Source organism: Leucobacter faecis, from assembly GCF_054456635.2.
The window spans coordinates 55,201-111,011 of record NZ_JBTJEP020000005.1; the positions used below are offsets into that span (position 1 = coordinate 55,201).

Annotated in this window: 57 protein-coding genes and 1 tRNA gene (1 of these 58 running past the window's edge); 38 read left to right on the top strand and 20 right to left on the bottom strand. The window is 63.9% G+C overall.

Going from position 1 to position 55,811, the window contains the following annotated elements:
• The 3 genes in view from ACXR2T_RS05765 to ACXR2T_RS05775 are tightly spaced (at most 10 nt apart) and all read right to left on the bottom strand, a layout consistent with a single transcriptional unit that may run on beyond the window.
• A protein-coding gene (locus ACXR2T_RS05765; RefSeq protein ID WP_458839175.1) for an LAGLIDADG family homing endonuclease crosses the window boundary here: on the bottom strand, window positions 1–479 show its beginning. Its footprint begins 5,005 nt before the window's first position; only the first 479 of its 5,484 coding nucleotides appear in the window; it begins with the start codon at window positions 477–479; its stop codon lies off the left edge, out of view.
• A 10-nt stretch (window positions 480–489) separates the two neighbouring features.
• Window positions 490–1,074 carry a nuclease-related domain-containing protein gene (locus tag ACXR2T_RS05770; RefSeq protein WP_458839177.1) on the bottom strand — a complete coding sequence of 195 codons (585 nt, stop codon included), beginning with the start codon at window positions 1,072–1,074 and terminating at the stop codon, window positions 490–492.
• On the bottom strand, window positions 1,071–1,211 hold the full coding sequence (locus tag ACXR2T_RS05775) for a hypothetical protein (protein WP_458839178.1): 141 nt from the start codon (window positions 1,209–1,211) through the stop codon (window positions 1,071–1,073). Before ACXR2T_RS05775 ends, ACXR2T_RS05770 begins: the two co-directional genes overlap by 4 nt.
• A gap of 181 nt (window positions 1,212–1,392) precedes the next feature.
• On the opposite strand from ACXR2T_RS05775, the gene ACXR2T_RS05780 reads away from it, so the two are divergent.
• Window positions 1,393–1,995 (top strand): hypothetical protein, encoded by a 603-nt coding sequence (locus ACXR2T_RS05780; RefSeq protein WP_489945491.1) that lies wholly within the window; start codon window positions 1,393–1,395, stop codon window positions 1,993–1,995.
• Window positions 1,988–2,248 (top strand): hypothetical protein, encoded by a 261-nt coding sequence (locus tag ACXR2T_RS05785; RefSeq protein ID WP_458839182.1) that lies wholly within the window; start codon window positions 1,988–1,990, stop codon window positions 2,246–2,248. The genes ACXR2T_RS05780 and ACXR2T_RS05785 overlap by 8 nt, the downstream gene beginning before the upstream one ends.
• Here the strand turns inward: ACXR2T_RS05785 and ACXR2T_RS05790 are convergent.
• From ACXR2T_RS05790 to ACXR2T_RS05825, 8 genes are all read right to left on the bottom strand, one after another.
• On the bottom strand, window positions 2,245–3,159 hold the full coding sequence (locus tag ACXR2T_RS05790; protein ID WP_458839184.1) for a hypothetical protein: 915 nt from the start codon (window positions 3,157–3,159) through the stop codon (window positions 2,245–2,247). The genes ACXR2T_RS05785 and ACXR2T_RS05790 overlap by 4 nt on opposite strands.
• A 77-nt stretch (window positions 3,160–3,236) precedes the next feature.
• Window positions 3,237–5,765: a DEAD/DEAH box helicase gene (locus ACXR2T_RS05795; RefSeq protein ID WP_458839186.1), complete on the bottom strand. Its 2,529-nt coding sequence runs from the start codon at window positions 5,763–5,765 to the stop codon at window positions 3,237–3,239.
• Window positions 5,765–7,744 (bottom strand): site-specific DNA-methyltransferase, encoded by a 1,980-nt coding sequence (locus ACXR2T_RS05800; protein WP_458839188.1) that lies wholly within the window; start codon window positions 7,742–7,744, stop codon window positions 5,765–5,767. Before ACXR2T_RS05800 ends, ACXR2T_RS05795 begins: the two co-directional genes overlap by 1 nt.
• Before the next feature lie 129 nt (window positions 7,745–7,873).
• Window positions 7,874–8,599 carry a hypothetical protein gene (locus ACXR2T_RS05805; protein WP_458839189.1) on the bottom strand — a complete coding sequence of 242 codons (726 nt, stop codon included), beginning with the start codon at window positions 8,597–8,599 and terminating at the stop codon, window positions 7,874–7,876.
• Window positions 8,600–8,614: 15 nt separating this feature from the next.
• On the bottom strand, window positions 8,615–11,764 hold the full coding sequence (locus ACXR2T_RS05810; RefSeq protein WP_458839191.1) for a hypothetical protein: 3,150 nt from the start codon (window positions 11,762–11,764) through the stop codon (window positions 8,615–8,617).
• Window positions 11,757–12,155 (bottom strand): hypothetical protein, encoded by a 399-nt coding sequence (locus ACXR2T_RS05815; protein WP_489945492.1) that lies wholly within the window; start codon window positions 12,153–12,155, stop codon window positions 11,757–11,759. Before ACXR2T_RS05815 ends, ACXR2T_RS05810 begins: the two co-directional genes overlap by 8 nt.
• A 96-nt stretch (window positions 12,156–12,251) precedes the next feature.
• Entirely contained in the window at window positions 12,252–12,545 is a 294-nt protein-coding gene (locus ACXR2T_RS05820; RefSeq protein ID WP_458839195.1) for a hypothetical protein, read from the bottom strand.
• A 72-nt stretch (window positions 12,546–12,617) separates the two neighbouring features.
• Window positions 12,618–13,691, bottom strand: a complete 1,074-nt coding sequence (locus ACXR2T_RS05825; RefSeq protein ID WP_458839196.1) for a hypothetical protein — start codon at window positions 13,689–13,691, stop codon at window positions 12,618–12,620.
• Between the two features lie 962 nt (window positions 13,692–14,653).
• Between ACXR2T_RS05825 and ACXR2T_RS05830 the strand changes: the two genes are divergently transcribed.
• Complete coding sequence (locus tag ACXR2T_RS05830; protein WP_458839198.1) at window positions 14,654–16,180, top strand: HNH endonuclease family protein; 1,527 nt, start codon at window positions 14,654–14,656, stop codon at window positions 16,178–16,180.
• Window positions 16,181–16,259: 79 nt separating this feature from the next.
• Here ACXR2T_RS05830 and nrdF read toward each other — a convergent pair whose 3' ends face one another.
• The 3 genes from nrdF to ACXR2T_RS05845 all read right to left on the bottom strand — a co-directional run bounded on the left by nrdF (window position 16,260) and on the right by ACXR2T_RS05845 (window position 17,883).
• Complete coding sequence (gene nrdF, locus ACXR2T_RS05835) at window positions 16,260–17,261, bottom strand: class 1b ribonucleoside-diphosphate reductase subunit beta (RefSeq protein WP_489945493.1); 1,002 nt, start codon at window positions 17,259–17,261, stop codon at window positions 16,260–16,262.
• Complete coding sequence (locus ACXR2T_RS05840; protein ID WP_489945498.1) at window positions 17,158–17,787, bottom strand: phosphatase domain-containing protein; 630 nt, start codon at window positions 17,785–17,787, stop codon at window positions 17,158–17,160. Before ACXR2T_RS05840 ends, nrdF begins: the two co-directional genes overlap by 104 nt.
• Window positions 17,788–17,808: 21 nt before the next feature.
• Window positions 17,809–17,883, bottom strand: a tRNA-Lys gene (locus ACXR2T_RS05845).
• Window positions 17,884–18,789: 906 nt separating this feature from the next.
• Here ACXR2T_RS05845 and ACXR2T_RS05850 point away from each other — a divergent pair.
• From ACXR2T_RS05850 to ACXR2T_RS05935, 18 genes are all read left to right on the top strand, one after another.
• The gene (locus ACXR2T_RS05850) at window positions 18,790–19,176 is read left to right on the top strand and encodes a beta/alpha barrel domain-containing protein (protein ID WP_458838799.1); all 387 of its coding nucleotides are present in this window, start codon (window positions 18,790–18,792) and stop codon (window positions 19,174–19,176) included.
• Window positions 19,170–19,532 carry a hypothetical protein gene (locus tag ACXR2T_RS05855; protein ID WP_458838798.1) on the top strand — a complete coding sequence of 121 codons (363 nt, stop codon included), beginning with the start codon at window positions 19,170–19,172 and terminating at the stop codon, window positions 19,530–19,532. Before ACXR2T_RS05850 ends, ACXR2T_RS05855 begins: the two co-directional genes overlap by 7 nt.
• Before the next feature lie 40 nt (window positions 19,533–19,572).
• Window positions 19,573–21,195, top strand: coding sequence for an RNA-guided endonuclease IscB (gene iscB / locus ACXR2T_RS05860; protein WP_458838797.1), 1,623 nt, complete (start codon window positions 19,573–19,575; stop codon window positions 21,193–21,195).
• 210 nt (window positions 21,196–21,405) lie between these two features.
• Complete coding sequence (locus ACXR2T_RS05865; protein WP_458838796.1) at window positions 21,406–23,823, top strand: BRCT domain-containing protein; 2,418 nt, start codon at window positions 21,406–21,408, stop codon at window positions 23,821–23,823.
• A complete protein-coding gene (locus ACXR2T_RS05870; protein ID WP_458838795.1) occupies window positions 23,820–24,086 on the top strand; it encodes a hypothetical protein in 267 nt (88 codons plus the stop codon). Before ACXR2T_RS05865 ends, ACXR2T_RS05870 begins: the two co-directional genes overlap by 4 nt.
• A 175-nt stretch (window positions 24,087–24,261) precedes the next feature.
• The gene (locus ACXR2T_RS05875) at window positions 24,262–24,807 is read left to right on the top strand and encodes a hypothetical protein (RefSeq protein ID WP_458838794.1); all 546 of its coding nucleotides are present in this window, start codon (window positions 24,262–24,264) and stop codon (window positions 24,805–24,807) included.
• A complete protein-coding gene (locus tag ACXR2T_RS05880) occupies window positions 24,804–25,142 on the top strand; it encodes a hypothetical protein (protein ID WP_458838793.1) in 339 nt (112 codons plus the stop codon). The genes ACXR2T_RS05875 and ACXR2T_RS05880 overlap by 4 nt, the downstream gene beginning before the upstream one ends.
• On the top strand, window positions 25,124–25,651 hold the full coding sequence (locus ACXR2T_RS05885; protein WP_489945494.1) for a hypothetical protein: 528 nt from the start codon (window positions 25,124–25,126) through the stop codon (window positions 25,649–25,651). The genes ACXR2T_RS05880 and ACXR2T_RS05885 overlap by 19 nt, the downstream gene beginning before the upstream one ends.
• Window positions 25,645–26,565 (top strand): NUDIX hydrolase, encoded by a 921-nt coding sequence (locus ACXR2T_RS05890; RefSeq protein WP_458838791.1) that lies wholly within the window; start codon window positions 25,645–25,647, stop codon window positions 26,563–26,565. The genes ACXR2T_RS05885 and ACXR2T_RS05890 overlap by 7 nt, the downstream gene beginning before the upstream one ends.
• 67 nt (window positions 26,566–26,632) lie before the next feature.
• Complete coding sequence (locus ACXR2T_RS05895) at window positions 26,633–27,937, top strand: CAP and S-layer homology domain-containing protein (RefSeq protein ID WP_458838790.1); 1,305 nt, start codon at window positions 26,633–26,635, stop codon at window positions 27,935–27,937.
• A gap of 23 nt (window positions 27,938–27,960) precedes the next feature.
• On the top strand, window positions 27,961–29,103 hold the full coding sequence (locus ACXR2T_RS05900) for an ATP-grasp domain-containing protein (RefSeq protein WP_458838789.1): 1,143 nt from the start codon (window positions 27,961–27,963) through the stop codon (window positions 29,101–29,103).
• A gap of 95 nt (window positions 29,104–29,198) precedes the next feature.
• Window positions 29,199–29,642, top strand: a complete 444-nt coding sequence (locus ACXR2T_RS05905) for a DNA polymerase beta superfamily protein (RefSeq protein WP_458838788.1) — start codon at window positions 29,199–29,201, stop codon at window positions 29,640–29,642.
• Between the two features lie 48 nt (window positions 29,643–29,690).
• Complete coding sequence (locus tag ACXR2T_RS05910; protein WP_458838787.1) at window positions 29,691–30,215, top strand: HAD domain-containing protein; 525 nt, start codon at window positions 29,691–29,693, stop codon at window positions 30,213–30,215.
• A gap of 42 nt (window positions 30,216–30,257) precedes the next feature.
• Window positions 30,258–30,731, top strand: coding sequence for a hypothetical protein (locus tag ACXR2T_RS05915; RefSeq protein WP_458838786.1), 474 nt, complete (start codon window positions 30,258–30,260; stop codon window positions 30,729–30,731).
• A gap of 31 nt (window positions 30,732–30,762) precedes the next feature.
• Window positions 30,763–31,434, top strand: a complete 672-nt coding sequence (locus tag ACXR2T_RS05920) for a hypothetical protein (RefSeq protein ID WP_458838785.1) — start codon at window positions 30,763–30,765, stop codon at window positions 31,432–31,434.
• Between the two features lie 95 nt (window positions 31,435–31,529).
• Window positions 31,530–31,967 (top strand): LexA family protein, encoded by a 438-nt coding sequence (locus tag ACXR2T_RS05925; protein WP_458838784.1) that lies wholly within the window; start codon window positions 31,530–31,532, stop codon window positions 31,965–31,967.
• Entirely contained in the window at window positions 31,937–33,256 is a 1,320-nt protein-coding gene (locus tag ACXR2T_RS05930) for a Y-family DNA polymerase (protein ID WP_458838783.1), read from the top strand. Before ACXR2T_RS05925 ends, ACXR2T_RS05930 begins: the two co-directional genes overlap by 31 nt.
• A gap of 212 nt (window positions 33,257–33,468) precedes the next feature.
• Window positions 33,469–34,152 (top strand): hypothetical protein, encoded by a 684-nt coding sequence (locus ACXR2T_RS05935; protein ID WP_458838782.1) that lies wholly within the window; start codon window positions 33,469–33,471, stop codon window positions 34,150–34,152.
• Window positions 34,153–35,202: 1,050 nt separating this feature from the next.
• On the opposite strand, the gene ACXR2T_RS05940 is transcribed toward ACXR2T_RS05935, so the two are convergent.
• On the bottom strand, window positions 35,203–36,615 hold the full coding sequence (locus tag ACXR2T_RS05940) for a hypothetical protein (RefSeq protein WP_458838781.1): 1,413 nt from the start codon (window positions 36,613–36,615) through the stop codon (window positions 35,203–35,205).
• A 200-nt stretch (window positions 36,616–36,815) separates the two neighbouring features.
• On the opposite strand from ACXR2T_RS05940, the gene ACXR2T_RS05945 reads away from it, so the two are divergent.
• Window positions 36,816–37,709 carry a hypothetical protein gene (locus ACXR2T_RS05945; protein WP_458838780.1) on the top strand — a complete coding sequence of 298 codons (894 nt, stop codon included), beginning with the start codon at window positions 36,816–36,818 and terminating at the stop codon, window positions 37,707–37,709.
• Between the two features lie 28 nt (window positions 37,710–37,737).
• On the opposite strand, the gene ACXR2T_RS05950 is transcribed toward ACXR2T_RS05945, so the two are convergent.
• From ACXR2T_RS05950 to ACXR2T_RS05965, 4 genes are all read right to left on the bottom strand, one after another.
• Window positions 37,738–39,090: a hypothetical protein gene (locus ACXR2T_RS05950; protein WP_458838779.1), complete on the bottom strand. Its 1,353-nt coding sequence runs from the start codon at window positions 39,088–39,090 to the stop codon at window positions 37,738–37,740.
• 10 nt (window positions 39,091–39,100) lie between these two features.
• Window positions 39,101–41,485 (bottom strand): type IV secretory system conjugative DNA transfer family protein, encoded by a 2,385-nt coding sequence (locus tag ACXR2T_RS05955; protein WP_458838778.1) that lies wholly within the window; start codon window positions 41,483–41,485, stop codon window positions 39,101–39,103.
• A 1,337-nt stretch (window positions 41,486–42,822) separates the two neighbouring features.
• A complete protein-coding gene (locus ACXR2T_RS05960) occupies window positions 42,823–43,758 on the bottom strand; it encodes a hypothetical protein (protein WP_458838777.1) in 936 nt (311 codons plus the stop codon).
• A 200-nt stretch (window positions 43,759–43,958) separates the two neighbouring features.
• Entirely contained in the window at window positions 43,959–44,666 is a 708-nt protein-coding gene (locus ACXR2T_RS05965; protein WP_458838776.1) for a PDDEXK family nuclease, read from the bottom strand.
• A gap of 68 nt (window positions 44,667–44,734) precedes the next feature.
• On the opposite strand from ACXR2T_RS05965, the gene ACXR2T_RS05970 reads away from it, so the two are divergent.
• From ACXR2T_RS05970 to ACXR2T_RS06015, 10 genes are all read left to right on the top strand, one after another.
• Entirely contained in the window at window positions 44,735–45,268 is a 534-nt protein-coding gene (locus ACXR2T_RS05970; RefSeq protein WP_458838775.1) for a hypothetical protein, read from the top strand.
• 66 nt (window positions 45,269–45,334) lie between these two features.
• Complete coding sequence (orn, locus tag ACXR2T_RS05975) at window positions 45,335–45,898, top strand: oligoribonuclease (RefSeq protein ID WP_458838774.1); 564 nt, start codon at window positions 45,335–45,337, stop codon at window positions 45,896–45,898.
• Window positions 45,898–46,476, top strand: coding sequence for a hypothetical protein (locus tag ACXR2T_RS05980; protein WP_458838773.1), 579 nt, complete (start codon window positions 45,898–45,900; stop codon window positions 46,474–46,476). The genes orn and ACXR2T_RS05980 overlap by 1 nt, the downstream gene beginning before the upstream one ends.
• 124 nt (window positions 46,477–46,600) lie before the next feature.
• Window positions 46,601–47,203 carry a hypothetical protein gene (locus tag ACXR2T_RS05985; RefSeq protein WP_458838772.1) on the top strand — a complete coding sequence of 201 codons (603 nt, stop codon included), beginning with the start codon at window positions 46,601–46,603 and terminating at the stop codon, window positions 47,201–47,203.
• A gap of 46 nt (window positions 47,204–47,249) precedes the next feature.
• On the top strand, window positions 47,250–48,044 hold the full coding sequence (locus ACXR2T_RS05990; RefSeq protein WP_458838771.1) for an exonuclease domain-containing protein: 795 nt from the start codon (window positions 47,250–47,252) through the stop codon (window positions 48,042–48,044).
• Between the two features lie 11 nt (window positions 48,045–48,055).
• Window positions 48,056–48,346, top strand: coding sequence for a DUF3039 domain-containing protein (locus tag ACXR2T_RS05995; RefSeq protein WP_458838770.1), 291 nt, complete (start codon window positions 48,056–48,058; stop codon window positions 48,344–48,346).
• Window positions 48,343–48,888 (top strand): hypothetical protein, encoded by a 546-nt coding sequence (locus ACXR2T_RS06000; RefSeq protein ID WP_458838769.1) that lies wholly within the window; start codon window positions 48,343–48,345, stop codon window positions 48,886–48,888. Before ACXR2T_RS05995 ends, ACXR2T_RS06000 begins: the two co-directional genes overlap by 4 nt.
• Window positions 48,885–49,259 (top strand): hypothetical protein, encoded by a 375-nt coding sequence (locus ACXR2T_RS06005; protein WP_458838768.1) that lies wholly within the window; start codon window positions 48,885–48,887, stop codon window positions 49,257–49,259. Before ACXR2T_RS06000 ends, ACXR2T_RS06005 begins: the two co-directional genes overlap by 4 nt.
• Window positions 49,256–49,837 carry a hypothetical protein gene (locus ACXR2T_RS06010; RefSeq protein ID WP_458838767.1) on the top strand — a complete coding sequence of 194 codons (582 nt, stop codon included), beginning with the start codon at window positions 49,256–49,258 and terminating at the stop codon, window positions 49,835–49,837. The genes ACXR2T_RS06005 and ACXR2T_RS06010 overlap by 4 nt, the downstream gene beginning before the upstream one ends.
• Window positions 49,838–49,926: 89 nt before the next feature.
• Complete coding sequence (locus ACXR2T_RS06015; RefSeq protein ID WP_458838766.1) at window positions 49,927–50,916, top strand: thymidylate synthase; 990 nt, start codon at window positions 49,927–49,929, stop codon at window positions 50,914–50,916.
• A gap of 472 nt (window positions 50,917–51,388) precedes the next feature.
• On the opposite strand, the gene ACXR2T_RS06020 is transcribed toward ACXR2T_RS06015, so the two are convergent.
• Window positions 51,389–51,652, bottom strand: coding sequence for a hypothetical protein (locus ACXR2T_RS06020; RefSeq protein ID WP_458838765.1), 264 nt, complete (start codon window positions 51,650–51,652; stop codon window positions 51,389–51,391).
• Between the two features lie 135 nt (window positions 51,653–51,787).
• Here ACXR2T_RS06020 and ACXR2T_RS06025 point away from each other — a divergent pair, with 135 nt between their 5' ends.
• The 6 genes from ACXR2T_RS06025 to ACXR2T_RS06050 all read left to right on the top strand — a co-directional run bounded on the left by ACXR2T_RS06025 (window position 51,788) and on the right by ACXR2T_RS06050 (window position 55,592).
• Window positions 51,788–52,159 carry a hypothetical protein gene (locus ACXR2T_RS06025; RefSeq protein WP_458838764.1) on the top strand — a complete coding sequence of 124 codons (372 nt, stop codon included), beginning with the start codon at window positions 51,788–51,790 and terminating at the stop codon, window positions 52,157–52,159.
• 136 nt (window positions 52,160–52,295) lie between these two features.
• Window positions 52,296–53,192 (top strand): hypothetical protein, encoded by an 897-nt coding sequence (locus ACXR2T_RS06030; protein ID WP_458838763.1) that lies wholly within the window; start codon window positions 52,296–52,298, stop codon window positions 53,190–53,192.
• 80 nt (window positions 53,193–53,272) lie between these two features.
• A complete protein-coding gene (locus ACXR2T_RS06035) occupies window positions 53,273–53,881 on the top strand; it encodes a hypothetical protein (RefSeq protein ID WP_458838762.1) in 609 nt (202 codons plus the stop codon).
• Window positions 53,878–54,390 (top strand): hypothetical protein, encoded by a 513-nt coding sequence (locus ACXR2T_RS06040; protein WP_458838761.1) that lies wholly within the window; start codon window positions 53,878–53,880, stop codon window positions 54,388–54,390. Before ACXR2T_RS06035 ends, ACXR2T_RS06040 begins: the two co-directional genes overlap by 4 nt.
• Before the next feature lie 127 nt (window positions 54,391–54,517).
• Window positions 54,518–55,069 (top strand): hypothetical protein, encoded by a 552-nt coding sequence (locus ACXR2T_RS06045; protein ID WP_458838760.1) that lies wholly within the window; start codon window positions 54,518–54,520, stop codon window positions 55,067–55,069.
• A gap of 160 nt (window positions 55,070–55,229) precedes the next feature.
• On the top strand, window positions 55,230–55,592 hold the full coding sequence (locus ACXR2T_RS06050; protein WP_458838759.1) for a hypothetical protein: 363 nt from the start codon (window positions 55,230–55,232) through the stop codon (window positions 55,590–55,592).
• Window positions 55,593–55,811 lie beyond the last annotated feature (219 nt).

Below are 55,811 nucleotides of genomic sequence, written 5' to 3' on the forward strand. Positions count from 1 at the left end.
GCGACCTCGGTCGCGGGTTTGAGGTCGCCTTCGGCGGCGAACCGGCGCTTCGTCGCGGCGGTCTTTGTGATGAGAAGATACGCGGCTACCGCGTTCACCCACGCCCACTCGGGCGCAAGCGTCGTTGTCGGGAGCGTGAATACCATCGCGGCGACCCCGAGCCCCGCCACCTGGGACCAGGTCACCGGCCATGGCACTTCTGGCAGCCACAGCGCCCCTTTCATCTCCTGCCAGAAACGGTAACTGTTCAGTTTCCGTTGTTCCCCCGGATTCCCCGGTCCCGGATACTGCGTCATCGGGTCTTTCGGCCCCGTGAGCTGCGGAGGCTGCGCCATCGCCGCGGCGATGAGCATGCCGAGCCACAGCACCAGCGCGCCGGGCAGCATGAAGTAGGTGGCGGCGAGCGACGCGACCACTGCGACGGCGAGCACGAACGGCGTGGGTGACGGGCTCGGCTGGGACTGTTTCGGGGCGGCCATATGAGTACTACTACTTTCCGTACACGAGTTCGGTCAGCGCGACAAGCAGGCTCGCCTGCGCATTCTTACGTCTGGTGTTCCGCGATGCCCACCGCTCAATCTGCTCTCCGCGCACCACACGAGTGCCACCTGGAGCGCGGAAGAACGTGAAGTTCGGCTTCCCGCTCGACCAGACCACGAGCACCGGGGTGACCACTTTCGCGTGCAGCCCTTTCTGGCGCAGGAACCGCTCGATCGCTTCCTGTGCCATCGGCAGTGTCTTCTTATCTGCGGGCGCGAACCTTTTTAGCCCGCGACGCGTCACGCCACGCAGAGTCCAGTACAGGCCGGGCGCCCAGTTCTTTGAATCGAGAATGAGCACCGTGTCGCCGTGCACAATGATGTGGTCGATGTTCGCTTTGATGCCGGGAATAGGGATGCGCAGGTCATGCAGCACCGAAGGCCCTTGCAGCACGACGCTTGCGAGCGCCATCCCGGTCTTCACTTCTGCTTCCTGCCCGATCCGGCGCACGGCGTCGTTCGCCGCCCAGGAAGCGTCATCGAGCCCGCCGCCTGCGCGGCCCACTACCTGCCCAGGGGTCGCTCGCGCGGTCATGTCAGCGCGCTCCAGATCGTGCCGATCACAAGGCCGATAAGCAGCACTCCCACCACGATGAAGCCCTTAGTGCTGGTGAGAAAACCGACCACCTGGTCTACTGCTTCGTCTTCGGGTTTCTTCTGCTTCTCCGACATGGTGCGCCTTCCGCTGGGAGCTGGTTTCCCTTGACGCATGCGAACCCGGCGGCGCGTCCTATAGCGCAAGCAGCAGACCCGCGCCATGTGCGGCGCGGCGGAAGAAAGGAAGCTTGCCATGCCTCAGAGATACGTCTCCGTGGAGCGCCTCGCGGACACGCTCGGAGTGCCGCTCCCCCGCTTGCATGAAGGCCTCATCGACCTAGGCCTCGCCGAAGGAGCGCCGCCCTACGATGAAATCGCCCCCACCGATCAGGCCAGCAAGCTGCGCTTGACACAGGGCGAGTGGTATCAACCGTCCCTGAAGTGGAACGAAAGTATCCTTCCGCAGCTCGCGCAAGTGCTGAACACCACACTCGCCACGAGCGAGGACGAAATCACTCGGCGCCGTATCGCTCGGCGCCGCCAACGCGACGCCGAGCGGCGGGCGGAGACAAAGCGGCAGCAGGTCGCTGCTCAACATCACGAAGCAGAGCTCTCGCTTCTCACTGGCCCGGCACGAGTGCTGCGTATGATCGACGAACGCAAGCCGATCCTGCAAGCCCAGTACACCGATGACGAATGGCGTGAACAGCTCGCCTGGCAGACCATGATCGCTTCCGGGATGCAGCGCGACCACGGCTTCGAAGAGGACTATCCAGACTTCGAATCCGAGCTCTGGGACCGCATCATCTTCACCGTCGATGAACAGATGGTCGCCGCGCGCCGCTTCGAAGCCGCCGGCCGAGCTGCGCCCGCGCCCGCGCGTCCATCAGCAGACCACCCTCGGAGGATTCATGCCTGAAACACCCGCCTGCGCATACTGCCAGCGCCCCGTCGAAAACCAGGGCCTGCGCGGCTGCGTCCACTGCAGCGCCGTGATGACGCTCGTCTGGGACATGCTCGGTGGCCGAGAACACCCCGCCCCTGCCGACTACCAGGCCTGGGCGAACAGCCCCACCGGCGGTGTGGTCGAGCGACGGCTGAAGCGCCACTTCCTGCGCGGCTGGCGCAGTACCGACGGCAAGCTCCGCCCAGTGCCACGCGTGGCCGACTAGCAGGCGGTGGCGCCGATCGAAATGGAGCCCGAGCCAGTCGCGAACGCTGTCGCAGATCCGCTGACCGTCACGGTCACCGAGGCGCTCCCAGCTCCGGAGTTCGAAGCACCGCCCGCACTAATTGAAACGGTACCGCCCCCCACGGCGGTAAACGTCACCGAAGTAGGCACCGGACAGCTCACCGGCAACGACGTGCTCGCCACAGGGGCCGTCTCAGGCGGGGGCGGCGCGACCGGCGGTGGGGCGGTCGGGGTGCTCGGAGGCGGCGCATAGGAGCCGTCATCCCACTGCTGTTGCTGCGCGGCTTCTTCTTGCGCCTGCCGATCGAGCTCAGCCTGCTCGGCCGCCGCTTTCGCTTCCTGCTCCTGCTTCTTTTTCGCGGCCGCCGCGTCACGCTTCTTCTTCGCCGCTACCGCCTTGGCTTTCTCCGTATCAAGACGCTTCTCCTCGGCCTGGACAGATGCTGCCAGGGTCTCGCGGCCACGGGCCAGGTCATCGCGCGCCGCAAGGATTGCAGACGGTTCAGCATCCTCGTCCGTCAGCAGCGCTGACGCATCCGAGACATACTGCGCGAGCCCTTTCTTCGCCGTCGTGATGCCTTTCGATTTCAGCTTCCCTCCCGCCAGCTCCTCGAGCTCCGCCTCAGCGGCAGCGAGCTCAGTAGACAGCGACGACTGCGCCTCCGCCCGATCCGCAGCCAACTGCTTCGCGGCTTCCAGCTCCTCTTCGGTGTAGATCCCCGTCAGTTCACGAAACCCGTCCACGAGCGACGGCCCGCCGAGCACACCACCTGTGATCATGCCCGCGAGCACTGTGCTCACCAGTGTGATCCGCGCCGGGCGCCCACCCAGCATGTACCGAAACCGGGCACCGCGACTCGCAAACAGCGTGATCTGGTCTTTCGTGGACACGGGCACCTCACTTGCGCAGCGGAATCAGGCTTACTTGCCTGTGACGCATGCGAACCCGGTGGGTGGGGTGTGAGGGGCTACCCTGCGAGGTACCTGGCACCGAGACGGTCGAACACCTGACGCACCTCTGTCTCACCGCCGCCGCGATGCTCTGCCGCTTCCAGGGCGGTGCGCACCGGCTCGTGAGCAAGGTCGATAAACAGGAGCTCATCCGTGCCCATCCGATCAATGACGGCCCATGCCCGGGCCAGCTTGTCCGCGTTGTCGGCGGCATACCTTCCAAGCGCACGCCATTTCGGCAGAGTGTCAGCCTCGCGCGGGGCGTGAGGGTCGATGATTGACGCTGTTACCTCGTCAGCCTCCTGACGGAAGAACAGGAAGTCCGGGTACATGACTCGCTGCTGACCAGGCACTCCCCACGGTATGCCGAGCGCTGCGGGGCCGCCGGTAGGGTTCCGGTACCAGCCGACCGTGGACGGGCTCTCGAGCTCGTAGTCGAGGATCCGCTCTTCCCACGATGATGAAATCTTAGCGGGGTACTTCCCCTTTGGAATTGTCTGGCCCTCCGCTACTGTCTCGTCTCTCGCGGCTGCCAGTAAGTGTCGGTCCCACTGCGTGTCATGCCATCGCACCGTTCCCGGAACAGGAAGCGAAAGCGGTACTTGCTGGGACTGGGTGGATTCACCGATGAGCTGCGCGAACGCTTCCGCCCCGGCTCGATTCGTGGCGGACAATGTGCTCATATACGTGCGAAACCAAGTGTCTAGCAGGACGCGAGCATGCTGTTCAATCACCGTCACGGTCTCAGGATGCGCCGCGATAGCTGCCACTGCTAGGCGCGCTTCGGCCGTGTCCTCGTCAAACGGCGGCAGCTGAGCGAATTGCTTGAAGGCGATGTCAGCTGAGCTGCCGGGCAGCTTTCCCTTGGCCTGCTTGTACAGGTCAAGAATGTTGCCGGACACGATCTCACGGCGGCCCTGGGTGACACCAGTCTGAGTGCCTGTGAACAGCTCGAACTCGCGCAAGTCAAAGTCCACTTCCGCGTACTGATCAAGCTTGTCGAGCACGAACTGCTTATTCGCCTCAAAGTGCGTGCTAATCGCAGACCTCACAGCGTTTTCCGCGGCCGCGATCGGCGCATCCACGAGCTCGTACGTGAGCATAATTTCTTTCGCGCATCGCATCAGTCGGTCTACCTCGGACTTCGCCGTCTTCGCGGGCCTTGTCCAGGTGGGAAGCGCTGCCAGGGCATCCCAGGCGGCATCAGGCACAGCGGGGTTGCGCTCCACCCGCACCGGGTTCATGGTCACCTCAGAAGCGACGGCGTCGTCGCCACTGTTCAACGAGCCCACTACGCGTTCGGTCGCCTCCTGGTCGAAATGCGGGAGGTACACGCGCACTGAGTTCAGCTCTTCGTCTCCGGTCACACGCTTCGCAAGCGGCGTGCGTACGGCGCGTCCAATAAGCTGCGTGATGATCGTGTCATCACTCGTGCCGCGCAGCGACACGAGCACCTCCGCGCGCGGGCAATCCCAGCCCGTCGTCAGCGCATCCTTGAACAGCACCACTTTCACGCGATTAGTCTCCTGGATGCGAGACGGATCAACATAGTCCAGCGCGTACGGGCCGGCGTGCAGCGTCTTCCCTCCCTCGAGAGCGTGCACAATATTCGACGCGCGCAGCGACGCGTCACAGTCGAGCATCTCCCGCACCCAGGCGGCCAGCTGCTCATCGGTCGGCTTCGCTGGAATCTGCAACACCAGAATCGGATTCACATGGACGTCGCCGGTCGCGGCGGAATGCTCCGCCCACAGCTCAGCCATGTCGGCGCGGTGCTTTGCCGCCACTCCGAGCATCGTGATGTCGGCAGCGATCTCCTCATTCGGGTGAGCGATCAGTAGCTTGTCTTTCACGAGCCCTGACGCGCGTACATCGTCCACGTCCACGACATACGGGCGCCGCACGCGGTCGGGGAACACATTATTGAACCGCTGAGGGGTCGCGGACACGCCAATCACAATCGGCATCGGCACACTTCCCTTGCCCGTGCCGCTCAAAAGCTGGTGCATGAGCGTGGCGTGCGCTTTGTCCGACGACTTGGTGCCGCCCGTCCCTCGATGTGCCTCGTCAACGAACACCACCAGTTTTCGCCCAGCCCTGAGCGCGGTGCCTGCGAGAGTGTCCCACAAATCAATGTCTCGCGCGTTTGATGCCCGATACTGGCTCGCTGACGGAGCAAGCTTGTGTGGGTTCAGGAAGTAGATGTGCCCCGGCTCCAGCGAACGCTTCACGAACTCGCTGGAAGAGTCAATGATGTGACTGCGTTCGGCCAGCTCGGCTGAGGCCTGGACAAATTTGTCATGCGTTTGCTCATTCAGCGTCGGCGACAGAGATAGCCACAGAATTGTGTACCCCTCGTCACCGGGACCTTGACTGTCACCGAGCAGAAGCCGCTCGATGATGTCGGCAGAGATGATCGTTTTACCGGCCCCTGTCGGGGCGGCCAGTGTGATGACAACGTTATCTTCTCCGCCCTGTTCATGGCGCACCCAAGAAGTGATCTTCGCGGACGCCGCCGACTGGTACGGGTGCAGCGTGTATTCCATCAGAGAGCCTTCCGAGTGTTGATTTCGAAGTTCGAGAGGTAGTTCCGGTACAGGTGCACCGCACGGATGGTGTCAGGTAACGCGCGATGCACTGCCCCGAACACCTCTGCCGAGTCGGTGATCACGAAGACCATCGCAACACCGCGGCGGGCAGCCTCAGCTTCAAAGCCCGTGCCTCGATCGGTGTCGAAAAGCACGCCATACCGGTCCGTGAACGTGTAAGAATCAGACCGCTCAGCGATCACTGGTCCCACCGATCCTGCCTTCACCCACAGCAGCTCTGCCACTTGTCGGAACGCCTTCCCCAGCTCCACATCGTCACGCTCGAGATAGTCAAGCTTTAAGAAAGTGACGTTCTCATTAAGTGGGCCTCCGAAAATCGAACCGTCAGGCCGCGTTCCTTCTGCAACTGTCGCAACGCGTGGGCGCGTGACTTTTTCAAAAACACCTTGAGCTTCCCACTCATCGTCACCTGGTTTCACCCCTTGCTTAGTGAGTTTGTCAGCCACAGTCTTGGCTACCTCGTTATTGGTAACGACTATCGCCTGACGGTTCCCTTCGTCCACGGCATTTAGTCGCATAACAGCCTCGGTTGTGGTGCCAGTCCCTGCAAAAAAGTCAAGTACGACTGCTTGGTTGTTTCGTGAGGTGACAATATTGATCCACTTGGAAATGACTTCCACATCCTTCGGGAAGGGAAAATCTTTTGAACCCAGCACCTTTGCTAAGTGTTGGCTTGCGGACCGTCGGTCTTTGTAGAAGCTAGGCATTACGCTTCTCATGGACATCTTGACCAGTGGAGTTTTCAGACGAGGGCGTGATCCAAAAAGTATTGAGTTGCTACTGATTAACTCATCCATTACCTCACGGCGGAATCTCCATCCGTTCTCTGGCGGTGAATATCTAACTCCGGAGACGGGGTCTGTGATCGGGTATTTAAGGTTGGGGCGGTAAACGCTATTGCCCAAGTCGCCCACTTTTACAGCCTGCCCACTGTCATCAATCTTGACGTTATCCCCGAGACCCGGGTCGTACTTTGACTTGTTCTTTCCCCACCACTTTGAAAGAAGCTTTGAAGCGATCTCTGAGTCGTGGCCGGATTTCTCCCATGAATCAGCAGCGGCATTCAGAACATCATCTAGGCCTTCTTTTTCAACCTTCCATCTCACATCGCTCTCCGTGAGTGCAGTCATGTCCTTAGAGTAGGTCAGCATGTAGTCAATGCCGCCAGCATGGAAACGGGACAGCGATGACCCTCCGCCCTGCCAGACAAAATTTGCAATGAAGTTCTTTTCACCGAACTCCTGATCTAACAGCATCCTGAGTCGATGGTGCTCATGATCCCCAATTGCCACAACGATAATCCCGGTGGGTTTCAGGAGCTTGCGGGCGAGGGCGAGGCGCTTCTCCATGAAGGAAAGCCATTTGGAGTGGCGGTATGCGTCCGCGTCGCCGACGTAGCGGTCGTTGTAGATCCAGTCGCCTGCGCCGGTGTTGTAGGGCGGGTCGATGTAGATCAGGTCGACGGCGTTCTTGTGCGTGTACAGCAGCGTTTGCAGAGCGTGGTAATTCTCGCCCTGGATGACGAGATGATGCGGCTTATCCCCGCCCCGTTCAATTGACCCTAGCGGAGTGAAACCCGGGTAGACCGGGTCGCCGAGCTCTCGGGCCACCACGAGATCACTCACCGGCACATCTTCGGCGCGGTCGCCGTCACGCGTGGCGATGGTTGCGGCACCCGCGCGGGATCGGAGCACCTTCCAGATGCGGTGATCCGATCCGGTGCGATACTGCACCGTCGCACCGCGCTTCACCCGCGCTCCCGGCAGTCGAATGGCCTCGGGGGCATGCCCCTCGTACACCAGACCGAACTTCCGTTGACCGGACAACTCGCTCACTTCTGCCCGGAGCTGGCCACGCAGTCCAGGGTCAGAAATGCGGTCCAGCAGCACATCAATGCGCGGTCGATCAGTCGTCATGTCACTCCCGGTAATAGGCCCGTCTCCAGAATAGAGCCTGTGCACAGCGAAGGACGGCTAGGTCGCCGGACCGGCGCGCCCTAGCCTCAGGCGAGTCCTGCGCAAGAGGCTCGCCCAGTCCAGCTCTGCCTACAGCCGATCATTCATGAGCTGCCACAGCCGCTCCGTGGACCGCGCCGCGCGCAGATCGTTCGTCGTGATGGCGTCCGCGATCCAGTTGTGAAATTTGTACTTCCCGGCGAGGGCATTCAGCGTGGTCTTCTCGCCGTTGATTTCAACGACGTGCTCGTCGATCTTCTTCGTCTCGGCGGCGCTGAGGTGTCCCGAGCGGTAGAACATCTGGCCGTAACGGGCGATCGGGCGAATGTCTGAAGGGCGGAGCTCGACGTGCTCGCGGATGACTTCTTCATGCGCAGCGCGCATTTTGTTCAGTCGCTCATTGGCTGCGCGCTGGAAGTAGTCCGACCCGAGCCCGACGAATGTCTTCTCCCACTCTCGATACTCTGGGGTGTTTTCGTACTCGTGGAACTGCTTCCGCGCTCGCTCGTCTGCTGTTCTACGAATGTAGTCTTCATGCGCGAATTGCACATTGGACAAGGTGATCTCGGGAATCTCGGCCTGCTCGAAGAACGCGATGTGCTCCTCGGCGGTTTGTGTAATCGGCGGGAAGCAGAATGATCCTTCGTGAGACATGTCCCCATTCTGCGCCCCATTAGGTTCGTTAGGGGGCAGGACACTCCGTAGCGTCTCTCCTGATGCTTCCGTTTGCATGCTGGCTGCAAACTGACCGCCCACAGACATACCGGCCTGTTTCGCGCCTGCTTCGTGCCGTTTGAGTATTTCGTTCATGCTCATGAGTGAGACCGGCCCCTAGCGCCTGTTTGAACGCGTATCGTTTGCGTCCGCAGCGTGTCCAGCCTGCGACTGCGCCTGGTCCTCTGCGCGCTGAGCCGCCTCGGCTGCGGCCTGTTCCGCCGCCTGGACCGCTTCGCGCTGAGCACGCACACCCTGCACGAGCGCTTCGTCACGCGCCGCCTGGCGCTCGGCCCGGGCGGTGCGGGCGCTCTTCACGGAGCGGTTCGCGTTGGACAGGGCGACGGCGCCGAGCACGGCCGGGAGCGCGGCCGGAACCGCGACTGAGGCGCCCACCACCGCGGCCTGCTTCCCGAGCCGGGCGTATGCCTGGCCGACTGACGCGCCTGGGCCGGCCGCGGCCATGACCGCTGAATGCACGGGCTTCGCCGCAAGCGATGCGGCTTGAGCCACCGTGCGGCCCGCTGCTCCCCCGACATGGCCGGCGGCGTGCATACCGAGCGTAGCCGCGCGGCGCAGTCCGCCGTGCCCATGGGCTTGAGCCTCAAACGCAATCTGCTCGCGCGTAGCTTGATCGAGGCCCACGGACGAGAGCATGCGCTCGCCAGCGCGAGAGGTCATGGCCTTCGTGCCGTCCCACGCCATCGCACCGCCGCGCTTCACGGCTGCGCCCATTAGCTTCGCGCGCTCACCCGCACGGCGCGCGAGCATGGCGCGGCCCTCAGGAGTGGTGGCAAGCAAGGCGTTCGCTTTCGCGGCGCGCCAGCCACTCGCGGCAGCACCGCCGAGCTTCTTACCGCCCGACGCCAGCTTGGGCCAAGCGCCCTTCGCGGCCAGACCGAGCGCCGCGCCGCCCGCGGCGAGCTTGCCGCCCAGGCCCTTTGCCCGGGAGCCGAGCCGCTGGTTCTTCGCCTCAGCAAGATCCTGCTGGAACTGTGAATCCTTGCCCATCGTCTCTTTCGCCCCGATGCTGCCGCCGCCCATGCCGGAGCGACGCCCGGAACGTCCCGCGTCACGGCCCATCATGCCGTCCGTGCGGTTTTCAATCCAGCGTTTGCCCGCCGTTTTCGCCGCTCCGGACGCCTGGCGCCCCATGCGGCTCGCGAGCCCCGCACCGATCGCACCGCCCGCGCCCGCGGCGAGAGCGCTCATGCCCAGCGGCGCACCCTTCGCCCATGCCTGAGCGCCTTTCAGCGTCATCGGGCTCGGGGCGTTGAACGTCTTCTTCCAGATGATGTTCATGCCGATAAGCGTCACGGTGGGGCTCATGCAAGCAATGAGAATGCTCATCGTGACAGCACCAGAGCTCCCGACCGTGCTCACTCCAAGGATTTCACGCATCACTTGCGTCAGGCTCGTGGAAATGACGAGCACCAGCCCGAGCACGCCAGCGAGGCCAGTCGTCATGATCGCGCTCGTGAGCACCTGCATGGCAGGTTTCTTGAGTTTGTCTTCCCACGGGTTTGTGCTGAACGCGGCGCCGATCAGGGCCACCCACAGTCCGATCAGCATCATCACCATGACGAGGCGCAAGATGATGACGCCCACTGACAGGATGATGAACGGCAGCGCGGCCGCCCACGACAATATCGAGTACACAAACACAATCGGGGTCGCGCTCGACGCAGTGGTGCCATAGAACGAGGAGATGAAGTCTTTGGTGCGCGGGCCCGGCACCTTGTAGTCGATCGACGCCTGATTACCAGGCATGATGAAGCCTGCGAGATAGTCTGGCTCGGGCATGGCGCCACTCAGGGACGCAGGAAGCATCTCACTGGAGGCGTCACCGTTCTCGCTCCCCTTCCAGAAGTTCGCTTCCCCTTTGGCGGTGAACGCTGCAGAGCACGCCTTATTGGCGTCTACTTCACTGGTGAAACCATCCTTATACCCCGCGCCCGTCGCTCTCACCTTGTCACTCGTGGCGCTCGAGTCCTGACCTTTGTTCGGATTGAAGCCGTTCTTGAACCCGGAACGGAACTCGAAGCTTGAGCCGTTCCAGTTGCACGCTGCATGAGCGGTGATTCCGGCGTACTTCTGTTCGTTCGACTGGGGGCTGATAATCGCGAGGTCTTTCGCGCCTGTGTGGATGGCAGTGAGACGGCCGCCCTGGGTGGATACCATGAAGCCGGGGAAGTTCATCCCGCCCTTTTTGTGGACGAAGTTCGACGCGATCTGCGTCGCCTCCATGCGTTGCAGGTAGCTCAGATCGCTTGAACGTAGATCGAGCAAGTAGCAGTACACGTCGTTGCCGATCGTGTTGCCGCTGCCGAACTGCGCCTTGATCCAGGTGGTGAGACCCGTCATCTGCCAGGTGCGGTCGATCATCACTTCCATCATCAGGCCGCGGTTGTCGGGCTTCTTTGCTTCCGGCGCGATCTTCTCTTCAAAGCCGGCGGTCACGTTATAACAGCCTAGGTCGCCGCCGTATTTCCCGTTCACCATCATCGGGTTACTCATTGCTTCCATCGCGATCGCGGCGGGAAGCCCGGCCACCATGTCCACTCCCTGGTTCACCTTGGAGATGATCCAGCTCGGCGTACCCGCCGGGGGCTTATACGCGGCGGCAGAGGCCGCGGCCGCGGGGCCAGCGGGGCCGATCATCTGCGACACGGTGAAGCCGAGATATGCCATCATGAACGAGATCACCACGACGCGCTTGAACATTTGCGCGCCTGCGCCGCGGGTCTGCTTGACCACTTGGAAGAATGCGATCAGCGCGGCAAGAGCCATGGACAGGGTCAGGAAGTTCATGCCCTTGGCGCCCGGTACTGCTGCCACGCCGGTGAAGGCTTTCAAAATGCCGGCGACGACTCGATCCACGGCATACGCCATACCTGAGTACATCTCTTGCGAGCCGCCCGCCCATGACACAGCACTGAGCGCCCAGTCAAAGCTCATGTTGCCCGCACTGATCCACTGCCCCTGCAGCACCTTGCGATTAGCGAGCTCCAGCATCGGACCCACGTCCGTGATTCCGACGTTCGCGTCAAACCCGCTCGCCGCGTCCTTCCACCGCTTGATCGTGACCAGTTTGTCGCTGGTCGAGGCGCAGTCGGGCTCGTTGGAGCACGAGTCGGCCGCGACGAACACGGCAGCGTGAGTAGCGGGGCTGGAGACAGGAGCGGCAGCCGACGCGAGCGCGGGCACACTGACCGTCGCGATTAGGGCCAGCACGAGGCCGGCTACCAGGGATCGAATCTTACGCACGTGCCTGGGCTCCCAAAGTGTTTCGTTGATAGGTGCGGTCGCGCTTGCCGCGCACGAGCGCTGTGCCGTGCTCAAGATTTGACTCGGCCACGTCCACCACGGTCGGCTGGTGCATGATGAACATCGGGGTGGCGAACGGCTGCCCGTTAATCCAGAACCCGCGGACTGCCTTGCGTGAGTTCAGCATCGACGTGTAGCGATACACACGCAGGCCTTTGCGCTGCCGGGCGCCGAACAGTAGATGCGTGAGCGGAATGCCCAGCACAATCACCACGAATCCGGGAGGCCCGAAAATGGCGGTGCACAACATAGCGACCGGGAAGCTGGCGAGCGCTCCGAGCAGGGTGACCAGTAGAGTGTGGCGGCGGACCTCAAACGTCATCACCATCATGTACCGATGCGCGTTTCGGCGCTGACCGGTCAAGTCAGTGAGGGAATATGCCAGCTGCATGCTGCGCTCCGAATCGAGAGAGGCCCGCCGCGCCTGTTAAAACAGGCCGACGAACATCGTGAAGAGGGCGATGCCGATGTTGATGACCGCCTGGAGAATGCCCAGCACGAGAGGGATCGTCACGACCGGGCCACACAAGATCGCGCCGCCAATAACGGGCCACCACGGGAAGCCCGCCATAGCGCTCCCACCGCCGCCACCGCGCTTCTTGATCACCCACGCGACGATTGAGAAAACGATCAGGGCGGCGCCGACCACGGTGAGCGCTACTGTCAGTCCGCCGCCGCCGATTGCGCCCCAGAGGCTGTTCCAGCCTGATAGAAGATCCATGGCTTTTCCTTTCGAAGGTTTTCGTTCCTACCCGTGCGCATGCGAACCTCTGGCACGGACAAAGGGAGTTCTTTAGAACTCCTCGATTGAGGCGGGGTCTGCGGCCTGGCGAGTGGACGCCTGCTTTGTGGAGGAAAGCACCGCTGAGTTCCAGATGTGATGCCCAAAGTCAGCGTGCTCGCTGAGCTTCGAGGCGACCGCGAGGCGCTGCGCGGGCGAAAGCCGCTTGCCGCCGAACGGGGCGAACAAGGCCTGTTCTTCCGCGGGAGTGGATTCGCCGTCCACGAATCGAGCGGCCGCGCCGAACGCGCCGTCGCGGGCGGCCTTGAGCACTTTGCGCGCAGCGGAGGCTTCATTGGCCGTCATGCGCTGCGTGGCGGGCAGCTGGTCGTCCGCTTCCCGCATGACCCCCCACAAGTCGGCTTTGAGGTCGTGGCGCGTCGCAGACTTGCTCTCTAGTCGCTCGGTGGCGCGGTCGAACGCTTCGGCGCCGTCTTCCGGAGTCTGCTCGAAGCGGTACTCATCCTCGCGGGCGATGAATGGGCGCAGGTCTATCTGTCCATCTTCAAAGCCGTCCTCGGACAGGTCAGAGGTGACGACCTGACTCAGCGAGAAGTGGTAATCCGGGGCCGGACGCCTCCCGGGTGGGAAGCTCTCCCGCACCTCATCGGCGAGAGCTTCGTACTCACGGCGCCCCAGCTCGCGGCCGAGTTCAGTCTCCAGCTCGCGGCGGCGCTCAGCGAGGCGACCGCGCCCGGCGAGCTCACGCGATGACTGGTCATTGTTCGAGCGGCGCATCTGCTCCTGGCGCAGCATGACGCGAGCGAGGCCGCCGTGGTCCTGCGCCAGGTTCGTGAGACGGTCTTTGCGGGCCTTCTCGAACATGCGCACCATCGTGTCCTGGTGGATGTCTTCGCGTTCACTGATCACCCGGTCAAAGTCGCCGCTGTTGCGCCACATATTGCGCAGGTGCTGATCCAGCTCGACCATCTCGTGCTCGAGCACGGCGCGGTGCTCGTCGTGGGCTTCGGGGGCCAGGCCTCGCCCGGACGCCTCCGTGCGGCGCTGCTGGGCAAACTTGCCGCCCATCTTTACGCCGGCCTGACGAGCCCCTGCTCCATGCCTGTGCTGCTTGTTTTCGCTCATGCCTGTGCATGAGACCGGCGCTCATTCAGCGCAGTGCGCTTCGGCGTGTCGCGAGAGTTGGCGAGGAGTGGTGAGGGCGAGCGTGGGATCACTGGCGGCGCTGCTCAGTTATGAGCGAAGTGTGGGGAAGCGGCAAGGGCCTTAGCACCGCCGAGGATGTCACAGGAAGCTTTCGGGCCCCGTCTTCCATCCTCCCGCGCTGGAACGGCCCTGCATCAGGCGCGGGAAACAAACATCCTTATGCAATGTTCAAGCCTGCTCGAAATGACGTGTTTTCGGCTGTTTCGGGCGAAATCCGGCTGAAAACACGGTGTCAGCCGGTTTTCGAGTTCCGCATGAAATCAACGATGTTTCGGCCCCGGCACGGCCTGACACAGCCTGACCCGAGAACGACACAGCCCAAAAACCGCATGATTGCAGCGCTAAACAGCCCTGACACACTATATATATATATATATATTTTAAAAAGTATTAAGTAGTAGTAGTAGTAGGTAGAGAAACCGGCTCGGCTGGGAAAGCCCCGCCCCTCCTCTATACAGTGGGGGTACCCCCTTTCTGAGAAACGTGTGTCGGCTGTGTCAAAAGCGTTTCGCCTGGTCAGGAATGGTTTTTGGGCTGTGTTCGGGGTGTCCGAGGGGTGTGCCGACACAGCGGGTGTCCGTGCCGGGGCTGGAAATCGGGGTTTTCTGGGTGATCGGGCGAGGCCGTGAACAGGGCATGAGGATGTTCGCCCCGCGAAAGTGGGCCCGCATGAACTCAACGATCTTGAAACACGGCCCGACACGAGCGCACGCGGGTGTAGCGGGCGGATAGTGGGCGCGCGAAGGCCATCAAGTGCGCGTTGAATCCTGCGCACAAGACTGTGCCCCGCCGGACCGCTCGTCGTCCGTCCCATAGCTCACGCGCAAGCATCGAGCAGATGAGGCTCGAACATTTCCAAGACTCCTGTAAGGATGGTCGGCATGCCACTTCCCCTCGAACACTCCCCTGTGCGCCAAAAACCTGCGCGCCGCGTCCTTGTGCTCGCGCTGTCTGCGCTGCTGGCGATCACCGGCGCAGGCGTCGCGTCCTCCCCCGCGTTCGCTGAGTCTGAACCGCCGGTCGCTATCGCTGAGGTCTCCGCGGCATCGGTTGATACCGCGCGGCAGCAGTTGGCGCAGCTTCCGGTGAAGGGCCGCGCCCCGAAAACCGGATACGCGCGGAGCCAATTCGGCCCCGAAGTGAGCAGCTCTGACTACGACAAAAACGGGTGCAAGACGCGCGATGACATTCTGAAACGCGATATGACGAACGTGCGCACCCGCGCAGGCGGCTGCGTCGTCACGCACGGCACCCTGAACGACCCGTACACGGGCAAGAAGATCGACTTCATCCGGACCGGCGAACCCGGCGGTTACTCGAACGCGGTGCAGATCGACCACGTCGTTGCGCTTTCGGATGCCTGGCAGAAGGGCGCGCAGCAGCTCAGCAAGGCGCAGCGCACCGCTATGGCGCATGACCCGGCCAACCTGCTCGCGGTTGATGGGTCCGCGAACATGCAGAAAGGCGACGGCGATGCTGCCACCTGGCTGCCGAGCAACAAGGCGTACCGCTGCACGTACGTGTCCAAGCAGGTGGACGTGAAAGCGAAGTACGGCTTGTGGGTGACCTCGGCGGAGAAGACCGAGATGTCGGGGACTCTGCAAAACTGCGGCGAGAAACCCGCTGTCACCTCGGGCCCGTTCATTGACGTGCCCGACAATCACAAATTCGTACGCGAAATCAACTGGATGCACGCCTCCGGTCTCTCCACCGGCACGGCCACCTCACGCGGCCCGGTGTATGAGCCCAGCAAATCGCTCACGCGCGAAGCCATGGCGGCGTTCATGTTCCGTCAGTATGGGAACAGCTCGTACCGCGCTCCGAGCACCTCGGCGTTCTCGGATGTGAAGCCCGGGGATAAGTTCTACCGCGAGATCAGCTGGATGCACCAGGCGAAGCTCTCCACCGGCACAAAGGTCGGCGCGCGGCGCGAGTATCGCCCGAAAGTGACGCTCACCCGTGAAGCCATGGCGGCGTTCATGTACCGTGCGCTCGGCCAAGGTGCCTCGACCGCAGGCGCCCGCTTTGTGGACGTCGCTCCCGGGCACAAGTTCTACCGCGAAATCGGATGGATGTCCGCCTCCGGCCTCACCACCGGCGTGAATACAAGCCAGGGCCTCGCGTACCAGCCCGGCGCTCGACTGTCGCGCGAAGCGATGGCAGCGTTCATGTACCGCGCCCGGAACACTCCGAGCACCATTGAGGCCGCTGCGAGCGAGCCGACCCCTACTGGCCGCGCAGAACTCCCAGCAGTCCCGGAGACGCCCTCAGGGGCCGCGAGCGAGGATCAAGACGATACAGAGGCTCCTGAGCCCGCAGAGGGTCACAACGGCGCTCAGGAGGCCGGCTCCGGCGGTGAGGATGATCCGGAACTCGAAACGAGCGCCGGAGCGGACGCAAACGCCTAGCGATAGGCCCGCCACAAAACACCGCGCCGCCCCTGATTCAAGGCGAATCAGGGGCGGCGCGGTGTTTTGTGGGAGGTGGCTAGAAGTCCCAGTCCTCGTCTTCGGTGGCCTCTGCCTTGCCGATGACGTACGACGAACCGCTGCCCGAGAAGAAGTCGTGGTTCTCGTCTGCGTTAGGCGAAAGCGACGACATGATCGCCGGGTTGACGTCGCACATCTCCTTGGGGAACATCGGCTCGTAGCCGAGGTTCATGAGCGCCTTGTTGGCGTTGTAGTGCAAGAACTTCTTGACGTCTTCGGTGAGGCCTACGGGATCATAGAGATCCTGCGTGTAGAGCACCTCGTTCTCGTAGAGCTCGTACATGAGGTCGAACGTGTACGCCTTGAGCTCTTCCTGACGCTCGGGCGTCTCATTGGCGACGCTCTGCTGGTACTTGTAGCCGATGTAGTAGCCATGCACGGCCTCGTCGCGAATGATGAGGCGAATCAGGTCTGCCGTGTTCGTGAGCTTCGCCTTCGACGACCAGTAGATCGGAAGGTAGAAGCCCGAGTAGAACAGGAACGACTCAAGCAGGGTGGAAGCGACCTTGCGCTTGAGCGGGTCGTCGCCCTCGTAGTAGTCGACGATGATCTGCGCCTTCTTCTGAAGGTACTGGTTCTCGACCGACCAGCGGAACGCGTCGTCGATCTCCTGCGTCGAGCAGAGCGTCGAGAAGATCGACGAGTAGCTCTTGGCGTGCACCGACTCCATGAACGCGATGTTCGTGAGCACGGCCTCCTCGTGCGGGGTGATCGCATCGGGGATCAGCGAGACCGCGCCGACGGTGCCCTGGATCGTGTCAAGCAGGGTAAGGCCGGTGAAGACGCGCTCAGTGAGGCGCTTCTCGTCATCGGTGAACGTCGCCCACGACTGCACGTCGTTCGACAGCGGCACCTTCTCGGGCAACCAGAAGTTGTTGACGAGGCGGTTCCAGACCTCAAGGTCCTTTTCGTCCTCGATGCGGTTCCAGTTGATCGCCTGTACGAGTCGAGTCAAGTTTTTCTCCTTTGGTGTGATTGGTTCCTTGCTGGCACTGCTCATGCCACCCTGACACGACCGTGACCGGGATGCGCTCGCGGCGCCATAGCGCGACCACGACGGGGTTATCGTCAATCGCGGCCACGACGTTGAAACCGCAGGCGCGGATCTGCGCGAGAATGTCCGCTTTGACGAAGTCGTCTCGGCGCGGGTCGCCGTTCGCGCGCATGAGCAGCAGGTCGTTCCTGATGCCCCACTTCCGCAGCCAGCGGCGGGTGATGAACTCGTATCGCCGTTCGCGCGCGGTCACGATGATGACGGCGCGGCCGAGCGCGCGATGCGCTTCCACCCAGGCGAGAGAGTCCGGGATGGCCGGGCAGATCGCCGAGGCGCGATGGAACTGGTCGAAATTCCGCCGCCGCGGATGCGCGGTGACGTAGTGCCGAATGCCAGAGACATCGCACAGGGTCCCGTCGACGTCCACGATGACGGCTTCGCGGTGATCCATGCCGGGCCTCCTTTGCTGGCAATGTCGAGCTTGCGGTTTTATGCACTGGCTCGCGCATTGGCGTGGTGCGTCGGGTGGAATAAATGCTCACCGAAGCTGACATGGTGCGCCTCCCGGGATTCGAACCCGGGGCCTACGGATTAAAAGTCCGCAGCTCTACCGCTGAGCTAGAGGCGCTCACACTCGCCGGCCTCAGGGGGTGGACCGGCGAGTGCTGTGGGTGATGGGAATGAGCGGTGCAGGTGAGGCAGGGGACCTCGCCCGCATGTGCCCTATAGGACGCGGCCGTCGATCTCCTCTCACCGGCGTGCTGCCGGTTCACGAGAACAGGGCGTCGGATTCGCGCACAGCTGCTTCAAAGCGACCGCTCTGTGCGCTCGTGTGCAAGCCCGCCCTGGAACGGCCCTGCATCAGGCGCGGGAAACAAACATCCTTATGTACTGTTCAAGCCAGCTCGAAATGACGTGTTTTCGGCTGTTTCGGGCGAAATCCGGCCGAAAACACGGTGTCAGCCGTTTTCGAGTTCCGCATGAAATCAACGATGTTGCGGCCCAGGCACGGTCTGACCCAGCCTGACCCGAGAACGACACAGCCCAAAAACCGCATGATTGCAGCGCTAAACAGCCCTGACACACTATATATATATATATTTTAAAAAGTATTAAGTAGTAGTAGTAGTAGTAGGTAGAGAAACCGGCTCGGCCGGGAAAGCCCCGCCCCTGCTCTATACAGTGGGGGTACCCCCTTTCTGAGAAACGTGTGTCGGCTGTGTCAACGATGTTTTACCTGATCAGACATGGTTTGTCGACCGTGTTTGGGGTGCCAGAAGGGTGTGCCGACACAGCGGATACTCGTGCCAGAGCCGAAAATCGGGGCTCTCTGGGTGATCAGACGAGGTCGTGAACAGGGCATGAGGATGTTCGCCCCGCGAAAGCGGGCCCGCATGAACTCAACGATCTTGAAACACGGCCCGACACGAGCGCACGCCTCACCAACGCCCCGAAATCACCCTCTCCTCGCGTCTTATAGCGCAGACAAGCCGCTCACCCGAGCTGCCGTTCCTGCTCGCTAGGAGAACCCACCATGCTCGACCTCACTGCCGTCCCTGTCGCCACCTTGATCGAATCCGCGCTGCGCTACGGCCGCGTCACCGAACCTGACCGCCCGCCGCTCCCCTGGGCTGAACTCGACGAGCACACGCAGGCGAAGTACCTCGGCGATGTTCAGGAGCTGTGCGCGTTCGCCGCCAGGCAGCCCGCGGGTCCAATCGACCAGGCCGCCGCCGTGCACCACCTGTTCGATGTGTGCGCCCCGGTCGGCGCAGACGTGTACCCGCCCGGCACCCCTACTGATCTGAGGCATCTTTCACTGCGCGAGCGATTCGCTCTGCTGAGAGACACCGATCAGGAGTGGTGGCGCGCCCGCGTATCCGCCGCGCTCGGCCCGATCGAGGAGCTGCGCTCATGCTGAACGAGCTGTTCGAATCCCCCGCCGACGAAGCCGCCCGTCTCGCGCTCTCCCCGGTCGGGTCGGCCGACCATGCGCTCGCAGCCCTGCCGGTCAACATCGAAGAGTTCCCCCGAGACCTGCTGATCCTGCTGCCCGACCTGCACGGCAACGGTGAACGAATCATCGTGGTGCCGTTCGCGCACGCCGACGACCGCGCACTCGCCTCGCCGCAGACACGCCCGCTTCGACGGCACGCCGGATACTGGCGCTGCCTCGTCGTGTCGTCGAACAACGCTCACTATCCCGCCCAGGGCTCCCGCCTGGTCAATCACCCGGCCCTGAAGGACCGGGCTTGTAACACAGCCCAGCCCCTTTAGGGATTGATTGACCAGACCAAGACACGCCAAACCATTGGAGGTGACTACGTTGAACGTACGTGAGCAGACCCACCAGAGAGTGCTTCCTCAGCTCTCTGCTCTGGAATCGGTATCAGCAGACAAGGAACGGGTATCCACGAAACGGGGTATCGACGCGGGCGTGCCCGCAGCGGGCGTTCAACATGGTCGAGGGGAGACCGGCACCCGTCAAACGGTGTCGGCGTCACGGGCAGCATCTACGGGTGCTGCCCAGCCCGGCGGGGGTAACCCCGCCACACCACGCAATAACCTGGCGGCACGCGTGTTCGTGCTCGACCGCCACGGGCAACCCTTGCAGCCTTGCCACCCGGCACGGGCGCGTGAGCTGCTCGCCCAAGGGAGAGCGGTCGTGCACCGCCGCACCCCTTTTGTGATCCGTTTGAAAGACCGCACGGTCGAGGACTCGACCGTGGCCGGGGTGGAGGTCGGCATCGACCCTGGCTCCAAGCACACCGGCCTCGCCGTATTCACCACTGACCAGGCTGCCGATCCGCGTACCGGTGAAGTGACCACCGCACGTGAGGCGGTGTGGCTGGGTGAGCTTGTGCACCGCGGTCTCGCTATCAAGAACAAGCTCCACGCCCGCGCCGCTTTGCGTCGTGGCCGCCGTGGTAGAAATCTCCGCTATCGGGCGCCCCGGTTCCTGAACCGCGCCCGCAAGGCCCGCCCGAACGCGGGCTCCTGGCTGCCGCCGTCTCTATGGCATCGGCTCGACACGACACAGACGTGGATGCTCAGACTCTCGCGTTGGGCTCCCGTCACGGCCGTGCATGTGGAGCAGGTCAGGTTCGACCTGCAGCTCCTGCAAGACCCGACCATCACCGGGGTGCGATACCAGCAGGGCACGCTCGCGGGCTACGAAGTACGCGAGTACTTGCTGGAGAAATGGGGTCGCCGCTGTGTGTACTGCGACGCTCCCGGCACCGGCCCAGACGGTGTGCCGCTCAACATTGATCACGTGCGTCCGCAGGCGCGCGGCGGCTCCCACCGACCCTCGAACCTCGTCACCGCGTGCATCCCCTGCAACCAACGCAAGGACGCCCGCCCGGTAGAAGAGTTCCTCGCAGACGACCCAGCACGGCTGCGGCGTATCCTTGCTTCTCTGAAGCGGCCGCTCGCGCATGCTGCGGCGGTGAACGCCACCAGGCGGGCGATCGTGCACATGACTGCTTCGACCGGGCTGCCGGTGTATGTGTCTACGGGCGGGCGCACGAAATACAACCGCCATGTCAGCAATGTTCCGAAAAGCCATGCCCTCGACGCCCTGTGTGTCGGGGACGTGGACGTGGTGACGCGCTGGCCTGCTCTCACGCATGTCGCGCACTGCACCGGGCGAGGCTCGTACAGTCGCACCGCATCGGATAAGTACGGATTCCCGCGCCTGCGACTCACCCGCCAGAAAACACATTTCGGGCTCATCACCGGCGACCTCGTACGCGCGGTAGTCCCGTCGGGGAAGAAGCAGGGCACGCATGTCGGCCGCGTCGCCGTGCGCGCGACCGGATCATGCAACATCACCACGAATGACGGCGCCATCCAAGGCATCGGCTGGCGTCGCATAACACTCATACAGCGCGGAGACGGGTATCGACACTCCTCCGCTCCCACCCCAGAAAGGAGATAGCGGCCAAGACCGGAACGCGCCCGTCAAGGCGCGTCTCCTCCCGGCCCTGAAGGGCCAGGCTGCCGCCGCTAAGCGCAAGGTGATCCCCGAACACCACCTCGTGCGCGGCACGCTCGTAGACCTAGGTGCGGAGAGCTGAGCCCGCGTCCTATAGGGCAGGTATCCCCCGACGCGCTGCCCAGCGCGGCGCGCAATCGAAAGGACGCCACCTTGACCTCACCCGATTCAACCAGTGAAAGCACCGCCGCCCTCGTGGCTGAGCGTGACCGCGCCGCCCGCGCCTACTACAGCGCGGGCGAGCCTCTTATGAGCGACGACGCGTTCGATGCGCTCACTGCCGAGCTCGCGCAGCGCGGAGTGGCGGAGCAGGTCGGACACGGTAGTGCGGGAGGCAAGCACGCGCACCAGCGCCGCATGCTGAGCCTTGAGAAGGTGCACGACGTCGCCGCGCTCGAAGCGCTTGTGCAGCGCGGCTCAGTATCCCACAGCTACACCATCGAGCCGAAGTTCGATGGACTCTCCGCATCGGTGCGATACAACAAGGCCGGACGGCTCTCGCTCGCGCTCACCCGAGGCGACGGCGAGAAGGGCGACGACATCACCCGGGCCATCAAGGCCATCTTCGATGTGCAGGGGCTACCGCTCCAGCTCACCGCCGTCGACGAGGCGACCGGGAACTCCGCGGGCGAGGTGCGCGGGGAGATCGTCATGCTGCGCTCAGCGTTCACCCGCCTGAACGAGGAGCGCGTTGCCGCTGACGAGAAGCCGCTCGTGAACCCCCGCAACGCCGCCGCAGGTCTCATCGCCCGCGTCGCCCGTAACGTCGAAGCACTGCGGAGCGAGGAGAACGGCACCACCAGCCACACTCGCCGCCAGCAGGCTGTCGAAGACGCTGTAGCCGCCGCTGGGCGCTGGCTCACGTTCATCCCATTCGACGGCGACGGTGCCGTGCATCTTTCTGAGCGCAGCTCGGAGTTCCTATTTCCGAACGCCCGAGGGCTGGGCGACCGCCGCATCGGCCTGCGAGAGACCGACCCACACGCGCCATTCCCGCACTACATGCTTCCAACCTACAGCGGAGGTGTCGCCGGAATTGCCGACGCGGTGAACTGGCTGGGTGAGCACGCTGACAGCCTCGATGTGGACACTGACGGCGTCGTACTTAAGCTCACCGAGCCTGAGCTGCGTGAGGCGCTTGGGGAGTCCAGTACCGCACCGCGCTGGGCGCTCGCCTACAAATACCCGAACCGCTCGAAGCAGACCACGCTGCGTGCTGTCGAGTGGAGCGAGACTCGCACAGGCCGCGTCGTGCCCACCGCACTGTTCGATCCCGTGGAGCTGTCCGGCGCCACGGTTTCACGCGCCACCCTCAATAACGTCGCGTTCCTTGAAGAGCTCGACGTGCGGATCGGCGACACCATCGAAGTGACTCGCGCTAACGAGGTCATCCCGAACGTCGTGCGCCGCGTCGGCGAGCACGCCGCTGATGCAACACCAGTGCTCGACCCGAACGGGTGGCCGGTGGGAGTGGGCGAGATCATCTTCCTGCGCCACTCCAACGCTGAACAGTCAAAGCACGATGTCGAATACTCCGAGGTCGTGCGACTCAACTTTCTGGATCAGGCCGACGGCGGATTTCAGCGGTACATCTTTGGGCATCGCTATTCCGACGGCAAGGTCGAGATCGAAACCCAGCCGGTCGATGGCGGCTCGCGCATCCCCATCGAGGAGCACTTGTCCAAGCCGCTGCAATTGGCAGTTCGCTCTTTCATTGAAGGCAAGTTCGGCGACACCCCCACGGATGGCACTGTGTACCGCCGCGAGGGCCGCGATTTCGTGCACGGCGGCGGTAGCGACCCGGTGAAGGATATTTCGTTCGCCGCGAAGACGCTCGACATTCTCGGGCTCGGGGAGGACGTAGTGCGCCGGCTAATCGCGAGTAACCCGCAGATCGACTCGCTCCCGGCGCTGCTGGAAGTCTGCCGAGCAGGCACGCTCGCGCCGTTCGAGCGCGGCACCCAGAAGCTCGTGGACAAGCTCACCGCTGAAGTGATCGCGAAGACGAGCGGCCCGCAGGACCCCGCCAAGTGGTTGAAAGCCGCGGGGGTCCCCGGGATCGGCTACCGGGCCGGGCAGAAGCTCGCGAAGTTCATGCTGTTCCCGGCGCCGCCCACGGAGGCGACGTCGCCGTTCTTCGTGATCGACCAGCAGACCGAAGCGTCGATCGAGACGATTGACGGGTTCGGCCCCGCCCAGGCCCGCGCCATCACCGAGGCGAGCGACACCTGGCGCGCGTGGATGCTCGTAGACCTGGACATGTTCACCTGGGATTGGACGCGCTACCACCGCCCGGCACCCGCGGCTGACGGCACCGCCGACCACACCGACGCGCCTTCCCGTGCCCCGCTCGCCGGTAAGCGCATACTCGTCACCGGCACGCTCCCCACCCTCTCCCGCAAGCAGGCCGTAGCCCGCATCGAGGAGCTCGGCGGCACCGTCGCGTCATCCGTATCCAAGAATCTCGACCTGCTGATCGCAGGCGAGAAAGCCGGATCGAAGCTCGCGAAAGCCGAAACGCTCGGCGTTGAAGTCATGAGCGGTGAAGAGTTCGAGGAGCTGGGCGCATGATTCGGAAAGTCATCACAGCCGCGGCGGCCGTGCTCGCGGTCGCCGCCCTGGCGGGATGCTCAGGCCCCAAAGCGGTCACCATGCCCGCCACCGAGCTGAGCAGTGAGATTAAGGTCAGCAAGATCAGCGGGCAGAGTCCAGACTTCACGAGTCTCGCGCTCATGTGCATCGAAGAGCACGCGTTCGTGTACGGCTACGTGTCCAAACCGTCAGCGGGCGGCCCGGCGCTGAGCCGCTTCCCAGAATGGGACGCCAAATGCTGAGCCCCGAAGCCACCCTTCTCCGCGCGTCCTGTAGCGCAGATAAGCCGCTCGCCCGAGCCGCTGTTCCCGCTCGCTAGAGGTCAATCACCCGGCCCTGAAGGGCCAGGTTTCCGCCGCTGAACGAACGATGATCCAGAGAACTATCGCAGCACATTCAACACGAAAGAAGGGCACCATGTTCACCGTAGACGCATTGAAAACCATCCTCGCCGATTACGGTCCGATGACAGAGGACGAGCTATTCAAAGCATCAAGAAAGTCTTGGCCCAGGACTGTTGGCGACGTGCTCACCATGATCAGGGAGAGCCGCGTCGCAGGGCTTGGATATGCTGGCGGCCGCTGGGCACTGGCATCACAAATCCCAGAGATTAGTCAGGCGATCTCGAGCGATCGCCTGACTGCAGATGCCGAGCGCCTGCAAAAGAACCTGTCTCAACGGCCGCTGGACGAGCCCCTTACGGGTGCCTACGCAATATCTGGCATTGCTCACGCGATCCTGTCCACCCATGGCGCGATGACCAGCAGCGAACTGCTGCAAATGGTTCGCGACAGCAGGCAGTCGCCTGCAGGTGACACAACCAGTGTGAATGCAAGCCCAGTGCTGCTTGACGGTTACCGTGCCTCCATGTTCACATGGGCGGCTGCCCGCGGGTTTATCTACCATGACGAGACTTGGGGGCTTATTGGCGACCTGGCTGAGACCGAGGAGATGGGCGTATGAGTAAGAACATCGGCGCGGTACTGGCGCTCCTGATTTTCATTGGCACTATCTGGGGAGTCTTTGAGCTAAGCAAAGCGGTCTCGCAGAGTATTGGACCGACCAATGAAGCTACCACTGAGCAGACCAGCGAAACAATCGCCAAGCCGACCGCTGAGCCCGCCGAACCACGCCCAGAGGTCACCATGCACCGGGCCAGAGGCGGCGGCGACCTCACCAGGAATAGTTTCTCGATCGCTTGTGTAGAGGGCCACGCGTTTCTTTATGTCTTCGCGAGCGAGATGAGCCAAGGCGGCCCGGCGCTGAGCCGCTTCCCGGAATGGGACGCAAAATGCTGAGCCCGGCCGGAGCGCAGTCTGAACCGACCCGCGAGAATATCCGCCTCAGCGTGCTCGCGGGTCGGGGCTGGAACAGTGATCTCGCCACCCTGCATCCGCCCGGTCAGCACGGCTGTTACGACGACGTGGACGCTCGAAGGGCGGAGCGCACGAAGGCATGGAAACACGACCGGGACCGCGCCGCCGCAGGCTCGGTACTTTTGAAGACCGCGCCCACCAGCGCTGAGAGCCGAAAGGTGAACGAGGTGTCAGAGATTGAAGCGCAGCAGCCCTGTCCGCACGCCCTGCACACGATGCTCGCCAGCCCGCGTATCCGCGAAATGGTGGGCGACCCGTCGAAAGCCTCGCCCGCGCAGGCGGCGTTCGTACTCACTGAGTGCAAGTTTCCGGCGGGACATCGAGGCGCACACCGATCAGTGGACGGGAAAGTCTCATGGACCGGGAAGCTCAGCGACGACGAGATGGCGTTCGCTGAGGTACTGCGCGCCGCACGGGGTGAAGAATGTTAGGCCGAGTGCGCGCCCTGCGTCGCGCTTTCCCGGCCGGTCCAGAGGTCGATGCGCCGGAGACCGCTCGGGCGCAGCTTCCTGATAACTCTCGAGACCGAAGGCCTCGCATCGAAGTGTTGGAGCAGCCCGAGCCCGGTCAGTTCTCCACGGTCTATCACAGCAATGACGGCTTACCGGTGCGCTTGGAATCTGCACCGCGGGTCACGGTATCCGGAGTCCAATACACGCATCATCGCCTGGTTGTGTCAGACGGGAGGCCCGGAGCGGTGATCGTGGCGTCGGACGAGCAGCAGCGCGTCATGCTCGTTCTTTCGCGGCGCGAGGCTATGGATGAGTGGATCTGGGAGCTCCCACGTGGAGCAGGAGACCTGGACGATCCTGCGGCTCTTGCCACCGGCGTAAGGGAACTGCGCGAAGAAACAGGCCACGCTACGCGCGCTGCAAGAGTGCTCGGCGTCCTTGTTACCGACTCTGCGATCTTTCCGCAGCGAGTGGCGATTGTGCACTGCTTGTTGAAGCGCAAAGCACCACGGTCTGTTCCTGACGGCGAAGTGGCAGCGGCGCGCTGGTGCTCGCCTGCGGATCTAGAAGAGCTCATCTCCAGTGGGGTCATTCATGACGCTTTATCTCTGTCTGCAATCGCCCTGTGGAGAAATAGCAGTACTCGAGCTCCCCGAGGCATTCCTTTGCACCGTAGGCTGATCCATTATGCTGATGCCCTTCCCGAACTTGCGCTCGCAACCTCGGGGACGCTTGTGATTGCCGCCCTGGTAATGACAACACTGGCCCATGTTACAGGCGCCATGATCTGGGCCTATCTGGCTCGCGCATCGACAGCAACCGCAGGTGCGGCTGCGCTTGGCTCGGTGCTCTTCCTACTGGGCGAAAGGTGCCGGGAGCGCCGCCGAAGATAGATCCTCCCCGCGCGTCCTATAGCGCAGGCAGCGGCTGGAAGTCCCGGCGGCGGAATGGAACGTCTTGGTGCAGCATCTCTCCCTCTTGAAGCATGTTCGTTGGCGTCGCGGGGCGGTAATTCTCACGGTAGCGACACTGTGCGCGGGCGTTGTTCCCGGGCAGACGGTCGCTGCTCATGCGTACATGTCAGACGAGCTCCCTGCCGTGGAGGAGATGCCCGACGCGATGAGTCAGATCGCGGTCGCGCCTCCCGTTGAGCTCAGCGCAGAGGACACTGACGTGCTCGCCCCTGAGCATATTTCAGAGGAGGCCGTCGGCGTGGACCCGAACGCCTCTGCCCTCTCGGCCGAGTCATCGCGCGTAGCGGTGGACCATGGCCAGCTCACGGCCGGCCAGTTAGCCCTCGCTCCCACGCGCACGGACATAGTGAAGCGCGTGAACGCTATCCGAGCGGAACACGGCCTGGGCGCTCTGAAATCCGATCCGCGCCTCGACGCGGTAGCGCAGACGTGGAGCAAGCAGCAGGCGAAATCCCAGACCATGAGTCACAACCCGCATGTGCGCACGCAGATTCCTGCGGGGTATCGCGGGCTGGGTGAGAACGTCGCGTACGGGTACCGCACCACCGAAGCGGTCGTGAAAGGCTGGCGCGGATCGCCGCCTCACATGAACACGATCACGAGGCCGTACTTCACCCATGTCGGCACAGGGCTCGCGTACAGCGTCAACGGTGTCCCGTACTACACGCAGGTGTTCGGCGCTTATCCCGACGGGTTGAGCGCCCCGGGTGTGTTCGCGGACGTCAGCCCGGGAGATAAGTTTTACCGCGAAATTGCCTGGATGAAATCATCCGGCTTGTCCACCGGCACGAGCACGCCCGCGGGTCCCGTGTACCAGCCGAAAGCCTCTGTCTCTCGGGAGGCGATGGCCGCGTTCCTGTACCGCCTGAACACCCCGAAGGGCCAGACTGCGCCTGCCGGATACGTCATGCCGAAAACGTCACCTTTCGCCGACGTTGCCCCTGGTGACAAGTTCTACCGCGAAATCGCCTGGATGCACTCCGCGGGTATCTCCACCGGCACGAAGCAGGCCGGTAAGAAGCCCGCCTACGCTCCGAAGGGCGCCGTCTCACGAGAAGCGATGGCCGCGTTCCTCGCGCGCATGGAGCGCACCCCTGGCTACACCGCCCCGAAGCAGTCGCGCTTCGCAGACGTGACCCCTCGACACAAGTTCTACCCCCAGATTTCCTGGATGTACGACACTGGCCTATCCACCGGCACCAAACAGCCCGCCGGGCTCCCCCGTTACGAACCGTCGCAGCAGGTCACGCGCGAAGCGATGGCGGCGTTCCTGTACCGACTGAAGAACTAGCAAACGAGAGAAGAGCACGAGCCATGCCTAAGCCCCTCACCCCGACCCTGTACGCCGGCATGCTGCGCCCGTACCCGGGCATCTCTGCCGACTGGCCGGACGCGAAACGCGCGCTCGCCGCCGACATTCTCGCCACGTTACGCGAGATTTTCCCAGACCGAGATTTCATTCCGGTGCCGGGCGCCGACATCGAGGACTTCTGGGAGGACGCGTTCCTCCTGGTGGCCGCGCACCGCGCGAGCGACCGCCTTGAAATCGTGACCGGCAAGACCGCCTGGACAGACGAGGAGCTCACCCGACGCATGGGCCCGGTGTCCTGGGACGAGACCGGCGGCAGGCATTCCCGGGACGCGTTCATCATGCACCCGCTCGTCGATAAGTACGGCGGGCGCGCAATGGCGCTCACTACCTACAACTCCGGCGAGGATTATGCGGAGCATTCCGACACGATCATCGACTGGATTGTCGACCGCCACCGCGCAGGCATCGCGCATGTCGTGGTGAAGAATGCCGAGAACAAATCAGGCATCTGGGTGCTCCCCACGTCCGCTGACCCGGGCCAGGTGAAGTCCGACCTGCTCGAAACGCTCGACTGGACGCTCGTGCGCCTGGATGGCTTGAAAGACGCGCTGCTCGTGCAGGACATGCTCGATCTGCAATACGAGATGCGCTGCTTCGTCGTGGACGGCGTTGTGGTCACCGCGGCCGGTGGCATTGAAGAGCACACGCCGTTGGAGATGTCTTCGGGCGGGTCTTTTGCCCCCGGCACAGGAGTGTGGCTCGATGACCGGCTGCGTCAGTACCGCGGGCACCTTACCGAAGGTGGGCCATCGCCCCTGGTCGCGCACGAACCTGAGATCGCGCAGCGTCTGCTCGCGTTCGCGCGCGAAGTGGCGGCGGAGCATGGTGGGACGGTCGTGATCGACGTCGCCTTGGACGCCGCCGCGAATACCCCGGTGATTGTCGAGCTGAACGAGCTCTCGAACAGCGGTCTGTTCGCCACCAACCCATTTCTCGTAGCGGAAAAGCTGACTACCGCCCGCGACCGCGGGTACGAGAACCTGCGCACCGCGGCGGCGAATGGGTTCTTGCCGCCCGGCCATGTCGAAGCGTTCAAAACGAAGCTGCGGCTCGGTGCGTTCCCGGGCCCGGAGGAGGTGCAGTGAGCGCGATCGGCGCAGCCCAGTCCCAGCTCTCGGGCCCTGCCTTGCCCGTCCTATAGCTCAGGTAAGCCAGTCACCGGACACCCAAGGAGCTCATCATGCCCACTGAACTGTTTCGCACCGTGCACGGCTCGCACCTGTACGGCCTCGCGCACGCCGACAGTGACCGGGACTTGTTCGTCGTGACCGATTCTCCGGCGCGTAAAGTGCGGCACACGATCGACGGTCCGCTGGACGTGGCCGAGGTCGGTCTCAGTCTGTTCCTCGACCTCGCGCACACCGGCTCGCACCAGTCCGTCGAGGCGCTGTTCTCGCCGGTGAAAGCGTGGACCGCGGCGGGCGCCCGGTACCGCCCGATGATCGAGCGCACCCGCATTACGGGCGGCGCAGTGGCGTCGAAGTATGAGCGCACGATCCGGAAGTTCGCGCACCTCGATTTCAAGCGCCGCCGTCACGCCGTGCGCTTGGCCTTGAACCTCGCCCAGCTGCGCGCGGAGGGCACGATCCGTCCGAATCTCACCGAAGCGGCTGCACGGCGCTGAGCTGCTTCGTATGCTCGGCGTATGTTCAAACCCGGAAAGGAGCGCATCATGAGCAGCATGGACAAGCCGATCATCTACCTCGACTTTGACGGCGTGCTCAACGCCATCCGGACCGGAACGAGCCAGCTGCCTCGCGTTACGGGGTTTAGTGGGTATCAGCGGAGCCAGATCAGCGGCTTCATCATCACCTGGTCTCCTGAAGTGCTGCGGCGGATCGAGTCTCTGCAACGCACGGCCGAGATTTGGTGGCTCAGCACGTGGCGGGATCAGACCGCCCTGATCGAGCAGCAGCTGCCGGTGAAGCTCGACGGATGGCTCGACTTTGAGGACGAGGGCCTGAGCTATTCCGGCAAACTTGAAGCCCTCCTGGCAGATCAAGCAGAGCACCCGCGTCCGTTCATCTGGGTCGACGACGAAGAGCACGACCACTATCGCGCAGCCCAGGTCCGAGGCGAGCTCCCCGAGCTTACCGGTCACCTGCTGATCGAGCCTCGCACGCGCGCGGGACTCACCGTCGATCACTTTGAACGCATGGAAGCGTTTCTGGCGCACCACAACCGCGCCGTCCCATAACGGAAGAGACCCGCCCGCCGAAACGCCCTTGGAGGACCGAGCATGGACATTCTCGCGAAGCTCGATCGCGCCCACCGCATGAGCTGCTCTGATCCTGACGATCCAGCTCGCAAGACGCTGTACTCGGAGGCCGCCGCCGCAATCCGCGCAGCCCACGCTGCGGCCGCCCTTGTGCCATCAGACATCAGCGAAGCGCGCGTGCGCTCCGACCTGGACCTCGTGCGGCGCTGGACCGGCACGCACGATGCCGAAACAGTGCCGGGGTACTACCCGGCGATGGCGCGCACATTCGAGGTGCTGGAGCAGCTGCTCGACGCGCGGCAGAGCGCCAGCAGGGCAGCTCCCCTCGACCTGCAAGTGGTGAGCCGACTGCGCGCATACGCCGAAGCGAAGCGGGCGCAGCTGAGCGCCGAGGGAGACCCGCCACGGCACGACGTCGTGGTCATGTTCAACGGGCTCGAGCTGCGGCTCGGGGACCTCGAACACCTCCTCGCCGCGGTCGCCGCAGGCGATTAACCACTCGCCCAAAATCACGCAAGGAGCCACCATGTCTTCCCCGCTCTCCCCCAAGTTCCCGCCCGTTACGCGCGTCCCGATCGACTCCGGCCTCCTCGTGAGCATGGTGCGGTACGCCCTCGGCCGCGCCACCTACGTCGTGAGCTGGACGATCCGAGAACTGCGCCTCCACTGGGCCGCGATCCCTCACCGAGACCAGCTCAACATCCTGCGGGACATCGCCGCTGCGCTCGACACCGCGCACGCGCGCGGCGGTACGGTCGGCATGAGCATCGACGACCAGGAGTGGCGCGCGTTCCTGTACGAAGTCTCCGGCGACGTGAACCCGCAGGACGATCTCCCGCTGCCCAGCGCGCTCGCCGCGGCCCACGAAGCCTTAGCCGAGCACGGCGAGGCGGAGACTTCCACTGCCCTGGAAGACACGCTCGCGGCTGCGCTCGCTGCCGTCGTGGCGCGTCCCGACACTGCCCCGATCATCGAGCCTGCTGCGAGCGTGCCGGGGCCCGAAACCGAAGCGGCCGCGATCGACACGCTTGCGCGTCACCTGCTGTGGCTCACCGGCGGCTCTGGCGTGGGCGCGGGGCAATATGTGTTCTCCGGGATCAGCGCTGAGCACATGGAGCTCGTGACCGCACGCGCGCAGCGGCTGTGCACGGCGCCCGTGCCGGGGTGGATGGCTGCGCTGGATTCCTTGCGCTCGTAGCCGGTCGACACTCCGACAGTCCAGGCCGGCGCGCGGGCGCGGCAGGCTTCGCCTACACTGGCACTCGAAGATTCTTTCGAGCAGGAGGTGGTGGCATGTACGCGCTCGACCCGCGCCCGCTGCGCGCCCCGGCACACGCGCTCACACTTCCGGCTCCCGGCCCTGCCGTGCCTGCCGGGTTCCCGTCCCCGGCGCAGGATTACTTCGACGGAGACCTCGATCTGAGCGCACTGCTCGTGCCGCATCCGGTGTCCACGTACGTGCTGCAAGCGTCCGGGCATTCCATGACCGGGGCAGGCATCTTCGACGGCGACCGGCTCGTCGTAGACCGCGGCGAAGACCCGCAAGACGGGCACATCGTGATCGCGGTGCTCGACGGCGAGTTCACGGTCAAACGGCTGCGAGTGAACCAAGCGGGCGTGACGCTCGCGGCGGAAAACCCGGCCTATCCAGACCTGCAGGTGGCGGAGCTCTCCGAGCTGCACATCTGGGGAGTCGTCACGTGGGTGCTGCACCGCGCAGCGCGCGCATGACCGCGCCGGAGCGTCAGGTCGCCCTGATCGACTGCGTGAGTTTCTACGCCAGCGCCGAGCGCGTCTTCGCCCCGAAACTCGCGGGCGTACCAATCGTCGTGCTCTCAAACAATGACGGCTGCGTCGTGGCGGCGTCGATCGAAGCGAAAGCGCTCGACCCGGACATTATGGGGAAACCGTGGTTCCAGATCGAAGCCTGGTGCCGGGCCCGCGGCGTAGTCGCGCGGTCCTCGAACTATGAGCTGTACGGCAGCCTCAGCGCACGCGTCATGACGGTGATCGGTGAGTTCTCCGCCCGGCAGGAGGTCTACAGCATCGACGAGTCGTTCGTAGAGCTGCGCGGCACCGTGACGGAGCTGCTGACGCTGGCAGACCAGATTCGTGCACGAGTCCTGCGTCTCGTCGGCGTGCCGGTGCGGGTCGGGATCGGGCGCACAAAAACGCTCGCGAAAGTCGCCTCCCTGGGAGCTAAGAAGCTCGACGGTGTCTGTCACTTCGGCGCCTACGCCCCCGCCCAACAGGACGCGATCCTCGCGTCGCTCCCCGTCACAGACCTGTGGGGTGTAGCAGGGCGCACAGGGAAGAAGCTCGCGGCGCTCGGTATCCACACGGCGCGCGACCTGCGGGACGCCGACGCCCGGGAAATCAGGCGCCGATTCTCCGTGGTGCTCGCCCGCACCGTGCAGGAGCTCCGCGGCGAGCCGTGCCTGCCGATCGAAGACGTGCCGCCGACGCGCAAAGACCAGCTGATCTACAGCCGCTCCTTTTCCGAGAAAATCACCACCCGCGACGACATGGCGCAAGTGCTGTCACTGTACGCGCAGCGCGTGTCCTCCCGGCTCCGCGCGCAAGATCAGGTCGCGCGCACCCTCACCGCGTGGGCGGCGACCGGCTGGGCGGATGAACTCACTCCCCCGCACTCCGCGTCCGTCGCCGTCACCCTCGGCGCGCCCACTGACGACCCGATCGACCTCACCCGCGCCGCATCCATGCTGCTGCCGAAACTCTGCCCGCCCGGCGCGATACCCGTGCGGTACGCCCGCGCCGGCGTCGTACTCACCGGCTTAAGCCCGCGCGACACGGTCGCCCCGCTCTCCCTGTTCGAGCCCGAACACGAAGGCCGACACATCGGCGCGACCCTCGACGCCGTTACACGCAAGCTCGGCGCAGGCACAGTCGGGCTCGGGCTCGCCGGGTTTCGCGCCCCCGCCGGGTGGGAAATGAAACGCGAGATGCTCTCCCCGCGCGCCACCACTAACTGGGCCGAGCTCGCGACGGCTTACGCGTGAGGGGCGAAGCGGTTTAACGACCATAAACAGTTTATCGCTTCTTCGGGTCAGGCTATGACAATCCTGTGTTCTCAACTTCCTTCTTATAGGGGTGGAAATTGAACAAGTAGCCGAATTTCAAGGATCAGTTTAAATATTTCTGAGAATGATGTCTAATGTACGAAGAGGTTGTATCAAACACCTTTAATTTCACATGTAACAAAGGAGTTGCGATGAAGAAATCTTTGCGAATGGTCAGTGTTGCAGGAGCCATCCTGCTAGTAATGTCCGGTTCTCAGGCAGCAAGTGCCACGGATCCTAGCGAGATACCAGTTTTCCTCGAGGAGGTTACTTCCGAGGCGTGGGAGAATCTCACCGACTCATCGGAGGCTGCACTAGGAGAGGGACTCATCCCCGGAGAGCTGCAAGCACCCGCCGAATCATCGCAGCTGGATGAGCTGGAGAAGCAGGGTCTTCTGCCCACCCCACAGGACTCTCCCGAAGTCACTAAGGAGAAGATTGAAGCCCTGGCGGATGCAGGGCTTCTTGCGATGAACGGCACCTGGTACCCCATTTCTGATTCCTGGAACACTCCAAGCTCGTGGCACTGCGGTTCCGCATCTAGCAATTCCAGGTTTGCCATGCGTGCATGTGTTGTCAGAGTTGGTAACGCCGTGCAACCTGCGACAATCGTCAGAAATCTGACGAGCATCCAATACAACAATGTATCTTTGAATCAATCGCTGTACTCAGCCTCTGGAGCCACTCTGGCGGTAGGTGGTTGCCCTTCGGCTTATTTCGTCCCTTATGGTCGCGCTGTCTGCTCAATAACAGGGAACACTACCGTTGGTAGCGCGAAAACGATCGCATCTATGGTGTATATCAACACCCTCATCGCCGACTCGGGTTGGCACTAGCGAGTGAAGCCAGTTCCCTTCCGAAGATCACGCCTGGAAGCCCTAAGCAACTGCAAATCGACGGAGTCACACCTGTTGGGCTAGAGAATGGTCGCCGCAACTCTATGCTGACAACCCCTCTCGGGAAGGCAACTAGAGATGAGTGCCTTTACCTTGTTGCTCAAGGATCATCAAGGTGACTGGCTTTACAGTGGGGCGGCCGCAATCTCACCCAGTTCGGGATTGCGGCCGCCCTCTTATTACCCAGCTGAATTCAATTGCACTTTAACAGAACACTTACTCCGTGATTCAGGTAGCGGTAGGTAACACTGAACCTCGTAACCAGCTTGTTTCGCAGCTTCGAGAACCCACATCGCGTTTTCACGATTATCGAAGGTAAGAGTAACCGGGTTGTCTGCAACCCAGTGAATCTCAGGTGCCCAGTATTCTGCATCTATCAAGATTTCAATCGCTTGAGTGCACCATTCCCTCGATCGACCGGCAGGACTTCCCAACGCCTGCCGAAAAACACGTCTATTGAACATAGCCCTTGATTCGCTTTCCAGAACTCGAGTCTCTCGATTGTTCACGCGGTCTCGCATGGTGGCTCCTCAGCACTCATATGACTACCTTTGCCCAACAAAATACGATCTTCACCAATCCTTTGTGACCAGTCAAAATCTTTAGAGCGAATCAAACCGGTCATGTGATGAACATCATGGTAATGATGTTCATTAGAAATTGCCTACTTAAAACGTCACAACATGGCGGCTTCAGAATTGAATTTGGAGCATTGTTGGATAATTCATTCATCATATTCTTGCTACGCAAGGAATTCGGTACCGATCTTGCAAAGAGTGGAAAGCACGACCTACCAACGCGAGCGAGCCCACCAGGCGCAGTAAGCAACGCGCCTCAAGACTCGCATTACCAGCTGCGCTGAGTGTTCTCCTGAACAGTACTTAGCGAAGGTGTCGCCGAAAGTCTACGCGTCACGCGCTCATCGGTAGAGCCTGCCTCGAGAGACGGAATCCCTACCGGATACGGTCGAGCTGTTCGAGAGCTCACTCTTCACAGATCCAACTCGGGTTGCAGGCGGGCGAGCCAGTCCTCTGCGGTGGGGCGGCGCAGTGCCTCAAGCACCGTGTCGTAAAACGCGCTGGTCTGGGCGCGAGCCATGTCGATCAGCCACAGGTCATCGCCTTGGCTCATGACGTCGAGCGACCACTGCCCGGGGAGGTCCAGGCGCGGGAGCATTTCTTCGACCATCTGGGCGACCGGTGCGCGCAGCTGGTCGAAGCGCGACATGAGCCCTTCTTCGGCCATGAGGTAGGCAACCATGTCGTGACGGTTGTCCGGGTGGTCGGCATCTTCCATTTCGGAGAACCGGCGCTTCATCGTTGCAGGATCCCAGTACGGCACGACCGACAACACCTGGTTCGTATCGCAGTCGATGAACACGCGCAGCTCGCAGCGCAAAGGCATCCCGTGATAGATCGTCGGGGTGTCAGGGTCGGCGGGCACAAACCTGCGCACCGCCCACTCGGCGGTGGTGCCTGCCCCGTACGTCGGGCGCGGGCTTAATGGACCGGCCATCGCCCCGGCGAGGTGTTGCGTATAGAGCAGGTAGTCGCCGATTTCTGGGATCTCCTGCGGGTCGTTCACGCGGGCGTTACGGAAGTCGAACTTCGACGAGAACACCCCCGTTTTCAGGAAGTAGTCGCCGTCCAGGCGCAGTCCGAACGCTTCCATCGCCCACCGGTTGATGATCGCGTGAGTGGTCGGGTTGATTTCTTCGTATGCGATTCGCGCGAGCTGCAGCAGCGGCATCGGCACCTGCGCGACCGTCGTGTCCGGCACCCGGAACGCGGTGGTTTCAGCGGCGTGCGCGAGCGCGGGCAGCCAATGCCCGATCGAGTCCGGGTTCGACAGCAGCATGTCGTACAGGCCGCCGTCGAGGTCGAGAATCTCGAGCCCCTGTCGGAACTGGTGGTACGCCTGACGTCGCTCCTTCGGTGACAGGGCTTCGTCGAGCGACCGCGCCAGCATGAGCAGCACTATCGGAGTGGAAGGCGCGTCAAGGTCGCGCATGATCGCGTCGCCGGTCGCTTGCGGCCTAACGCTCTCGGGCTTTTGCATGGCCTGCGCGGTGTGGTCGGACGGGGAACCGTCAGTAAGCTCGGGCAGACTGTTGCGCCAGCCGTTCCCTGTCGTCCAGGTGCGGGTGACGGCGAGCAGGTCGGCAACGATCGCGTCCACGAGGTCGTCGTCGATTTCAGCGTCGGCCGGATGCTCCGCGGCGGCGTTCGCACGCGCTGTGGCGAGGCTCGGGCCGATCGCGGTGAAGCCGTCATCGTGCGCGGCGTACGCCCGCTCAAACGCGGCGCGCATCGCCGGGTCACCTTTGACAAGCGCGGCGATCTCATGCGGCCCAGGTACGGCGGGGGCGAGGTCGTCGGTCTTCTTCCCGAACAGTCCAAACATGTGTGTGCTCCGTTTCTGAGTCCCGCCGCGTGGATGAGCGGTGCTGCTGTGTCTCATCTATGGGACGCGGCAGTGAGAGCACCGCGGCATACCCAGCGACCCGGGCGCGCCGTCCTATAGCGCAAGCGAGACGGCCGCCCGGTCCCGGGCGAAGCCATCACCCCTGCGGCGCACCGTGCGCCTGAAACGGAGCTAGAAAGATGATCTTCCCCACTGTCAAGGCCGCCACCTGGGTGAGCGGAGCAGCCACCGCCGCGACGATCGGGCTGCACTTCGCCCCTGAGTTCGCCAGCTTCGTTGACGAGCGCATCGACGGCGCCGACGCGGCAAGTTTCGCGTCTACCCTCGACCCGTTGTTTCCGTGGGCGTACGCATCACCGGTCGTGTTCGCCGGATGCCTCGGCGCTTGGGCGTGGCTGCACCGCCGCGCGAAGCAGGGTGCCGAGGAGGAAGTGCAGCGCCACCGTTCCAACTTTCGTGAGGTCGCCCACGAGCGACCGGACGCGTTTGATGGCATCGTCGCCGCCGGAGCGCTCGAAGCCGACCCGGTCACCGGGGAGGTGCCCGGGCCGGAACACATCACTGCCACATCTATCCCTGCCGCAGCGTTCGCGCCGGTCCCTGCCCAGGTCGAAGCAGAGCCCGCGCCCGTGAGCGAGACGGAACCGGCAGAGGAAGCTCAACCCGCGACAGCAGAGGAGTCGGAGACTGAACCCGAGACGGACCCGACGATAGTGCCGGTGGCCAAGCCCGTCTCGCCGGAAGAAGCGCCAGTCGCCGATCCCCTGCCGACCGTCGATACCGCAGCTGACAGCGCCCAGCTCGAAGAGGCGCGGGCCTTTCTCGCCGACCGGATCACCGTCACTGACTTGGAGCTGTGGGTGAACGAGCTCGTGCAGCAGGTGTCCGGGCCGTTCGAGGAAGCGGCGTCAGCGGGCAGCTTCGATGTCGGGATCGGGCCTACGAGTGTGCGGGTGCTGTACACGAAGATTCTGCTGGACCGTGTCGCCGGGTTGCATGAGGACGCGGCCGCGCTCGCCGCTGCGGAGGGAGTGGAAGCGGAAGTGATCGCGCTGCTCACTGAGCGCCGTTAAAGGTCTGCTTCCACCCCTGTGTGCGAGTTCACACAACGGTGCGCGGCGGGAGGGTGAACGCGCCCGCGACACCGCGCCCGCGGCTGTCTCCGGCGACGACGCCCGGGAGCCCGGCGGGGAAGAGCCCCTTCGCGAGCGGCACCGCTACTTGCGGAGCTGGTGCGGTGCGTAACCACCAGGGCGTGCCGAGGAACGTGCGGGCGTTTTCGATCACGGCGGCGGGGGCGAGGCCTGTTTCGGGCCAGTAGAACATGTCTCCCGTGTTGAGGAGGTACTTCCGCTCCCACATTTCTTCCGCGCCTGCTTTGTACGCCCCGACGGGTGAGTAGGCGGGGAGCTGCGCGAAGTCGTCGGCCTGCTCATGCCGGGCGGGGAAGAGCTCTGCCCATTCGATGAAGAACATGCGTTCGCCGGTGCGGTTGTCGTAAGTGCCCGGGAACTTGCGGACCGCTTGGGAGAGCTGCGTGCGCACTTTGGCGTGCAGGTTTTTCGGGTCGCCGCGGCGGCCGGTGACCGGGTGCAGGTCACCGATCGTGACGAACAGGACGACGACGCCTTGGGCGGCGAGCGGGTCCGCCGCTAGGCGCTGCGCCCACCGGTCCACTTTCTTCTGGAACGAGTACCCGGACGCGCTGGCGGTCATCTCCACGACGATTCGGAGGCCGTCTGACCGGACGATGGTGAAGTCGCCGCGGCCCGCATATTCCGGGTACGGGTCATGTCTCCCCCACCCTTCATACATGAGCTCACTGGCGCCTGACCAGCGCTCTCCGAGCACGGCAGCAGCTTCGGAGAACTCCGCGATCCGCAACGCGAACTCGGTGGCGAGGATGTTGTGTCGGTCGTATTGGCCGCCGGTGATCCAGTCGCGGCCGCCGGTGATGCGCAAGCTTTCTGAGTAGGTGAGATGCGGTTCGATGAGCTCCTCGAACCGCGCGCTTTTCGTGGGACGGATGAGCCATTCAGCGACGTCCTTTTGCTGCACCTGCCAGTCGGAGAAGCTTTCGCCGTGGCCGACATCAAGCAGGTCGAGGGCGTACAGTTCACGAATAATCCCGGCCCTGTTGCGGAGCAGTTGCGGCATCCCGGTGAGCGCGGCGCATTGGGAGATGGTGAGTGACCGCCAGCTGTCGAGCGCGCCGAGGACCGCGAGTTTTTCTTCCCACCGGGATGACACGAGCCGGGTTTCGGCGCGCACAATCTCTTCGGTCGTGGGTTCGAACCAGTGCACGCGGTTTCCGAGCCCAGCGGCGCGGCGCGCTTCCATCCGGCGGCGGGTGCGCACCTGCGCGGCTTGCCCGCGCTCCCACACGCCGTCGTAGAACGGGTCGTACCGGTTGATGCTCGCGCTGTCGGATCCGGTGAGGCGGGAGGCAGGCACGGCGGCGTGCTTAGGCAACATCAGTCCTCCGGCGGGCACGGAAGTCGGGCACGTCGATGGTGAACGCGGGTAGGCGGGCCTGGTTCACAGTGGTGCGGACAATGGCGGCGTACTTCGGGAGCGTAGTGACGTCTTGCACCGTCCACTCAGTGCCGTCGAGAGCGAGGTTCTTCGCGATCTCGGTGGCGGGCTGCTCTTCGTTTTGGGAGAACGCTACGAGTGCCCCGAATGACATGCACGCCGCCCGCACCTCGGTGATCAGCTGCGCGGGCTGCTGGGTCGCGAAGACCGGTTCAACGCCGTACGCGCGCCCGTCGGAACGGAACCAGGTGATGACTTTATGGCTGGTCTCGGCGATCGCTTTCACCTCGTCCGCGAAGATGCGTACGCTGCGCCCTGCGGCCTGCCAAGCGGTGCAGTGATCCTGCACCGCTTGGCGCAGCGTGTACACGAGCAGTGCACTCATCTGCTCGACAATCTGCTGGTCGCTCGGCTGCTCCCCGGACGGAGCACGGCCACTGTTGACGATCACCGGGCGGTGCGCGTCCAGAATCTCAGCCCAGCCTTGCTTCTCGGGCGCCGCCCACCAGTGCTCCATCGTCATCAGACCGCTGACCTTATTGCGGGGAGCTTCGCACAACTCGCGTCTCTTCGACGGCGTGATGGCCGGATCATACAGCGGGCCGAGCTTGGAGGAGGCGTGCTGAACGTCCTGGGTGCGCGCGTCCCCGGCGGCCGTGTTTTGCAACTGGCGGGCGAGCTTGATGCCGGGATCGTCGCCGAACCCGCCGAGGAGCGTGTACGCGAAATGGAACGGGCTGCCGTGCGGATTGACGGCTGGGCCTGCCTGCGCCGACGTGACCAGTTCGGGGGTCAGGGTGAGGGCGGCGGTCATGACGCGCACGAGCGTGTCTTGTGAGCGGGTGCCGACGGACTGCTCACCGTACAGGTAGACGAACGCGTCCACGATGCGGCGCGCCTGCTGCGCGATCGGGCCAGTGCGTGGGAACAGGTCAATCGCGGTGCCAGCCTGCGAGTCCGACACGTGGAAGACGTTCGGGGTGACACCGGCGTCACGGCACCAGGCTTCCAGCTGGTCGCTCATCTGCCCGTCGAGTTTTGTGTCCAGCGCGACTGGTGTGCACTGCTTCCCGGCCGCGATCTGCTGCACCGTCTGCCCGTACATATATTCCACGAGCGCCGTCTTGCCTGAGCCTGGGATACCGGCGAGGAACACGCCCGACCATATGTCTGCGTCGGACAGGTAGACGGGTGCGCCTTCGTTCACGCCGACTTCAATCCCGATGCCCGCGTCGCGCAGCACGGGCGGCGCGGGACGACTGGATGTGTGACCGGTGCCGCTGAAACTTCCGGCGTGCGGGGTGACGACCAGGCACGGATAATGCGCGCTCACGAGGAACCCTTCGGGCTGCAGCGGGTACGCTCCGTCTCTCGCGGGAGTGGATGTACCATCCGGCATGAGTCGCCCCTGTGGGACGGGCTTCTGAGGCGCGGCGATCTTCCAACGCGCGGTAGGGACGCGGCCCCACTGCAGCGCTGTGCGGAGCTTCTTCCACGGCCCGGGCGCAATCGGAACGCCGGGAATCACCCCGACCGATGCCACCCCGTACGCCAAGATAGCCAGGCCACCGGCGAAGAGCCACGGCCACCACGAGACCTGCTCCCACCCGAAATTCTCGTGCACCCAGCGCAACGCCCAGCCGCCCACTGTCGCGGCCGCGCCAGTGGCGAAGATGAACTTATTCTCCCGCCACGGCGACACCGGCTTCGTGCCCGCGGCGATCCCGAAACCCGGGAACACGGCCGACACAGCCTGCACGATCCGATCAGCCGCACCCCGCTCCGCGCCGCCCGCCCACAACGAGATGACGCGTACATGATGGGACAGGCTCTGGTGGTTTTGGCCACCGGTGAAGTGTCGCACCCAGCGGTCATTCCACTTCTTCTCCCGCTTGAGCGGGCGGCGCACGCTCAAGGCGACCCACTCACCTTCGCGCAGGTTCTGCCCCGCCACTTCCGCCACCGTGGAGACGCTGGAATGCTGCATGTTGGAGCTACCGAACTGGGAATGCCGCTCGCTCCACCACAGCCGGCCCAGATACTTCGCCGCCGACAGGTCGGGCGTCTCGTCCAGCTCGGTCATGTGTCCGTGCACGGCAGTGGCTACCCCCATCGCGGCCGCCTCCTGCGTGCCAGAACCGTCAGTCACGAGCAAATGCCGCAGCCCCTGAGCGGTGCGCATCGCGATGAACGTCGCGCCGTCAGGAATGTTGCTGAGCGCGGCGGCTGACTTCTGCTGAAACTCCACCGGGTCGATGAGTGGACTGCCCGATTTCGTGAACTCGAACACCCTCGCCTGGGTTGAATTGGTCATCGTGAGCCCTCTCGCTCGTCAAAATGTCTCTTGTCCTAGACGCATGCGAACCTTTTCCACCAACCCAGTCGGCAATCATCGAAAATAGCTTCGGAAAACCGGCCCGAAAGCCCAAGGAAAACGACCGACCCCGCCGCGCGGCCAACCCGCCCCTCGGCATTGCCCTCTGTTTGGTCGCCCCGGCCCCTGCTTTCAGCCTGTAAGGTTCCGGGTCGTCCGCTCTTCGGCGGCGCTCCGTCGTTCCATGAAACCTGGTGCGGTTTCGTGTCTCTTTGTCGGCCGTGCTGGTGAGGGGTTCGTCTCCGTCATCGTGCCTCCTATGGTCGGCGCGCTGGCGTCGTCTTGCGGGTTGCCGCTCATGCCGCGGGGGCTCCGCGCTGCGCGCCTGCTTGCATCCACTGGCTATGAACGGCCGGTGCGCCTGGTCACCTGTGGTGCCTGCTTGCGTCTGCGGCCGATGCTTGAGCTTCCGCGCTGCGCGCCTGCTTGCATCCACGCTCTCGTCTCACTTCCGTGACCGGAACGCTGTGCGCCCTGTCTGCGATGCGTGACGCGGGGTGCAGGTGACCAGGCAGCCGGGCCGAACATGCACCGCCGGTGAGAGCAGGCGCGCAGCGCGATAACTGAAGCCTGTCATGAGACGTGAGCCGGGCAGCTGACGTGAGCAGAACACCAGGCGCGAGGGCCGAAGATCAACAGCGGGTGAGAGCAGGCGCGCAGCGCACAAACTTGAGCCAGGCATGAGACGTGAGCCAGCAGGCAAGGCGAGCAGAAGACCAGGCACGAAGACCGGGCATGGACAGCGGGTGAGAGCAGGCGCGCAGCGCAAAGGCCGAGCGCAGCGAAGGCACAGCAAGAAGAGAGCGAGACGAGACAGTGAGCAGAGAGTGAAGCAGGAAGGGAGCGAGACGAGGAGAGGGAACGGAAGAGCAGTGCACGCGGAACGCCCCGCGCGCACCGCACCAGACGGACGAGGCGCAGGGCCGCGCAGCGGCCCACGAACACACGACGGACGCGCACGAGAAGCGAACAGCGGGCACCGCGAACGAAACGGGAAACGCACAGGGCGCGGAACAGGGAACGCCCAGCAGGCGATACGGACGCAAGACGAGGCGCGCAGCGCGGGCGAGCCCCGAGGAACGAGGGGCGAGCTCTTAACTATGAGAGCTTCGTCAGGTCGGCTACCGCCGCGGGCCGCTACCGCGGGCTGGTGACTCGCACGGCTCGCCGGGGCGGGGCCGCGCTCGCCGCAGATGGGTGGAGGAAGCCTGTCAAGAAAGCTGCCGAGCCCGGATCACTGCTGAAGATCCGGGCTCGGTAGTTCAAGTCATGAGGATCTAGCTGCTCAGGCTCACTGAAAAGAGTTCACCATTCTCATCAACGGTCGCGCTCACGCGAGTCATCGGACCGTTATCGGGGCGCCTGGGGTCGGTCCAGCTATTGGCCGGTTCGAACTCGAACTCGACGTTGGAATCAAAGCTTGTGCCTACCTGCACGCTGATGTTGACAGGCTCTCCTGTTGGGCATGTTCTGTGGTTGCCGAAGCTGTCGGGCTCTTCTTCGCACGCCTTGAGGATGGCGGGGATCGCATCGTACAAGTCATCAGAGAGTACGAAGTCGCCAGTGGTGCTTCGGTTGTATTCGTTATCTTGCTGGTTCTTGTCACCGCGCAGGTCTTCCACGCCGGGCGTCATGAGAAGCATCTGTTCCGCGTCGCTTGATGCGATCGCCCACGCATCTGCTTCCGCAGCGAAAGTGAACTCGCCGTACGGAACTCGCAGCGCTTCGAGCTCATCGACTTCGATGCCGCCCATCATTAAGTCAAAACCTCGCACGCTAAAGTCTTGAGTCCCGAAGTTCATCGGGTAAAAGACAGGGATGCGATTTGTCACCTTGAAGCCGCCTTCTTCGCTCTCTCGAAGCGTGAGTTCGAGGTCGTAGCGCTCGTCGCCAATGTTAAAGGAGGTGGGCACGGTCGCGGCGCCTTCTCCTCGTTCGGCCTTCCCGATTTCGATGTTTGAGATCGGCGTCGTTAGGCTTCCAGTGACCTGCTCGGGAGCGGCCGTGAAGATGTCGTAGGAAGTGTCAGCCCTAGTGTGTGTCTCAGGATCTACTGCAAACTCAAGCACGGTGTCCATGTCTCCTGCCGCCATCGCGTCGAGGTATTCCTGCGCGACACGCTCCGGAGAAGAGCCACCCAGGGCGGCACAGCTGGTCAAAGCGAGGGCGGCGATGCCGAGCCCTACGAGGGGAAAGAGTGAACGGGTACGCATGGGTGAGGAACCTCTCTAAGCGTGCGAGCCAGCGCGCGGGGGTCGCACGCCTTGAGTCAGCACTCCGATGGAAGTGCAAGCTCAACACGTCTCAGCGTACCCATGCGCGCGACAGGGCCTGGCCTTGACTCGCACATGCGCGATTCAAACCGTCATCATCGACTTCTGCGCGACACGAGCACCTGCCCGGGCGCCGCGCGTCATGCACCCTTGAGCGTGAACATGTCGGCCGGGGTGAGCTTCACCGGGGCGGGGACTTGCTCTTTCGTGCCGGTGCCGCGGCCGGTTTTGCGGCTCGTGAGTTTCCACCAGTTGACGGTGCCTGAGTGCGGGTTCTCGACCATGATGGCGTGCCCGCCGGCCTGCTCGGCGGCGGTGATGAGCGCGTTCCATTCGCTGGGAGGGAGGGCTCCTGCGCGCTTGCACTGCACGAGCCAGATGGTGCCGTCTTTGAGGGCGACCAGGTCGGCGGCGCTGTGCGACCCGGCGGAGCGGACGACGAAGTATCCGGCTTCGGTCAGGTGTAGCTTGACCCGCTGTTCGAGGGCGCGGCCGATGCGGTACCGGTTCGCGGCGGTGGGCTGTTTATCTTCGACGGCCATGGCCCATTCTTCCGGCCACTGCTCTTTCATCGCCGCACTGAAGCCGCTGACCGAGTAGCCGTGCCGGGAACAGAACCTGGAGGCGACTTCGCCGCCCGTGATGAACGCGTCGAACAGGGCGCGCAGCACCGGGGTGGAGAGTTTCGCCCACGCCACTGCTTGCGTGCGCCCGGCTTCGCGCTGCAGCTGCTTGAGGGCGGGGACAGTGACCCCGAGGAGCTGCGCGTACGCGGTGATGCCCATGTGCTTCACGGCGATTGCTGCTTCGACACGGACGCGGGCGTGGAGGTCGGTGGTGGGTTCCATGTCTCTGTGTGAGACCGGCCCCGGCGCGGCTCCCGTGTGCGCGGCGTGCGTGCCGGTAGATTCGCGGCATGGGCATTGAAGTGGACTTGGATGGTTTCCCGGAGGAGCTCGGCGAGGTCGTGTCGGCGCGCGTGGAGAAGCACCCGCGCCTCGGTGGCCGCGTACTGGTGGAGCTGGCAGATGGGCGCGAAATCGACGCGGAAGTATGGCCGCCGACCGCGGACGAAGAGCACGCGATGCGTCAACGCCGCGGCACCGCCCCTGCCCCAGTTTCCGAGCAGGAGAAGCGGGAAGCCGCGGACGACGTGACGGAGGCGGCGTTCTGGGCGGACGCCCGTACAGAGCAGGCGGCGGGCGACCCTCATACACGCGCGGCGTCAGGACTGGCGGCGGAAGTGCGCCCCGAGCGGGCAGAGCCCGGTACTGATTCATACCTGTACGGCCCGGCCGTTGACTGGTACGAACGGATCAAGGTGGCGGTCGATGAGGAACCCGCCGAAGACGTGCTCGCAGAAGACGTATGCGAGGAGCTCACCGACTGGGCGATCGACGCCTTGAACGAAGCTGGGGCGCTCGAGTTCAGCAGCATGAACGGCGCGTGAGACTTCAGAGGCGGCACGTCCTATAGGGCAGGCAGAAGCGCGGACGGTCCGCGCGAAGGAGCCACCATGAATACCCCCGCCCCCTTGTGCTGGCTGGACACTGAAACCACCGGCCTGCATCCAGACGAAGGCCACCTGCTGCTCGAAGTGGCGTACGCCATCACCGACGCTGACTTGAACATTCTCAGCGAGCGCAGCTACGTCATCCGGCAGGACCCGTTCCAAGCTTCCCGCCTCATGCCCGAAGTCGTGCGCGACATGCACGAACGCAACCACCTGCTGCACGAAGTCTGGTCGGGCCGCGGCCTGGCGCAGGTGGAGCAGGAAATCATCGCCGATATACGTGCCCATGCGGCTGACGTGTCGCTGCCGGTCGCGGGGAACTCCCTCACCCTTGATCGCGCGTTCCTGCACCGCTTCATGCCGACTTTGAACGACGAGGTGCTGTCATACCGCAACGTGGATGTGTCGTCGATCTTCGAGCTCGCCCAGCGCTGGGCCCCGGACATCGCTGTGGCGTCGCTCGCGGAAAAGTCAGGCAGCCACCGCGCCCTAGCCGACGTGCATGCGTCCATCTCGCAGCTGCGCGTGCTGCGCGACCTGGGCTTTATCGGCGGCGAGCGTAAGTGATGGAAATGCTGATGTCCGCCCCTGCCCCGACCCATCAAGAGCTTCCCGCCTCGCTCGTGGACACGCTGCTGCACACCGCGACGCGCACCTGCCCGCCCGCGTCGATCTTCTGGACTGACCCGGAAGCGCGGGGGCTGCGCGTCCTCACCCGCGCCACCGCTACCGCGGCAGGTCAGATGCTGCTGCACGCCCGCGCTGACGCGTTCGGGCACACGCGCCGTGTCACCGGCACGGGCCGCTCGTTCGACATTGACGACGTGCTCACCTATTTCGCTCTGCTGGAAGAAGCATCGGCGTACGCGATGCACGAGCACGTCCACCGCCCGGACCTTTCTGCTGCGCAGGCGCTCACCGCGCTCGCCCTGTTCGAAGATCAAGCGGCGGCCGCTCCGACCTGGGATAGCTCCGCCGCGCAGGCGCTGAGCCAGGCCCTCCGACGCGGCTTCGCTCTGGTCAGCGAGCCAGGCAAGGCCGCGGCGGAAATTACCCTCGCCGACCTCGACTACGTTCTCCCGGACACGCGCATGTCGCGCCAGGAGCCGGACGAGCGCGGCGGCCCGGACATCACCCCGTTCTAGCTCTGCGCCTGCTTGGTTCACTTCTCCGCCGCCGCTCTCAGGTCATGTGCCCAGGAGCGGCGGCGTTGTCATGTGCGCGCCGCGTCCTATAGCTCAGGTAACACCCGAGCCGAGGAGGCCGCGCATGGCTAAAACGTACCCCGACCGCAAGCAGCATCTGACGCTGTGCGTGTGCGGGAAAATTATTCACCAGACCCGGAAGAACGCCCGCCGATTTGACGCTACTTTCGGTGCCACTGAGCGGCGGCATCCATACCGTTGCACAGAGTCAGGCGGCTGGCATCTCGGCCGCCTCACGAAGCTGCGCAAGCTCGGCGTGGACACTGTCACGGATCACATTCCATCTCCGGTGCAGCTCATGATCTCTCGCGGAAGGCTCGGCCTGTGTGTAGAGAATCTCGTCAAGAACGAGCTGTCGTACGCCCCCCGCCAGTACGACATCAGCGTGCATGTCGCTGAGTACATCTCCCGCGTGCAGCGCACCGAGGGCCGCGACCCGACGGTGCGCGAGCTCGGCCAGCAGCTGCCCGCGTCGTACCTGGAACTCGTGTCAGAGCCGGACGAAGACTGGATCGGCACCGACCGAGAATGGTGTTCCGCGGTGCAGCGCGCGACGGTGATGCAGCTTGCCTTGCAACGCATCGTCGTGATCGACCAGGGCACCCACACTGTTCAGATCGGTCCTCGCTTCGCTGAACTGCTGGACGCTCCCCCGCAGGCCGCGTAGCCGCGCCCGCTTATCGCACTCAATACCGCAAAGGAAAACGATTCTCTTGGACAACACTCCCGCCGCCTGGGCGCACGACCTGATCGTGTTCGACACCGAAACCACCGACAAAGACCCGTCCACGGCGCACATCGTCACCGCGGCGGTCGCCCGCCTGCGAGACGGTCACATAATCGAAGAAGCCCGCACCTGGCTGATCAACCCGGGCGTGCCGATCGCGGATGAAGCCGCCGCAGTGCATGGTGTCTCGAACGAGCACGCCGCCGCGCACGGCATGGACCCAGCGACCGCGGCCGCGGAGATGATCGCCGCGCTCACAGTCCCGGGACTCCCGGTCGTCGCTTTCAACGCCGCGTTCGATTTCACCGTACTGCGCCACGTCGCCGAAACGCACGGCGTTCCGTTCACGCTGCCGTCGCATATTCTCGACCCGTTCGTGCTCGACAAAGCGGTCAACAAGTACCGGAAAGGCAGGCGCACGCTCGGCGCGGTATGCGCGGTGTACGGCGTCACCCTAGAGGACGCGCACGACGCTACCGCCGACGCGGTCGCCGCCGGGCAGCTCATGTTCGCGTTGAGCCCCGCCGTCTCAGGCCTGTCGCTTGAACGACTCAGCGAGCTGCAGCCTGAGCTCCATGAGGATCAGGCCGCGAGCCTCGAAGCGTTCTTCCGCCGCACTGACCCGGCCGCCGTTGTGGAGCGCGGCTGGCCGCTGCGCCACCGTCCGAGCCCCGCCGTGGTCGAAGAAGCCCCAGGCTCCGCCGTCAGTAGCGCGGGTTCCGAGAATCTCACCGGCGCGTTCTATAGCGCTGGTGAAGCCCACGCCGCGCCCCCGTTTTAAGGAGCATCACCATGACACAGCATTCTCTCCCCCACGCTGAGATCGAGCTCGACGACGGCCCCGGCCCCGGCGGCACCGCGCTGCTTGAGCGCACCGAGGAAACCACCGAAGAGACGTTCATCGTGGACGGTGACCAGGAACGCTTCTCGCACTACGTGCCGAAGGACAAGATCATGGAGTCGGCGATGACCGGCCAGCCGGTGCGCGCGCTGTGCGGAAAGCTGTGGGCGCCGAACCGCGACCCGCAGAAATTCCCCGTCTGCCCGGGATGCAAAGACGTGTACGAGGGAATGCAGGAATGAGCAACGCCACCTTGCCCCTCTCGCTCGAGCAGCGGTCCCTGAACCGCCGCCTCTCCGCGCTGCGTCATGCCGGCCCGTGGATCGCGGACAGCCCGACCATGCAGTCCGGGGTGGCATCGCTGAACATTGCCGCGACGTTCTCGCACGAGGGCTGCGACCTTGACGCGGCGCAGGCGGACGAGCTGGCGGCACGCCTGATCACAGACCCGGTGCTGGTGTTCGCTGGCATCTCGATGTTCAATCGCACACCGTTTCGGAAGTACCGCGGCACGAGCATCACCGCGGCCGCCGACCTGCTGGAACTTCCGCCGGAGACGATCGACGCTGCCCGGAAGCTCGGCCCGCGCCCGGCGATCACGCGCAACATCCACGGGAAGCTCACTGCGCCCCTCACCACGAAAACGCTTGACGACCTCGTGCGCTCGTGGGTGCTGAGCGAGCACGGAACCGACTTCCGGATCGGTGCCATCCCCCAGGTCGCCGACGCCCGCGCTTATCTGCGGGACCTCGCTGAACGATTTGAACGACTGGAGCAAGCATGACCACCACCCTGTCTGAACGTCTCGCGCAAGCCGAGCTGGATGGCACCGCCGACGGCGCGCTGCTACGCGAGGCCCGCGCCGCTATCGACGCGATCCCCACCGAGCGGGTGTGGAGCGAAGCAGAGCTTGACGCGCTGCCGGACGACTCGCTCGTCGGCGTCAACGCCAGCCCTGAGGGCTGGGACGAGCCCAGGTACGAGGTGTTCCAGAAGTGGGGAGACAAGTGGTCCCACCTCGACCCCACCGACCGGGACGACGGGGAGTACCTCGCAGCGAGCGGGTACCTGATCCATCTCAGCTCCCGCTACGGGCAGACGCACGCCCGCATCCGCGCACTGTACATTCCCGAGGTGACAGAGGTGGGCTCGTGAACACACAGAGGCTCCGCCGGATAGCTGCGCAGCGAAAGAAGCGCCGGAAAGAGCAAGCCCACTCCAAGACGCTACATGCGCAGGCGGTCGAGCTCACCAAGCATCTGCGCGGCTACAACATAGAAGCATGCCTCGATGGAGACCAGGTTGCATTCACCGTGAGAGAAAAGCTGCCCTCAGCGCCACTCGGAGTAGTGGGAGCGATCGTCATCGCCTTCGGATTCGCAGCCTGGTGGGGTGACAATATCCCGCTGATCAACGTTGCGCCATCTGTCGCATTCATCATGGCGCTGATTGCCGCTGGATTGTTCATGCTCGCTTTCGCTCTGCTCACACGCGAGCGCACCTGGTCGCTCACCACGGCAGTCTCCGACCCGCTGATAGCCAGCATGCTCGAGCGCAGCGAGACGATACAACAGCTCCGTCTCCGGTCTGAACCAGGCCGAGGAGAACTCCTATTGCGTCAGCGTCAGCGTCTCACCGCCGCCATCACGAAGCACCCTCAAGCCATTCTGCGGCGAGCGCCGTCGCTGCTTGACCGGGTGGTGGCAGCGGTGCGCGGTCTCTGGCGCTGTTGAAACCGAAGCACATCGCGCTCCGCTACTCACCGATCATCACTTCGCGCAGCCTGACCACCTCGCAGCACATCAACCTAAGGAGAACACCGATGCCTCAGCAGTCCCCAGAACAGATCGTCCAGTCCAACCCTGCTATCAAGGCTGCCGTGCTCGCCGCCGTAAAGCCGGGGGCAGCGTCTGACGCGGAAGCTGTCCGTAATTACCGCGCTGCGCGCGACGCGATCGTGGCTGCGCTGCCGGACTTGGAGCGGCACTTCCAAAACGAGAAGGCCACACCGCAAGCCATCCCAACCCCGTACGAAGACCTGCTCCGGCGCGTGCTCACTGAGGGCACCCCGAAAAGCGACCGCACCGGCACCGGTACGCGCTCTATCTTTGGCGCCCAGATGCGCTTCGACCTGAGTGAGTCGTTCCCGCTCATCACGACGAAGAAGGTGCATCTCAAGTCGATCATTCACGAGCTGCTGTGGTTTCTGAAAGGCGACACGAACGTGGCGTACCTGCGCGAGCACGGGGTCACAATTTGGGATGCCTGGGCAGACGAGCGCGGCGAGCTCGGTCCGGTCTACGGTGCCCAGTGGCGCTCATGGCCGGCCCCCGATGGTGCGCACATCGACCAGATCGCGCAGGTGATTGAGCAGCTGAAATCGAACCCTGACTCGCGCCGCATCATCGTGTCCGCCTGGAACGTGGCCGAGCTCGACAAGATGGCGCTCATGCCTTGCCATGCGTTCTTCCAGTTCTACGTCGCGGACGGCAAACTGTCCTGTCAGCTGTACCAGCGCTCGGCCGATATGTTTCTTGGAGTTCCGTTCAATTTAGCCTCGTACGCCCTCCTCACGATGATGGTCGCTCAGCAGACCGGCCTCACGCCTGGCGAGTTCATATGGACCGGCGGGGACTGCCATATTTACGACAACCACATTGAGCAGGTGGAAGAGCAGCTGAGCCGCGATCCGCTCCCCTATCCCACGATGCGGATCCGTGAGCGCGACTCGATCGACGGATACGAGTACGACGACTACGAGCTGATCGGCTACGAGTCGCACCCAGCTATTAAGGCTCCGGTGGCGGTGTGAAAGCGAAATACGCTGCCGCGATTCGGCGCGGCATTGTCGCGGGTATGCAGGCGAGGTACGGGGATCCGGATGATCCGTACTACGAGCTCCGATCGACGTTCATATGGGGCGGTACCTCAGGAAACAAAGCAGCGAAGCTCACTTTAACGGCATTCACTCGCACCGCCACGAACTGCGCCCAATGCCGAAAAGCGCACATGACTCCCGAGGAACGTCGGGAAGCAGCCCTTGTGTTCAAGAACGTTCACGCCCGCTACGTCGAAACTCGCGATCAGCGCGAGAAGAGACTGCTACGCGAAGAGGTTGAAGCCCTCCGCACGGAGGTGTCCCAGCTGAGGGCGGAGGCGCAAGCATGAGCGCCGTGCACGCACGCACATAAAGAAAGCTCCCCGGGAGATGCCAGACCAACCGATCGTCTGAGAGGCATCTTCTGGGGAGCTTTTAGCTTATCGACCATCGGCCGAATGTTCCGCTACACCGCGGCGGTGACGAGCGACGTGTCTCGGCCGTTCTCCCGGAACGTGGACAGCACGACCTCGTACAGCGAGAACACGGCGATGCCACGCCCGATTCCGAGCCGCACGTCGAGCGGGTCGTTTTCCTTCAGGCGGCGGATCATTTCTTTGCCCTGGTCGAGGAGCAGGCGCTCCCAGCGGTTGTCGTCCAGCGTGCCGCGGACGGAGGGGGTGGCGTCGTTGATCAAGGCGATGGTCTCGGTGTATGTCTGCTGCTTCATGAATGGCTCCTCGCGCCGTCAGGTTGGGTTCCCCTCCCCTATAGGACGCGCCGCGCGAATACCGCAGCGCGTCCTATAGGGGAGATACCACCCCCGCACGTCCTGTGCCGGGGCTGACCCGAGGAGGACGGCAAGATGCCTATTCACAACGCAGCACCTGCCCCATACCAGGTGGACACCGCCGGGGCGCCGGACCGGCCCTGCGCCCAGTCGGACGCCGACCAGATGCTCGCCGCTGAGTTCCCCACGATCACTGGCCAGGGCCGCGAAACGGGCGAGTGGGTCTCCCCCGGCGGCGCGAAGTACGCAATCATCGAATGCCCAAACGGCTTCTACTGGGTGGAGCGAGACAGCGCCGACCATGACATCAGCGACAGCGGCGCCTGCTATCCCGCCTACGCCGACGCCCGCGACGCTGCCGCAGCTTATGAGAAGGCTTGGCTTCAAGAAGCAGCGCTGCTCGCCAAAGCAGAGCCCCTGTCCCGCGAGCGAGGTCGAGCGGCGTGAGCACCGAGCGTACAACCCTGCGCATCGTCAACGATGCCCTACCGGGGCAGGTTCATCTCTCAAGCTACGGTCAATCACTCGGCCCTGAAGGGCCGGGCTTCAGTCGCTCAACGAACAATGACACGAAGGAGACGCTGTGAACAAGGAATCGACCAAGCAGGAAGCCCTGGACATTGAACGTCAGGAGCTCGGGCAGCTGATCCGTGACAACTTCAATCAAGAGCGTGACCGCGGCGACGTAGATCCGTGGATGCTGGGTGACGCCATCCTCGCGGCTGGTTTCACTCGCGGCGCTTCGCTTGCCAACGAGGGCGACGACTCGGCGAATCAGGACCCTCGCGCCGAAGCAGCGCGCGCTACGCTCAAGGATCATCTGCCGATCTTTTCCGCCGCGCATGGCGATCGGCGATGGTGCAGCACCTGCGACGAAGATTTCGATTCTAAGGACGCCGCCCACCAGCACGCCTTGGATTATGCCATGGCCGCCGCGCTGAAGGCTGATCCTGGACCGGCCGAAAGCGCGGCGCAGATTGAAGCCCGTCCCGATATTTTCAAACGGCGCGAGAGCTGGGGCAGTGTCAGTGCTTCGCAGCAGGGTTCTGACGGTCGGGTAGGGCGATATGTAGCAGTTAAAACGATCTCGCTGCGCGTGCGCCTCTTTATCGCTGTCGTCGCCATGCTCTCGGGCGTAGTGTCATCCATCTCGATCTTTCTGGCCATGACAGAGGCGGCCCCTGACTTTGTTCTCCTGAGATACGTCCAGGCGATCACGATCGCCATGGCGGCGACGGTTGCTGCAGCGGTCACGATGGAACCCAGGCAGGCAAAGGCCTTTATTGCCCGGGATGATACTGGCTCTACTGCCTCCGCTGTCCGGACTGCCGTTCCTCAGGGCACAGAGCCGATTTCGCGCTCACAGCGGCGTGCGCTCGTCCGAGCACTGTGCGCACACAAGCTGGATCAATATAGGACCCAGAGCGGAACTGAGACGGCTCGATCCCTCGCGGCCGACCGCGCCGCCGGGGCTCTCTAGCGTCACCCTGCCGCCGCGTCCCATAGCGGAGTACGAGAAGCCGCTACGGGACGCGGCCGAAAGGGAAAGGCAAAAGAATCATGCTGCAGATACCTGCGGGCCCAGAACCTGCACCGACCCGCGTACGCGCCGTGGCCCGCGCGATCTATATCGCCGACAGTATTGACGCTGACGGCGCCGTCAATTGGGACGCACAAAAGGTGGGTGCGCCCTATGTGAGCGAGTATCTCGCCCTTGCTCGCGCCGCACTGATGGCCGATCCCGGACCGGCCGCCGAGGCTGAGCGTGACGCTGCGCGCACCGGTCTCGCACGAGTGCGGGACCTGACTGCCCGGCACCGTTCAGTCGAGCAGCACAATGAAATGGTGCCGATCACCGACATCGCCGACCTGATCCGCACGCCGACGTCGGCGGACTACCTCGCCGCGCTCGACGGCACTGGGGCTCATGCGCCAACACCCGCCCCAGCGCCCACGGGCACGAAGTGGTACGCAGCATGCTGGCATCACGACAACGGAGCGATCGAACCTCTCGCACCGGAGACGGTGATGCGCGAGCACGCTGAAGCACAAGTCCAGGAGCTGCGCGCGGCCGAGCGGGACAGCCCGAACGGCCAGCCCGACCGGATCGTGCTGGCCGTGAAGCTCCACCAGCCGTGGCGACCAGTGGACGGTGGTGAGGGCGCATGACCGCGATTGTTGAGCCGCTCACTGATGACCGCGGCTTTCAGCAGGCCGGCCGCGCAAAATCACTGCTGCCGCGAGATCAGGTGCGCACGGTGGATCTCAACGTTCTCGCCCAAGCCCTGGGTCGTGAGCTGGATCATTCTCGCGGAGCGGCCAAGCCCTTCTCAGAGGTTGTGAATCGCTTCTGCTCCGACCATAAGGTGCAGCTCCCCCACGGACTAACGCCGCACTGGGTGAGCGCTGGCGTCTCGCAGATCATGAGCGCAGACGAGGTGTACGACTCAGAGCATCAGCGCGCTGCCCGCGCCGCTCAACACTTGCTCGGCGCCCTGCTGGGGCGTCGGGTTCTCGCACGCGGGTGGTTTCCGGGCGAAACGGTCCGCGTGGCCGGTGTCACCTACACGCTCACCGGCAACGCATGCCCGCGATGCGCCATCAATCCGGAAGCGTCCGGCATCGGTGGCGGCGTCCGCTGCATCAGTTCGGCCTGCGGGTACTGGTGCTGCGCATGAAGCTCTGGCACCGCCTCAAGCGGCACACCATCATCAGCACCCCGTACCTGATCGAAGACGAAGATACGGGGCACCAACAAGAAGCTGTGCGAGTCGCGTGCAGCTGCGGAACGAAATGGAGAGAACGATGACCGACAACCAAGAGATCAGCCCGACCGACGCACAGGTGGAGGCGGCGGCAATGGCTCTTGCCCAGGAGACACCGGCACGGAGCGCGAGCGGCTGGCGTAATCTGCATGAGTTCGAGCAAGAAAAGTTCCGAACCGCCGCCGGTGCCGCTCTCGTGGCTGCTGCAGTTGCCGCCCCGGCACCCATGGCAACCGCAAGCGGCGCAGCGACGAGCGGCGATGATCCTGCAAGTCACCCTCGCATCTTCGCGCGGCCGGCACCGGGGGCCGCTCGCCCTTTGAACGCGCTGCACCCGGCAGTGGACGCCCACCAGGCTCAGGACGAGTCTGGCGCGGTCGAAGCCAGCGATTGCTGGCATGAGGCGAACTGTCGTTGCGCGCACCGCCCCGCCGCGGACCAGCTCGCTGCGATCCTGCGCGAAGGCGAAGCCGCCTGGCACCTGAGCGACGAGAAGAGCCAGCAGTCTCATGCGTGCGGCGCGCCTGATCTGAAGTCGAAGTACCTCGCTCGCTTTGTGCTGGATCGAATCGAGGGGCAGCGCCATGGCTGAGCGACGTGGCGTGCGGCCGCGACTCAAGGTCAGTGCGCGCGTCTTTATATCCGTTGCATGCGCGCTCACGGTGGCGGCGCTCACCCTGTCACTATCGGCTTGCGGAGTGCTGCCTAGCAGGGGGATCAAAATCCCGCCTCTTCCCCTTGGCCAGCACCAAGTGAGCGAGCCTGCGATAAGCACCCTCCAGCAGGCGCTGATCGGCATAGGCGACCCGGTGGTGGGTGCGCGCGTGTCACAAGCGAAGTCAGGGCTGTCGAGCTACCTGCTCGTCTCCGTCACGGTCGACGAGCAGACATCAGATGTGAGCGCCGGCCTACTGAGACAGATTCTGACCACCCTCGACGCACACTGGCCCGAGGGTGAGCGGCGATTCAGCCTCAGCGCGCATCAAGCAGGCGCGGGGGCGATCGACACCGGCGGCGCGGCGCGCGAGCTGCTCCTCAGTGAAGGCTCCATCGACATCACCGGCAGCATCAGCATGTCGCGCATCGGCCTCTCCGATTGGGCGCAGCCGTGGTAGCGAACGTGCCCGCGCCGCCACTAGAGCCGGTGTCATTTGCGACCGGCCGACGCCTGCCGAGACTGGTGCGACTCAAACGCGCGCTGCGCCTAAGGGAGGTCGAGTATCACGTGCCCTGCCCCAGGTGCGGCATCACCGTGGTGACGCGCCGCGCGAGGATGACCAGCCAGGTGCTGCGAGATCATTTCGGGAACCAGCAATGTGATGACAACATTGCGC

What these genes read in the sequence shown, in the direction of transcription:
- nrdF (WP_489945493.1), bottom strand. Translation starts at nt 17,261, where the DNA reads ATGAGCAGTGCCAGCAAGGAACCAATCACACCAAAGGAGAAAAACTTG.
- ACXR2T_RS05825 (WP_458839196.1), bottom strand. Translation starts at nt 13,691, where the DNA reads ATGAGCGAAAACAAGCAGCACAGGCATGGAGCAGGGGCTCGTCAGGCC.
- ACXR2T_RS05800 (WP_458839188.1), bottom strand. Translation starts at nt 7,744, where the DNA reads ATGACGACTGATCGACCGCGCATTGATGTGCTGCTGGACCGCATTTCT.
- ACXR2T_RS06025 (WP_458838764.1), top strand. Translation starts at nt 51,788, where the DNA reads ATGCCTATTCACAACGCAGCACCTGCCCCATACCAGGTGGACACCGCC.
- ACXR2T_RS05880 (WP_458838793.1), top strand. Translation starts at nt 24,804, where the DNA reads ATGAGTAAGAACATCGGCGCGGTACTGGCGCTCCTGATTTTCATTGGC.
- ACXR2T_RS06000 (WP_458838769.1), top strand. Translation starts at nt 48,343, where the DNA reads ATGAGCAACGCCACCTTGCCCCTCTCGCTCGAGCAGCGGTCCCTGAAC.
- ACXR2T_RS05885 (WP_489945494.1), top strand. Translation starts at nt 25,124, where the DNA reads ATGGGACGCAAAATGCTGAGCCCGGCCGGAGCGCAGTCTGAACCGACC.
- ACXR2T_RS05830 (WP_458839198.1), top strand. Translation starts at nt 14,654, where the DNA reads ATGCCACTTCCCCTCGAACACTCCCCTGTGCGCCAAAAACCTGCGCGC.
- ACXR2T_RS05970 (WP_458838775.1), top strand. Translation starts at nt 44,735, where the DNA reads ATGGGCATTGAAGTGGACTTGGATGGTTTCCCGGAGGAGCTCGGCGAG.
- ACXR2T_RS05900 (WP_458838789.1), top strand. Translation starts at nt 27,961, where the DNA reads ATGCCTAAGCCCCTCACCCCGACCCTGTACGCCGGCATGCTGCGCCCG.
- ACXR2T_RS06020 (WP_458838765.1), bottom strand. Translation starts at nt 51,652, where the DNA reads ATGAAGCAGCAGACATACACCGAGACCATCGCCTTGATCAACGACGCC.
- ACXR2T_RS05925 (WP_458838784.1), top strand. Translation starts at nt 31,530, where the DNA reads ATGTACGCGCTCGACCCGCGCCCGCTGCGCGCCCCGGCACACGCGCTC.
- ACXR2T_RS06015 (WP_458838766.1), top strand. Translation starts at nt 49,927, where the DNA reads ATGCCTCAGCAGTCCCCAGAACAGATCGTCCAGTCCAACCCTGCTATC.
- ACXR2T_RS05995 (WP_458838770.1), top strand. Translation starts at nt 48,056, where the DNA reads ATGACACAGCATTCTCTCCCCCACGCTGAGATCGAGCTCGACGACGGC.
- ACXR2T_RS05855 (WP_458838798.1), top strand. Translation starts at nt 19,170, where the DNA reads ATGCTGAACGAGCTGTTCGAATCCCCCGCCGACGAAGCCGCCCGTCTC.
- ACXR2T_RS05945 (WP_458838780.1), top strand. Translation starts at nt 36,816, where the DNA reads ATGATCTTCCCCACTGTCAAGGCCGCCACCTGGGTGAGCGGAGCAGCC.
- ACXR2T_RS05805 (WP_458839189.1), bottom strand. Translation starts at nt 8,599, where the DNA reads ATGAGCATGAACGAAATACTCAAACGGCACGAAGCAGGCGCGAAACAG.
- ACXR2T_RS05775 (WP_458839178.1), bottom strand. Translation starts at nt 1,211, where the DNA reads ATGTCGGAGAAGCAGAAGAAACCCGAAGACGAAGCAGTAGACCAGGTG.
- ACXR2T_RS05980 (WP_458838773.1), top strand. Translation starts at nt 45,898, where the DNA reads ATGGAAATGCTGATGTCCGCCCCTGCCCCGACCCATCAAGAGCTTCCC.
- ACXR2T_RS05920 (WP_458838785.1), top strand. Translation starts at nt 30,763, where the DNA reads ATGTCTTCCCCGCTCTCCCCCAAGTTCCCGCCCGTTACGCGCGTCCCG.
- ACXR2T_RS06035 (WP_458838762.1), top strand. Translation starts at nt 53,273, where the DNA reads ATGCTGCAGATACCTGCGGGCCCAGAACCTGCACCGACCCGCGTACGC.
- ACXR2T_RS05940 (WP_458838781.1), bottom strand. Translation starts at nt 36,615, where the DNA reads ATGTTTGGACTGTTCGGGAAGAAGACCGACGACCTCGCCCCCGCCGTA.
- ACXR2T_RS05960 (WP_458838777.1), bottom strand. Translation starts at nt 43,758, where the DNA reads ATGCGTACCCGTTCACTCTTTCCCCTCGTAGGGCTCGGCATCGCCGCC.
- orn (WP_458838774.1), top strand. Translation starts at nt 45,335, where the DNA reads ATGAATACCCCCGCCCCCTTGTGCTGGCTGGACACTGAAACCACCGGC.
- ACXR2T_RS05875 (WP_458838794.1), top strand. Translation starts at nt 24,262, where the DNA reads ATGTTCACCGTAGACGCATTGAAAACCATCCTCGCCGATTACGGTCCG.
- ACXR2T_RS05785 (WP_458839182.1), top strand. Translation starts at nt 1,988, where the DNA reads ATGCCTGAAACACCCGCCTGCGCATACTGCCAGCGCCCCGTCGAAAAC.
- ACXR2T_RS05870 (WP_458838795.1), top strand. Translation starts at nt 23,820, where the DNA reads ATGATTCGGAAAGTCATCACAGCCGCGGCGGCCGTGCTCGCGGTCGCC.
- ACXR2T_RS05910 (WP_458838787.1), top strand. Translation starts at nt 29,691, where the DNA reads ATGAGCAGCATGGACAAGCCGATCATCTACCTCGACTTTGACGGCGTG.
- ACXR2T_RS05770 (WP_458839177.1), bottom strand. Translation starts at nt 1,074, where the DNA reads ATGACCGCGCGAGCGACCCCTGGGCAGGTAGTGGGCCGCGCAGGCGGC.
- ACXR2T_RS05795 (WP_458839186.1), bottom strand. Translation starts at nt 5,765, where the DNA reads ATGGAATACACGCTGCACCCGTACCAGTCGGCGGCGTCCGCGAAGATC.
- ACXR2T_RS05820 (WP_458839195.1), bottom strand. Translation starts at nt 12,545, where the DNA reads ATGGATCTTCTATCAGGCTGGAACAGCCTCTGGGGCGCAATCGGCGGC.
- ACXR2T_RS05965 (WP_458838776.1), bottom strand. Translation starts at nt 44,666, where the DNA reads ATGGAACCCACCACCGACCTCCACGCCCGCGTCCGTGTCGAAGCAGCA.
- ACXR2T_RS05850 (WP_458838799.1), top strand. Translation starts at nt 18,790, where the DNA reads ATGCTCGACCTCACTGCCGTCCCTGTCGCCACCTTGATCGAATCCGCG.
- ACXR2T_RS06005 (WP_458838768.1), top strand. Translation starts at nt 48,885, where the DNA reads ATGACCACCACCCTGTCTGAACGTCTCGCGCAAGCCGAGCTGGATGGC.
- ACXR2T_RS05935 (WP_458838782.1), top strand. Translation starts at nt 33,469, where the DNA reads ATGAAGAAATCTTTGCGAATGGTCAGTGTTGCAGGAGCCATCCTGCTA.
- ACXR2T_RS05815 (WP_489945492.1), bottom strand. Translation starts at nt 12,155, where the DNA reads ATGATGGTGATGACGTTTGAGGTCCGCCGCCACACTCTACTGGTCACC.
- ACXR2T_RS05985 (WP_458838772.1), top strand. Translation starts at nt 46,601, where the DNA reads ATGGCTAAAACGTACCCCGACCGCAAGCAGCATCTGACGCTGTGCGTG.
- ACXR2T_RS05915 (WP_458838786.1), top strand. Translation starts at nt 30,258, where the DNA reads ATGGACATTCTCGCGAAGCTCGATCGCGCCCACCGCATGAGCTGCTCT.
- ACXR2T_RS05955 (WP_458838778.1), bottom strand. Translation starts at nt 41,485, where the DNA reads ATGACCAATTCAACCCAGGCGAGGGTGTTCGAGTTCACGAAATCGGGC.
- ACXR2T_RS05890 (WP_458838791.1), top strand. Translation starts at nt 25,645, where the DNA reads ATGTTAGGCCGAGTGCGCGCCCTGCGTCGCGCTTTCCCGGCCGGTCCA.
- ACXR2T_RS06040 (WP_458838761.1), top strand. Translation starts at nt 53,878, where the DNA reads ATGACCGCGATTGTTGAGCCGCTCACTGATGACCGCGGCTTTCAGCAG.
- ACXR2T_RS05905 (WP_458838788.1), top strand. Translation starts at nt 29,199, where the DNA reads ATGCCCACTGAACTGTTTCGCACCGTGCACGGCTCGCACCTGTACGGC.
- ACXR2T_RS06045 (WP_458838760.1), top strand. Translation starts at nt 54,518, where the DNA reads ATGACCGACAACCAAGAGATCAGCCCGACCGACGCACAGGTGGAGGCG.